The following is a 57,506-nucleotide window of genomic DNA, read 5'->3' on the forward strand; positions in this document are numbered from 1 at the left end:
TTGGGGCCTCCGCTGCGGCTTCGCCTTGCGGCGCTACGGTTACTCCCTTTGGTCGTCGAACTGCGGACTAAAGTCCTTGTTGTCAGGGCTCGCAGGTCTGCTCGGCCCTTCGTCGCTTCGCTCCTTGGTCTGCGGCTTCGCCGCCCCCTTTCGCATCGCTAGGCCGTTTGTCTGCAGCCTAAAGGCCGCAGCCATTCTTGTTTGGCCTTGGTCTTTCTCGCCGCAGCGGCTTAAAAGCCCCTGCTTTGTTTGTGGGAAGGAGGTATTATGTTTTCAGGCCCTGCGGCTTTTAAGCTGCAGGCCAATTGTTGGTCAGGAGTGGGCTCTGCTGTACCTAAATTGGCTGTAGGTTTCAACCTGCAGCCCATGGCCGAAGGCCATTCGGCCTAGGGGCCTGAAAGGGTGGCCGCAGGCCAGACCCAGCCGCTGAAAGCGGCGCAGGGCCGAGCAGACCTGCGAGCCCTGAAAGGGCCCGGCCGCCGAAGGCGGCAGGCCCCAAAAAACAAAAATAAATCTTGCTCCGCCTTTAAAATTAGGGCTCAAAAACGACAAGAAAGACATTTTGAAATGAGTTCTATCCAAAGTTCCTTATCTTTCAGCGGCTCAATATCTGCTCAAAAAAAGAATTTATGGATTTACAATTGTTAGGCATTCGACATCATGGACCAGGTTCGGCTAGGGCGCTAGCGGCCTTTTTAGAAAGCTATCAGCCAGAGCTTATTTTGCTGGAGGGGGTAGAAGATGCCGATGCTTTACTGCCTTATTTGGACCGAGAGGATATGCAGCCTCCATTGGCCCAACTCATTTATAATCCAAAGAATTTACAACAAGCTGTTTATTATCCCTTTGCCGCTTTTTCTCCAGAGTGGCAGGCTATGCGTTATGCCCAAGCGCAAAATATTCCGCTTTGGCATTTTGATTTGCCGCAATCTATTCGCTTTGGTTTACAGACAACAGAGGCTTCGGCCTTGGAGCAGGCAGCCGAGGAGCTAGAAGCGCCCGCCCTAGAAAATCAGTCGATCAATCAGGATGAAATCAGAAAAGACCCCTTGGGCTATATGGCCAAATTGGCGGGTTATGAAGATAGTGAGCGTTGGTGGGAGGTCCATTTTGAACAATACGATGGGGAGCCTGCGGCCCTTTTTGCCCAAATTTTGAGCTTGATGCAGGAATTGCGTAAGGATATGCCGCATCAACCCACGGCAAACGGAATTATAGAAGCCTTGAGGGAGGCTTATATGCGCAAAACCTTACGTCAGGCCAAGCGCCGACAGTTTAAAAAAGTAGTGGTGGTTTGTGGGGCCTGGCATACGCCCGCACTAGATTTATCGGCTTTTTCTGAAAAGGCAGATAATGCTTTGCTTCGGGGCTTGCCCAAGGTGAAAACGGCGGCAAGTTGGATCCCTTGGTCCTATGAGCGTTTGTCTAGAGAGGCGGGTTATGGGGCCGGTATTGTTTCGCCAGCTTGGTACAGCCTATTATTTGAGAATAGAGAAGAAGCGGTTTTGCGTTGGATGAGTCGGGCGGCGCAATTATTTAGAGCGGAAGGCTTGTCGGCTAGTCCGGCTCAGGTCATTGATGCCATTCGTTTGGCCCAGGCCACGGCCCATTTGCGAGGGCAGATGCTGCCAGGCATTCAGGAATTATTTGAGGCGGCCCAAACCTTATTTACACAAGGAGAAACGGAAGCCTTGGCCCTTTTGCGCAAGCGATTGATTGTGGGGGAAGCCTTTGGGGAGGTCTCTGCGGATATTCCCAGTTTGCCATTGCAAGAAGATATAGATCGGCAGATTAAAAGTTTGAAGCTTAAAAAATACCGTCAATCATCGGAGGCACTTTGGCTAAAGGCCACAAAATCTAGGCCCAGAGGCGGCTTAGACTTGCGGAATGAATTTGACCGAGAACAGAGTCGGTTTTTGCATCGCCTTTGCCTAATTGGTCTGCCCTGGGGCCAAGAAGAGGCCCAAACGGGCCGTGAAAAGAGTAGCCGCAACGAATATTGGCAATTGAAGTGGCAGGCAGATTTTGCCCTACATATTATAGAGGCCAACACCTACGGAAATACCTTGCTATTGGCTGCGGAGCAAATGAGTTTGGCTAAGGCCAAAGAGATGCAGCGCTTAGAGGATTTGAGTAATTTATTGGAATTGGTGCTTAAGGCGCATTTGCCCGAATTGATGCAGCAACTTTTGGCTGAATTTCAGCATCGAGCGGCTCTGACCAAAGATGTATTGATGCTCATGGATGCTTTGCCGCCCTTAGTGCAGGTGTTGCGTTATGGAGATGTTCGACAAACGGACCTTTCTACTTTGGGGCAATTGGTGGAGCAATTATTGGCTAGGGTGGTGGTGGCCTTGCCGCGGGCGGCTACGGCCCTAGATGAAGAAGCTTCTGCGGCCTTTTTTAAGGCCATAATCAAATTGCATCAGGCAGTGGTTTTGCTCAATGAGGAGGAGCAATTGGCCCTTTGGCAGTCGGCCCTATTACAGTTGGGAGAGCAAAAAGGCTTGAGGGCTAATTTGCAGGGCTTGGCCTTGCGCCTACTTTTTGACCAAAAGGTATTGCCCTTAGAGCAGCTAGCCGCCAAGATGAGTTTGGCCCTTTCTTTGGGTCAGGAGCGAGCAGCTGCGGCCGCCTGGATAGAAGGATTTTTGTATGGGAGTGGGCTGCTGTTGATTCACAATCAGTCGCTTTGGTTGATTTTGGACCAGTGGCTAAGCGCTCTGCCAGCCAGACAGTTTCAGGAATTGCTGCCCTTATTAAGGCGTAGTTTTAGCCAGTTTAGTCGCTCGGAGCGGCAAAAAATGTTACAACTGGCCAAACATCCACCAAAAGCAGAGGGGAGCGCATCCAAAGAAAGTAGGCTAGAAGCCTGGCCCGAAGAACTGGAAAAGGCACTTTTACCTTTTTTACAAAATATTTTAGCGTAAATTTGCCCCGCCTCAGCAGCCTTGGGAAGAGGGCCGAAGGCCCGACGGCCTAGGGGCCTGCAAGGGTGCCGCGCAGCGGCAGACCGAGCTTTTTGAGCAAAGCGAAAAAAGCGAAGGGCCGAGCAGACCTGCGAGCCCTGCAAGGGCCCGGCCGCGGCAGGCCCCAAAAAAAGAACAAACTTAACCGACAACAGCACAAAAAATGTGCATCAAAAACAAATGAATTTTTATTATGAAAATGAAGCAATATCTGGCCATAGCGGCTTTTGTGGGAATGGGAGTAGCCGTACAGGCACAAAACAATTTGCGAACTTCCGCTTTTATGGACCTTATGGATTATAGTGGAGCGCCTGCCAAAAAGGGCGTTTTAGAGCGAGCTAAAACGAATATTGACAAAGTCGTTTTGCATGAAAAGACCAAGGATGACGTAAAAAGCTGGAAGTATAAGGGGCAGATTTATCACCGAATCGCTTCGGATGCAGAACTAGGACCCAAGTACCCCAATGCCGCTATCGAATGCTATGATGCTTATGAAAAAGCATTGAGTATGGCCGAGGCCGAAGTGGAAGCCAAAGGCAAGCCCAAAAGTAAAATTAAGGGAAAAGGCGACTTTAGAACCGGCTTTAAGAATGCGGGAATTGCTCTTTATAATACCGCTACAGCCGCCTTTAATGGTCAAGATTGGACGGCAGCCTACGAGAACTTTCGTAGAGTGGCCGCTATTCCAGAAAGAACGGCTGCCTTTGACCCCAAAGGTAAAATTGACCTGACTTTTGAAGCCGCAGGTAATACTGTAGATATGGTTAGTAATGCTCGCTTTTTGGGCGGTCTGGCTGCCGTGAGCAATAAAAAAAGCAAAGAGGCCGAAGCCCTGCTTTTGCCTGCCCTAGAAAAGGGAAGCCTTTCTGAAGCCAATGAGCAAACCGCTTACTCTAAACTGGCGCTAGGCTACTTTAATGAAGGAAATACAGCTGCAGCCAAAACTATCTTGAAAAAAGGCCGCGATAAATATGCCACCAATTTTGATCTACTCATTGCAGAGATTAACATCGCTTTGGCCGAGGGGCGTCTAGCAGAATTGGAGTCAGAACTTAAGCAAGCTGTAGAAGCCGATAAAGAGAATGTAGAACTGCATTTTGTTTTGGGCAATATGTACGATGAGCTTTTCCGTAAGGCCCTAGAAAAAGCCGAAACAGACAAAGCCGCTTATGCAGAGGCAAAAAGCTATTTTGAGAAAGCCGTAAAATGGTACGAAAAAACAAAAGCACTTAAAGCCGACCACTTTAACTCGCTATACAGTTTGGGCGCCATTTATGTCAACCACTCTAACTACTTTGTGCTTCAGATGAAGGGCCTAAGCCTTAAGGAAAAAGAAAAGGGCGAGGCTTTGCAAAAAGAATACATGAGCTATTTGGATGAAGGTTTGGCCCGCTTGCTAGAAGCCGAAAAAGTAAATCCAGATGATCTAGGCCTCATCCGTGCCCTCAAAGAAGTGTACACCCGCAAAAATGATGATGCGAACTGGAAAAAATACAATGATAAAGAGAAGTCATTGCGTTAATTCATCGCTTTCGAGATAAAAAACAGCTCTGTATAGAGCTGTTTTTTTTTGCGCAATTTTTGCAATCGGCAGCAAAAACAAAATATATGAAATCAGTAATTAGTCTTTTCATGCTTCTCGGCTTTTTTGGCCAGCCCCTATTGGCCCAAGAAGCTAGCCCCCTAAAACAGTTGGAAACCGAGTATATCGGCAAAGAAAGTTGGCGCTCTTGGTGGTTGCGAAATAGCGCCAACGAAAAAGTGAAAATTTATATGCCCTATTCAGGCAAAAATGCTTGGGAAGATTGGCGAATAGAGGGAGAAACCGTAGATGCCCAAGCTAATCCAACAGGCATTGGGAGCAAAAAATGGCAAGAATGGGAATGGCAGGGAAAAGAGCGTATTGTCATGCGCAGTTTATTTCAACATGGAGATAAGGCCTGGCAAGAATGGGAAATTTATAGCGAAGCCGCCCCCGATGAAGTCTATCTACTTCGGACGAAATACAGCAGCAGCGAAAAAGCCTGGGAAGAATGGGAGCTGGTTCCAGATTTTGGAGAAAGTACAGGCCGCCTAGCCTTTAACACCCGCTACATTGGCGGTGATAAAAACTGGGAAAGTTGGGATTTGCAAGATAATTTGCCAGAAGCCTCAAGCGAAATTAAAATGGCCAGCAGCTTTCTCATGTTGTTTTCGACCATTATGCCTTATTGCCACCCCAAGGCGCGTTGTGCCTTTAATGGCCTGCCCTTAAAAGGCAAAGTGAAGTTTGTAGAGCATGGAGAAGATATTAAGATCAAGTATGTCGACTATGATGCAGATATTAAGGTCCAATTTGTAGAATGGGGCGCAGATGATTGTGGACAATGGCAAAAGGTAGATTATGGCGAAGACCTGAAGGTTCGGATTGTAGATTGGAATGAAGACCTGAAGGTAGAAAAAGTAGATTATTCTCCAGGGATGCAAGATTAGGGGAATCGCAGAACTTTCTTATCTTTCCCCAAAGAAAAAAGCATGAAAAAACAATTACTTCTTTGGGGAAGCCTTCCCCTTTTTTTGCTGGCTTGTGAGTCGGCCCCAAAAACAGAAAAGACAGAACCAATCGCGCCTTTGCCTAAGGCCGAAACCCCTAGCGGCCCCAGTTTGGGCCAGCATTTGAGCGAACAGGCCGAACAGTTGCCGCAGATGCACAGAGGAAAAACACTAGCCGATGCCCAAGGCTTTAGCGATTTGGCCGACCACCTTTTTCATACCCTGCCCAAAACGATGTTTATGGGGCGGGCCAAGAAAGATGTAGATTATGGCCCCAAAGGAGGCTACCGCACAGCCCTTCTGCACCTCAGCTCTTTAATTGGGCAAAAAGATTGGCAAAAGATTAAGCCTGCCAACTTTTTTCTGGGCGGCTGCCAAACCGATGAACTACTCGACTTGGAGAATAAAACTAGCTTTGGCTACCATAATCCCGCCTTGCTAGAGCAGCTGTATAAGGGGCTCGACCAAGAGCTGAAAACAGCAGATTGGGCCAAAAACCGAACTATGCCCGCCCCTTTTGACCGTTTGCTCTTGCAAACTTGGGCCTACGGACAACTACTTCCTTGGAAAGATGAGGCCCAAATGACTAGCCTCAAAAGCCAATATCAGGCCCTGATGCAAAAGGGCATTTCCTACGAGAAAATTATGGCCAATAAGGCTTATGAGCAGTTTTTTAAGCAAACTTTGGAGCAGCGCAAGAAAATTAGCCAAGCATATCCCCAGGCCTTTGATTACCGAGATAATGATTATGAGGCCGAAATTCTAGCTTTTTGGCTGCGCCGAACCATAGACGGTAGCGCCCCCCAATGGCTAAAAATTATTAACCGCTTACAAGCACATTATAATTGATTTTTCCAATGAAAATTTTAGCTGTAATTCCAGCCCGCTACGCCTCTTCCCGTTTTCCTGGCAAGCCTTTGGCCGATATTGATGGCCAGCCCATGGTTTGGCGGGTCTATCAGCAGGCCCAAAAAGTAAATTGGACCAAATTAGTGGTCGCTACCGATGACGACCGCATTTTTAATGCGGTGACTTCCCGAGGTGGCCTGGCCATGATGACCCGCCCAGATCATCCTTCGGGCAGCGATAGAGTAGGAGAGGTGCTGGCCAAATTGCAAGCGCAGGGAGAAGATTTTGATTTTGTGGTGAATATTCAGGGCGATGAACCCTTTATTCAGCCCGAACAATTGGAGGAACTCAAAGGAGCGCTACAACCAGGCGGCATTAGCAGCCTGATGAAAAAAATTGAGCAAAAAACAATGCTCGAGGCGCCTCAGGTGGTTAAAGTGGTGGTCAATGCCCAACAGCAGGCCCTTTATTTTAGCCGTTTTCCCATTCCCTTTTTTAGAGGAGAGGAAAACCCCTTGGCCAAACACAATTACTACAAACATATTGGCCTCTATGGCTATGATGCCCAATTATTGCCCAAGTTGTTGGCGCTCTCTCCCTCGGCCTTAGAACAGGCGGAGTCCCTTGAGCAGCTGCGCTGGCTAGAGGCGGGCTACCCCATTTATATGGCCGAAACGCAGTACGAAAGCCATGGCATTGATTATCCCGAAGACCTCAAGCGATGAAAAAACCAATCTGGCTTTTAGATATTTTCTATGCGCTGGCTAGCTTGGGCTGTTTGCTGGGCCGCTTGTCCGATGCCCCCCTAGATCAGCAGCTAGATTATAGTTGTAAGCCTTTGCTCATGCCCATTTTGGCCCTCCGTTTTTATTGGAGTTTGCCCCAAAATGCCCGAAAAAACGACCTCCTTTTTGTACTGGCTTTGCTTTTTGCCTGGGGCGGAGATGTCGCCCTCATGCTAGGCGATGCCTATTTTATTTTGGGCCTCGGCAGCTTTTTATTGATGCAGTTGCTCTACAGTTATTTGTTTTTTCAGCGGCGCTCTTGGTCCTCCTTTTTGGGCCGCCGACCCATTTTTGCGCCCCTGATTTTGTCGCTGGCCTTTGGCTTTTATTTTTTGGCCCTGCCCAAATTATTAGAGGATCCCATCTTGCCTTTTGCGGTGGCGCTCTACGCCTTGGCCCTAGGCAGCATGAGCATTTTGGCCCTGACGGTCTATAAAAAACAGGCCGCAAAAACCTTGGGCGCCCTGGGCTTGGGGGCCTTTCTCTTCCTCATTTCCGACCTCATGATTGGACTCAACGCCTTTGTCTATCCCAATTTTTTCTTGGCGGGCTTTGGCATCATGTCTACCTACACCCTGGGCCAATGGCTGATCGTTTGGGCCTATCCAAAATTAAATAGTTAGTGCTGTTTTTGGGGCCTCCGCAGCAAAGCTGCGGCGCTACGCTTTGGGGCTCGCAGGTCTGCTCGGCCCTGCGGCGGCTTTGCCGCCTGGGTCTGGCCTGACGGCCACCCCGCCGCATCGCTAGGCCAAATAGGAGCTCTGCGCTTCGGCCAGTCTTTGATAAAAATTTTAAGCTAGTCAAGGCATTTTTTAAAGGCATAGCCCTAGCTATTTTTTTATTGCACGCTATTTGTTATCTGCTGGGCATTAGCTATCTTTTGACAAAAAATAATGACCATGAAACAAACACTTTCACTCTTTAGCCTCCTTTTCATTTGCTTTTTTAGCTTTTCTACTGGCCTTTTGGCCCAAGAAGAAGGCGAAATGGACGAGCAGCAATACCGTATGCTCAAAAAGGGCAAAAAATATTGGGATGCCTACCGCAAAAATTTTCCCGATAAGGCCATCAATCTATCTGGAGCCGACCTTTCGGGCATGGACCTCTCTAATATGGACCTTAGTGGGGCCAACCTGAGCGAAGCCGACCTAAGAGGGGTAAACTTCTATGAAACTGTCTTAGAAGAGGCTAACCTTTCTGGTGCCGACTTTGGCGAGTTTAATGGCAAAGTAGCCGAACTCCGCCGCACCAATCTCAAAAATGCCGACCTGAGCATGGCCGACCTCACTGGGGCCCGCCTACGCAAAGCCAATTGTGAAGGGACCAACTTTACGGGCGCAAGCTTGGTGGGCGTAAACCTAGAAAAAACAAATTTGGAAGGGGCGAGCCTGCGTGAAACAGATATGGAAAACACCACTTTCTATCGGACCATCCTCATTAAATGTGATATGACAGATGCCGAAAACCTAGAAACCGCCAAAATGGAAGAGGTGATCCGCAAAAAAGAAGATATGTATATTCTGGACCAACCCGATTATCGCTAGGAAGAGAAAAAAAAGCGAAAAGCCCCAAGACCTTTTAGGCCTTGGGGCTTTTTTCTTCTAGAGCTAAAACTTGCCTTTTTCTATAAAAAACTGTTGCTTTGTAGCTTCTTAAACCAAAGCGCAGCATGAACGGAAAATTACACCTTATTTTGGGCCCGATGTTCTCGGGCAAGAGCACCCTCTTACTCACTCGCTACCGCCGCTATCGGATTGCGGGAAAAGCTTGTTTATTAGTGAAATATGCCAAAGACTGCCGCTACGACGATTCTGCGGCCATGATTGTGACGCATGACAAACTGCGGTATGAAGCCACGGCTTGCACAAAATTAGCCGAACTAGACGATCTGGTCCAGGATTATGATGTCATTTGCATTGACGAAATTCAGTTTTATCCCGATGCGGCTGATTTTGCCGACCGTTGGGCCAATCAGGGTAAAATTGTAGAATGTTGTGGCCTCAGCGGAGACTACAAAAGAGAGCCCTTTGAGCAAATCAGCCGCTTGATTCCTCGCTGCGATGATATTACGCATGTAAAAGCGGTTTGTAAGAGCTCGGGCTTAGATGCGCCCTTTAGTCAGCGCTTTTCTCAGGAAGAAGAACAGGAGGTAATTGGAGGCTCTGATAAGTATCAGGCGGTATCTAGAGCGGTCTATTTACAGCAACAGAAGAAAGAAGACTAAAAAAATAGTTAACTTCCCGCCGAAGGGCTTGGTCCAAAAGGCGCGAAGCGCCTTGCCGCCCGTAGGGCGGCAAACGGCCTAGCGATGTGCAGCAGTGGCCGTCAGGCCAGACCGAGCAAAAAAACTTGTTTTTTTGCGCAGGGCCGAGCGAAGAGCGAGCTGCGGAACGTAGCGCCGCAGCTTTGCTGCGGAGGCCCCAAGAAAAAAATTGAACATTATTATACATAAAAGCGGGCTTTGTCTCGTTGAACTAAAGCAAAGGAAATGGAAGTAAAAGATGCCCATGGCAACATGCTCGAAGATGGAGATGCCGTAACTGTAACCCAAGATTTGAAGGTAAAAGGCAGCTCGATGGTCGTAAAAAGAGGGACCAAAGTGAAAAGTATCCGCCTCACCGATAATCCCGAAGAAGTGGATTGTAAGGTAGAGGGCAGCGCTATCGTTTTGAAAACCTGCTACTTGAAAAAAGCGGCCGACAAAAAGAAAAAGAAGAAGAAAAAATAGCCCATGTATAAAGGACAAAAAGTGGTGGTCGTTTTGCCGGCCTATAATGCAGCGCAAACCTTAGAAATAACCTATCAGGAAATCCCTTTTGATTTAGTGGATGAAGTCATTCTTTGTGATGATTGCAGCCGAGATAATACCGTAGATGTGGCCAGAGAGCTGGGCATACAGCATATTATTCGGCATGAAAACAACAAAGGATATGGCGGAAATCAGAAGTCGCTTTATAACAAAGCCCTAGAAATTGGGGGCGATATTGTGATTATGTTGCATCCTGATTATCAGTATACGCCCAAGCTAATTCCGGCTATGGTAAATATTTTGGGAGAGGGATTATATCCGGCTGTTTTGGGTTCTCGCATTTTGGGCATGGGGGCTTTGAAGGGCGGAATGCCGCTTTATAAGTATGTGGCCAACCGCTTTTTGACCTTTACACAAAACCTATTGATCAACTACAAATTATCGGAATATCATACGGGTTATCGGGCCTTTCATCGGGAATTATTGGAGGGCATTGACTTTAATGCCAATGATGATGATTTTGTATTTGACAATGAAATGCTTTCGCAGATTGTCTATGCGGGTTTTGACATAGCGGAAGTGACCTGCCCCACCAAATACTTTGAAGAAGCCTCGAGTATTAACTTTAGGCGGTCGATGAAGTATGGTTTTGGGGTTTTGCGTGTATCTTTGCAGCATCGACTCAACAAATGGGGCTTACTTAAGCTAGCCCGTTATAAAAAGCCTAGCTAGATGTATATTAAGGCCACTTATACGCTCAATATTTTTATTGCCTATCATCCGGATGACCGTTCTAAATTTGAGGAGCTTTATCAGCATCTCAAAGAATTGGATGAGCAAAACGAGACCTATCAGGTGAATAAAATTTGGTATAGCAAAACCAAATTGGAGAGCAGCGATTATGAGCAATTGGCCGAGATGATGGAGGCTGCGGATTTGTTGTTATTATTATTGAGTGAGGCCTCTATTTTGAGCCCTTTGTTTTCGGGCCGCAATCTAAAAACGGCCTTAGCTTTACATCGAAAAGAAAAAACTCTGGTCGTGCCCATCATTTTGAACACCTGTTGGTGGGAGGATACGGCTTATCGAGAACTGGCCGTTTTGCCTCGGGCGGGTTTGCCTATTTATGACAGCGAAAACGTAAAGAACGAGCTTTTTGACCAATTGGTGCAGGACCTCAACCAAAAGCTGTTGAAGGTCCGGCAGCAAAAATTTGATTTAGAAGACACCTTTAAAGATTTATTGCAAGAAGCCGATGCGCTTTTTGCCAATTGGGAGCAACAGCCGGAGCGTTTGCGCTCGGCCCTGCCATTATACAAAGATGCTTTGGAGCATTGGCGGGAGGGATTTGTGCCTCATCGGGAGCTATTGGAGGCCAAAATCGATCGTTGCCATCGAGAAATTGATTTTCGACATTATGCCCGAGCCGCCCGAGAAGCCTGGCAGCAAAAACGCTATCAAGACGCCTATTTTAACTGTAAAGATGCCTTGCAACTGCGCAAAGATGCAGAAATGGAAGGCCTATTTAAGCAAGTCAATCAGCTTTTGCAGGCCGAAGAACTGGCCATAAAAAAAGCGCCCTTTGATAAGCACATCAAGGCGGCTCAATCTCTTTTTCTGGAGCTGCAATGGGGGAAGGCCAAAGAAGAATTTCGCAAGGCCCTAGATTTTTATGAAGAGGACTTTAAGCCAAGCAAGGCCGTCATTTTACATAAAATAGAAATTTGCCGAAGAGAGGCTATTTGGCAAGAATCGGAACAACTGGCCGAGCAATCTTATGAGGCGCAGCGCTATGCCGAATCTGTGGAGCTTTTGCTCTCTGGCGTTAGAGAAATGCATGCCGATGCCTTTGAAAAAATTGACCGCATGCTGAACTTGGTCAAGCTGCTAGAAAATGTAAGCCGCTTTCAGGATGCCAAAAGCAAGCGCTGGGGCTTTTATAATAAGAAAGATGAAACGGTCATTATTGCCCCCAAATATTTGGCGGCCTATGATTTTAGCGAAAACCTAGCGGCCGTAAAAAAATGGGATAAATGGGGCTTTATTGATGTAGAAGGCAATGAAGTGATTCCTTTTGTCTATGACTTTGTGGGGCATTTCCGAAATGGCCGAACAGAGGTTTGGCAGGCCAAAGAGAACTTTTTTATTAACCATTTGGGCGAGCGAGTAGACGAATCTGGAAAACAACTACTGCGGACCAAAGATCCCATTTAAATGGCTTTACTTGCTTTTTACGCCCCTTTTTCTTCTGCTCGTCTGCAATATATTGCCCGCCTGATTTTTGAGCAGCATTTGGGCCTTTTGCTGCATGTTTTGAGCAGCAAGGCCGATTTTTTGGCTTATTCTGGCCCTAAGTTGGCCTATGGCAAATTGGCGGAGAGTCCGCTCTTTATTCCAAAGGTTACTGCGGTTTTAGAGCAGGAAGATATTCGGCCCTTGCCCGCTATAGTTTGGCAAATGGACCAAAATAACTGGCCCTTTGCCCTTGCTGCAAAAGGGGGAATTATTCATTTTGATCTCTTGAGCCTAGCCTTTTTAGCCCTCAGTCGCTATGAGGAACATCTACCTTTTGAGGAAGACCCACATGGGCGTTTCTCGGCAGAGCAATCTTTTTTTGCGGCTTATTTACGGCGGCCTTGGCTAGATTATCATTTTAATCGCTTGGGCGAGCTATTGGTCCAGCAGTTTCCAGCGCTCAAAATCAAAGCGCTGGCCTATGCGTTTTTGCCCAGTTATGATATCGATTTTGCCTACAAATATAAGGGCTTGCCGCTTTGGCGACAGGCTGGAAAACTGCTCAAAAATGCCTATCAAAGGCCCAAAGAACTAAAGCGGCAGTTAGCGGTTTTAGTAGGGCAGGAGCCCGACCCCTATGATGTCTTTTCGCATTTAGCCAAAGCGCATCAATCTTTGGGTATTGCTGCTCCGCATTATTTTTTTCTGCTAGGCGATTATGGACCTTATGATAAAAACACGCCTTGGAAGGCCGCCCTTTTGGGCCGCTTAATTCAAGGGCTGCAGCAAGCGGGAAATCAAATAGGAATTCACCCAGCCTATGCTGGAGATTGGGGCGAGCAAATCAAGCGTTTGGCTTTTTGGACCCAAAAGGCCCCAAAAAAGAGTCGACAGCACTTTTTGCGCCTGCGCTTTCCCCAAACTTATCGGCAACTGATGGCCTTGGGCATCAAAGAGGATTATAGCATGGGCTATGCCGCCAATATTGGCTTTCGAGCAGGCTATAGCCGCCCATTTTATTGGTTCGATTTGAGCGAAAACGAAGAAAAAGAACTAAAAATTTATCCCTTTGCCCTGATGGATGTCAGCCTGAAAAACTATTTATCTTGTTCTGTGGAAACCGCCAAAACGCTAAGCGATCAGTTGCTGGCCGAGCTGCGAGAAGTATCTGGCAGCTGCATCAGCCTTTGGCACAATAGCTCTTTTGATGCCGCTGAAGGCTGGGCGGGCTGGACCGAATTTTACCTCGATTTTTTGAAAAGGGCAAAAAAAAATGAACTGATATAAAATCAACAGTCCATTTTATGCGACCCCTAAGGGCCTGGTAAGTCTTTAGGGCAAGGCCTAATCCTCCATCGCTCTTTCTTTCTCGTCTTTGTAGATCGCTTTTAGGACCTCATGACGACGCTGTACCGACTTCTTCTCGAAGTGCTTGCGCTTACGGAATTCACGGAGTAGTTTGGTATTGCGCACCTTACGCTTGTAACGACGGAGCGCTCTATCGATAGGCTCGTTGTCTTTTACTTTGATGATTAACATGTATAGTATTTAAAATTGAAAAATAGTTCGGCTCAAACTAAGCAAATAAAGAGAGCTTTCAAAATTAGGCAGAGAGTTCCTGCCGCTTAGGCCCAGCTTCTAAGCTAGATAAACGCTCCTCAAGGGCCGCTTTTAGTTTGGCCCATCTTTTTTCTTGCGGCTGTTCTTTGGCCCAATACTCAATTTGCCCCAAAATAAGCTGGCTATTCTCTCTAAGACGCAGTAAAATTTTGGGCAAAGTTTTTTTCACGCCCTGCAAATCTGGGATGTTGGCCAAGCGCTGTTGCGCACTTTTACTGGCCGGAGGAAGCTGGCCCTCTGCTAGCATAATATCCAGAAGCAAATCCTTTTCTCGCTCTGCCTCAAGAGCAAATTGGGCCAATTTAGGGGCCCAAATCCAAGGACTAAGACTTTTGGCTTGCCAGCGCAATTGAATTAATTGATGTGTATAAAGTTGATAGTTGGAAAATAATACGGCTAAAGAGGCGCTCATAAATAAATTTTAGATGAAAAAATGTTAGCTGTTGGGGAAGAGCTGAAAATAAATATGCTAAGAGGCAAAAACTTGATTGTCCTCAAACTTTTTTCCGTTCCAACGGCCTAACCATTGGCAACGCTTACCTGCTTTCTGATAACGACGAAATGTCTTGATCGCTAGCTCCCGATCCTTCCGATGAATCGTGACGGGATAGTTGTTGGTGTAGATGTCAAAATAATAAACATCCTCACTGTAGTTAATTTTCTTCTTATTTACATTATACATAATAATGGTTTTGAAGGTTTAACAAAAAAGAACTTTTTATATATGTAAGCCGAGCCCAGTTTTTTGACCTACTGTTTTTACTAAGCAATAGGAAATTAGAGGAGCAAATTTGCTTGTTCCTCTTTAGCTGAAAATGCCAGAAAAATGATGGGATTTATTGCCTTACATTTACCCAAACTAAAGGAAGGGGCAAATCGTTCCGAAGAAGGGCAATTTTTTTTAAAAAGTTTTTTTTGGGGCCCGCGGCCAGCAAGCTGGCCGCCGCTATGCTTCGCCGCTCGCAGGTCTGCTCGGCCCTGCAGCCGCCTTTGGCGGCTTGGGTCTGGCCCTTCGGGCCACGGCTGCGCAGCGCTGGGCCACTCATCTGTTTTTTTCAGTTTTTGCGTTTTTCTTTGGTCCAAAACAAAAAAAGGTCGCCCAAACTTGGGCGACCAGAGACAAACTAAACTCCAAAAAAATGACTACTACTTGTCCATTTCTGATTCTAAGTTTTGGGCAAGTTCTAGAGCGGCTTTTGCGGCTCTTGGTCCAAAACCAGAGAGATAATGTCCTTCCATACTAATAATGCGTTTATGTTTGGCGGCGGGCGTTTGGACCAAAGCGGGGAGGCTGAGCAGGGCTTCATCTGCAGATTTTTCGGCTTGGGCCAAAGAGGCGAGTCCAGAATTAAAGAGCAGTAGGACATCGGGCTGGCTAGCCAAAACAGATTCTGGCGTCAGGGGCTTAAAGTCCTCAAAATCGTCTACGGCATTTTGTCCACCAGCCAATTTGATCATTTTGGCCATGGCCGTATTGGGGCCAGCAGCCATAATAACTTTGCTACCACGAGCATAAATGAAAAGGACCTTAGGGCTAGCTTTTTGTTGGGCCAAAAACTCCTTTAGGGCGTTTTGGTCTTTTTGAATTTCTTCTTCTAGGGCCTCAATTTTTTCTGGGGCAATGGGTAGTTTTTGGGCCAAGGCTTTGGCGCTAGTTACTGCGCCATCTAAGCGTTGGGGAACGGGAACGGCCAGTACTTCTATTTCTGCAGATTGGGCCAACTGCTGAATGGCGGGGCTGGCCAAAGCATTAGAATCGACCAAAATATAATTGGGGTTGAGGGCCAAAATCGCCTCTACATTTAGTTTATTGACATGGCCCAATTTGGGTAGGGCTTGGGCAGCTTCTGGATAACTGCTCGTGACATCTACTCCCACAATATTTTGGCCCAAATCCAGTTGGTAGAGCAATTCGGTAAGGCTGCCATTTAGAGAAACAATGCGTTTGGGCGTTTCTGCTGCTGGAGCTTCTTGCTCTGTAGTTGGTTTTGCCTGTTCATTTTGGCAGGCAGCAAAGAGAAAAAGGGCAAAAAATAGGAAAGAATAAGAAATCGTTTTCATAAGCAAATATTGAAATTAGGACAGATGATTTGGGCGCGAAGCGCCTGGCCGTAGGCCAAATGGCCACAACAAGCCCTTTAGGGCGTCTTCGACGACCAACGGGAGTAACCGATGTGCAAGGGTGGCGCAAAGCGCCTGGCCGTAGGCCAAATGGCCTAGCGATGTGCAGCAGTGGCCGTTAGGCCAGACCGAGGCCGAAGGCCGAAGGGCCGAGCAGACCTGCGAGCTGCGAAACGTAGCGCCGAGGAGCGAAGCGAGGCGGAGGCCCCAAAACAGCAGCGAGCTGGGAAACGACAACAAGGTCTTTAGACCGCAGTTCGACGACCGAAGGGAGTAACCGCCGCAACTTTGCTGCGGAGGCCCCCAAAAAAAAGCTTTAAAAAAAGGCCCTGGTCGAAACCAGGACCCACACTGACACTGACAATTGAAATGATAGCTGCTTGGGGACTAATCAAGCAACAGGAAAGGTAGGGCGCTAGTCTGTTCTCCCTGACGAATTTGGAGAATATACTGCCCGGCAGAAAATTGGGCGCTGGGCAATTCTAGCTGCTGCAAACCTTGCTGCAAGTTGTACTGCTTGGACCAAATATTTTGGCCAAGGGTATTATAAATCTGAATTTCGTAAGTTGCATTTTGAGTAGGCTCTAGCAAAAGCTGGATATTTTGCTGGCGGGCAGGTTGGGGAAACAACTTGATGCCCTTTACTGCGGCATTGGGCGCTTGGAAAATAGAAAGGGGGCCAAGATTTTCCTTTTGTAGGCGGCTAACGCCCGTAGAAGAACCCTCAAAGTCGATAAACTGGACCTTCCAGATATTCTGGTCGCTAGTTCTGAAGAAATAGACCAAATCGCTAGAGACGCCCCAGCCGGAAGAAAAATCATAGCTTTTCCAGTCGTGGCCAACAATCGTGAGGGGCTCCGTGGCAAAGCTATCTTGGTAGCTGCTCGCCTGAACTTGGCTAGGCGTAACGCCAGCGGCCTCGGCTACTTCTAGATCTTTATGGGCCAAAACGCCAGTGACGCCATAGGCCATTTGGCCACCTTGGCCATCATCGATGAGCGTGCCGTATCTCGTGAACAGCAGGTCCCAACCGCCATTGAGCTCGGCTGTTTGTAGAGTAGAGGCCGAATCGATAGAATAATAGGCGAGGGTTTGGCCGCTGTGGTCGGCTTTATTGACTTGAGTTTGGACCAGATTGCTACCGTCTAAATCGGCATAGCGGAAATAATAACTGCCAGAAGCCAAAGAATCGATCATCAGTTTTTTGTAGCTGCCATCGCTAAGTTCTAGCACAAATACCTTATCGCCAACAATTTGGTGGTTGCTCATTTGGTAGCTGCCCCAGCCATAATCAAAAGCAGAGCTATTGCTAGCCGTATTAAAAGCCCCTTCCGACCAATTTTGTTCGGGATTAGAGAGCTCTTGGACCAAATCCGTACTAGGGTCTATGGTCGTGGCAAAATCAGTAGTACTACTTAGGTGTAGCTTTACGGCTGTGCCGCCCAAACTAGCGCCTTCATTGACAAAAATGCCGGCATCTTGTTGGCCAAAAACCGAAAAGGCAAACTGCCAATTGGCATGAGGCAGCTCTTGCGTTTGGCCATCAGAAAGGCGGTAATAACTGGCCTCTTGATAGCTTGGGCCTACAGAAACAGTTTCTACGGTCTGTGCAAACAGACTAGTTGCGCCCAAAAGGGCTGAAAAAAGGAGGTTGAATTTTTTCATGGCGCTCTATTCTTATTTAGATTAATTACAGATAGCTGAACAGCTGCAAATGTAGGCGACCAGATTAAAAATCCAAAATTTATTTAGATTTAATTTAAATAAAACTAATTCCGCTATTTTAGTTTTTGTTTGAAGTTCTGAAAATAGCTGTATTTTGGGGAAAATATAAGTTGCATGGAAAATTTGAAATTGGGTTTGCGGGCCAATGCCTATCAGTTTGCTTTATTGGTATTTGTCAATGCGTTGGTGGGGGCATTATTGGGGTTGGAGCGTTCTGTTTTTGGGTCTTATGTAGAGGCTTGTTTTGGAATTTTGGCGGAGGAAGCTTTATTCTACTTTATTATGGCTTTTGGTTTGGCCAAGGCCACGGCCAATTATTTTGCGGGTTTATTGATGCAATTGTGGGGGCGCAAGCGGGTCTTGTTATTGGGTTGGGCTTTGGCCTTGCCGATTCCCTTTCTTTTTGCTTTTTCGCCAGCTTGGGAGCTGATTGTTTTTGCCAATTTATTGTTGGGGGCCAATCAGGGTTTTGCTTGGAGCAGCACGGTGGTCATGAAAATTGATTTGGCGGGGGCCAAGGATCGGGGATTGGCGATGGGCATCAATGAGTCGGCGGGTTATTTGTCCTTGGCCTTATCGGCTTATGCCACGGCGGCCTATTTGGGGCCATTAAATGATCTTTTATTTTGGGGCGCCTTAGTTTTTGTGCTTTTGGGCTTGGGCTTATCGGCGGTTTTTGTTCGAGAAACAGCGGCTTATGCGCTTTTAGAGCAAGCAACTTCTCCTCCCTTGAGTGGAGAAGAGGAGGCGGCCTCGGCTTGGGCGACCTTTAAGAAGGTGAGTTTTTTGGAGGCTAGTTTGAGTTCGGTCACTTTTGCGGGTTGGGTCAATAACCTCAATGACGGCATGATTTGGGGCTTGTTGCCGATCTTATTATTGGAGCATGATTTATTGCCTAATGAAATAGGCTGGGTCACGGCTCTTTATCCAGCTGTTTGGGGCTTGGGCCAATTGGCCACAGGCAAACAAGCGGATAAAATGCTGACCAAAGAACTCATTCGCAGAGGGATGTATATGCAGGCTTTTGCTATTTTGGGCTTTGCTTACAGTTCTGATTTTCTAAGTTTTATGCTTTCTAGTTTTTTCTTGGGTTTGGGAACGGCCTTGGTGTATCCTAGTTTTTTGGTGGCGATTAGTTGGTTGAGTCCTGTACAAAAGCGGGCAGAATACATTGGGATTTTTCGCTTGTGGAGAGATTTGGGCTATTTGTTTGGGGCGCTTTTTTCGGCTCTGCTCTGGTATTTCTTTGGCCTGACGGCTTGTTTTTATGGCATTTCGGCCCTGACCTTTTTTGCTGCCCTAATTGTACAAGTCAGAATGCGGATGATTTAGTTTTCTTTTGTTTATCAGTGCTTTAGCTTTGTTTTGTCTTAGGTTTTTAGGGGCTTTTTTGGACCAAATCGAAAATTAAATTTTCGGCCGCCTTTTTATTTCCTTATCTTTGTGAGCGAATTCTTAGTTTCATTTTCAAACAGTCAGAGAATCGCAGCCTTATGCCTAGCCAAAAAATTATTATTGCTCTAGATGGTTTTGCCGCTTGTGGAAAAAGCACCCTTGCTAAATCCTTGGCCAAAAAATTAAATTACATCTATGTAGATACTGGGGCAATGTATCGTGCCGTAACCCTCTATTTTCTCCAAGAAAAAATCTCCCTAGAAGATGAGCAAGCGATTGCTCAGGCTTTGGATAATATTCGGATAGATTTCCGACATAGAGCCGGAGCCAACCATTGCTTCCTCAATGGCGAAGATGTAGAAGAGGAAATCCGTAAAATGCATGTCTCTAAATGGGTGAGCCCCGTAGCCGCGATCTCCGCTGTTCGCCGCTTTTTGGTCAAACAACAACAAGCCATGGGCCGCTTCAAAGGATTAGTGATGGATGGCCGCGATATTGGCACCGTTGTTTTTCCCGAAGCCGAACTCAAGTTATTCATGACCGCTAGCTATGAGGTCCGTAGCCAACGCCGCCTAGCCGAATTGCAAGCCAAGGGACTTAGCGCTTCTCTAGCAGAGGTTCGTGAAAACCTCATGGAAAGAGATCAGATTGACTCTAGCCGAGAGGATAGCCCCCTACGCAAAGCCGATGATGCCATTACTATTGATAATAGCGAGTTGAGCATGAATGAACAATTAGATTTGGCCCTCGATTTGGCCCAAAAAGCCATCGAAAAAAAAAAGTGCTCAGTTAGTGCAACTGTTCTAGTCTAATAGATCCTTTGTGACTGCACCTACAAACAATATAAAAAAGCTATCCTAGATTTGTCGGGATAGCTTTTTTTTATATACCCCTCCAAGCAAAATCATTTTTTATTCACTATAAGCTAGCTTGTCCTCATTTTATTTTTATATGAGAACAATCTAGAGCAAAATTAAAATTTTATTTTGTAAAAGGGGGCTTGCACAACTCTATAACTATGAAAACTTTAGGAGCCTCTCGCTTACTTTTTATTTTGGCTTTTCTCGTTTTGGGGCAGTCTATTTGGGCGCAGAGTGACAGGACTTCGGTTCGCCCAGTGAACAATTGGTTTAATTTTCAAGTTGGTGGCCAAGCTGGTAAAGGCAAATGGACCGCCGAGCTGCAAATCCGCCGAGAAGACTGGGTCGAAAACTGGGATGCCCTCATGTTGGCTGGTTTTTATCATTATCCACTGAGCAAAAATATTCAACTTTCTGGGGTTTTTACCTTTCGCCAAACTTATCCCGGTGGGGGCATTCCTCGGCCGGTTAGAGAATATCGTCCCTGGGCTCAGCTAAAAATTAAGCAGCCTTTGGGCAAGGGCTTTAAGTTGGTGCATCGTTACCGCTATGAGCATCAAATTAAGGAAAAATGGGCCTTTGAAGGGACCGAATGGCATCAAAACGACTGGAATTACACCCCTCGTTTTCGCTATTTGCTCAAGCTAGCCTACCGCCTGCCCAACTCGCCCCTGGGTTTTGCCGCCTATGAAGAGGTCTATATCAAGGCCAATAATCATCATGCACAATGGCATTTTATGCGCAACCGTTTGTATGCTGGAGCCACTTACGACTTAGAAAAATTCTCTTTTCAATTGGGCTATCTTCATCAGCTAGATTATTTCCCTCAGGATGAACGCGCAAATATTATGTATCCCATCCTGTTTTTCCAAACAGTAGCTAAGATTTAATAAAAAGTAGTTAGATCTATTTATTTTGGGGCCCGCGGCCGCCTTGGCAAAGCCAAGGCGGCCGCCGCTATGCTGCGCCGCTCGCAGGTCTGCTCGGCCCTTCGTTTTTTTTCGCTTTGCTCAAAAAAACTTGGTCTGGCCTACGGCCACGGCTGCGCAGCGCTGGGCCGCTCAGCTGTTTTTTTTCTTTGGGCTGCTTTCTTCGGCGGTTAGTCAGTTTTGGGCCCATGGGCTGAAGCCCATGCTTGTGGGGCTATGCAAACTAGCGGGCTAAAGCCCTTGTTTGCTGTTTATTACAACTCATTATGGGCCGATGGTTGAAACCATCGGCCCATATTATTGCCTTTGGTATGGCCTCTTTTGTTGTTGTAGGTTTCAACCTACAGGTATATATATCCATCCTACAGGCCCGAAGGGCCGCAGGCTTATAAAAGGAATTAGAGCGTTTGCTAATCCGTACTATTATAAACGAATGATGAGAAAAATACGAAAAAAGAAAATAATGGATGATCGATCGTTTTTAATGCAAGGCGAAATAAAATTTGTGAAAAAATTTAACGACACTCTTAGACTAAAAGATAGAGCTAGAGTAGTAATTTACAATCCATATTATTTGGATGGTCATGTTTCAATATATTTGATATTCAAAACTGAAGTAAAAACCTTCAAATTAAATACTATTGAAATAGTTGAATTTATAGTGCCATTTATCGGAGTATTCAAAGAGCCAATTCAACCAAATAGTGTTTTTAGCGTTGGGACAGGTTTCGAAAACTTTGGGGAATTGAAATATTTAACTACAATTGGTTTATGGGAAGATAGTATTTGCTAAAGCGTTGCTGCTTGCTACTACTGCGCCGTCTATTTTGTCGCCATTCTCATCAAAAATAGGCTTAGAGGCGGTCTCGCAGTCGTGCAGCTACTTGTTCGCAATATCTGCTCCGCTGCCCTTGTAGTGAGGCCCTGCGCAAAAAACAAGTTTTTGCTTGCTCTGCGGCTTTGCCGCCTGCCATTCATCGCCTAGGGACAAGCCCCCAGGCTAACCCCATGGAGTCAGCCCTAAAGGGCCTCAACTGCTTATATAGCGGGCCTTGCTCATCTGTTTTTGGAGAGAAGGGCCATATCCAAAGGCCCTCTTTAGAGGGCTGTCTAAAAAAAGCTAGCCTAGGGGCTTGTCCCTAGGCGCAGGAAAGGGCAGACAGAAAATTTTAATATTAGTCCCTCAACTTTTTCTTGGAATTTTTAAAAAAGGAGAAAGAAAGCGTCTTTTAGTGCTTAGTCAGTTTTGGGGCCCATGGGCTAAAGCCCTTGTTTACTGATGAAGCCTAGTGGAACAGAAAATCCCCTCGAAGGAGGGGATGACGATTTTTTCAATAGCCTAGGGCCTTGGTCCTAGGGTTCCTATGAAATTTATGGGGGAGAAAAAAAACAAAATCAAACTACAGAAGAAAAAACAACCCTGTTCAAAGCGGTAGAGGATTTTAATCCTCTCCGCACTATAGATGTAGAATGGGATTGTTGTATGGCTGTGGGTTTCAACCTACAGCCACAGCTAGCAGGCCCGAAGGGCCGCAGGCCTAGGGGCCTGAAAGGGTGGCCGTTAGGCCAGACCGAAGCCCGAAGGGCTGAAGGGCCGAGCAGACCTGCGAGCCCTGCAAGGGCCCGGCCGCCGCAGGCGGCAGGCCCCAAAAAAGTATCCTTGTGTAGAGATATCGTAAGGATTAAATTCCTTAATTTAGGAGATTTGTTACTTAAAAGGCTGCGGACCATTTTATGCAAAAAATTAGTTTTATTTATTTGGGGGCTATTAGCTTGCTAGCACTCTATTGTATTCTTTCTTGTAAGAAGAAATACCCTAAAGATCGATTTTATTTGAAAAAAGTAACTATTCGAGTAGTTGACTATCTTGGTAAAGACAGTATGGGCTGCGCTATCATAGATAGTTATTTGAATGAGAGGAAAAATGACTCCTGCGGTATAGCCGTTAGGTTTTATAAAAGGTTTTATTCTGATTCAACCAATGGCACTTATATAGTTATTGGGTATCAGTCAAAAGGTTTTTATGGAACAGAAGAAAAAATTCATAAGATATCATTACAAACGTTGTTTGATCAAAACTCTATAGATAGCTTCCTTGTAGGAAATGAAAACTTCAGTTTTGTCAATATAGAAAAAGCTGTAAACACTTCTCATACTATAGAGAGTTATCCTTGCGGCACCAATAGTTGTTCTTGTTTAGGGACAGAAGTGTTTTCAAGTTTAACTGATTTCAAAAGGAACTATAATTCTAATTCTAAGAAAACTTGGAAAGGCCTCTTGGGCAGTGAAGTTTACTTTTGGATGCCTAAGGCTGAGTTTAAAAAGCTACTAGCTGATACCCATAGTACGAAAATTGAATTACGTATTGAAATGGAGGATGGCCGGGCTTTGGGCGCGAATACTGAAGTGAAAAACTAGTGGGCGTTAGTTTTACGAATAAGGGAAACACAGAGCCTAGAAGGCAGGCCCCAAAAAATAGAATTGTTCAGGACAAGACAAAAAAATATGAAGTATACCTTACTTATTGTATTTGTATTTTTGTTAAGCTGTAAAAGCAGTAGGCGATTAGAAGTTTACAATAGTGATGTTATGTCTGATGAAGTGCTTTGCATAGAGAAGTTGCTAGTGGTTTCTGCATCCTTAAAGTCTACGGCAATCCTTTATGTTTATCCTGAATCGACAACTGTTACTGTTAGTAATGGAAAACGAGAGATAAAAGGGGCAAAAATCGCTTTAGATGGGCTTAAATTTGGCCTGATGGCTTATGAATTAGACAGAAAAAGGGACAAGCAAATATGGGTATCAGATAGCATTCATACTAGTAATTTTATTGTAGACTATAGATATGGCTTTGTTTCTTTAAGCCATGATACTTCAGCTATACGGAGGCAAGAGTGTTCATGGGTTTTAAATTACCGTAACTCTATGCCTTATTTTAGATGAGGGCTTCTAGCTGTAGGGGGATATATCCGTCCTACACCCAAAAAAAGAAAAATCTATAGGCAGCAACCTTTTTCTAAAGCTGGGCATCTAACTAAAAAATGACAGCTAGATGAACCTAATAATTAAATGCCTAAGCCTTATTCTCCTCTCTACTTCTTTAGGGTTTGCCCAAGCCATAGATAGTACAAATTGCTGGCAGCAAAGAGGGCTGCCGCCAAGGCTAAGCATAGAACAAACTCCAAAAAAGGATAGGGTGCTGACTATTGCCGAGGAAATGCCCTACCTATTGATTGATAGTTGTGCCGGAACATATAGCAAAGCCCAAAGAGCAGCCGGCAATCGTCTCCTACTGAAGTTGATGGCCAAGGAAATGAGCAAAAATCTTCCACCCAATAGGGTAGAGGAAAGCTTCTCGACAGTTTATCTTCAGTTTGTTGTTGATCAAGCAGGTGAATTAAGCCAAATACAAGCTATTTATCCCCCAGGAAGAAGAAAGACGCCCTTGCTGGAAAAAGCAGCTATTCAAGCCCTAAAAGAACTAGACAAAGAATATCTCTGGCAGCCCGCTAAACATAAAGGAAAAGTAGTCGCCTGTCGGTTGATTTTGCCTGTGCGAATATAGCTTTCTAGAAAACAAAAAAAAGAGTTACCGATTAAATCAGTAACTCTTTTTTGTAGTGGGCGAAGAGGGATTCGAACCCCCGACCCTCTGGGTGTAAACCAGATGCTCTGAACCAACTGAGCTATTCGCCCTTATTTTGTGTTGCTTTCCGTTGAATGCATTGCAAATATACGGCAAGATTTTAAATCTCCAAATCTTTTTTTCTAGAAAAGTTCCCTGATAATGCTTAGTCTGAGCTAACTCTAAGATTATCAGGGAGAAACTTTTTTAATTTTTTTTCAAGAAAATTATTCTTCAATCTTAATGTAGCGGACCGAGAAGTAGCTGCTCTTATAAATGGCGGCCAACTGACATTGCTCGCTATTATAGGCTAAGCGAAGCCGATAAGCCAATTGATCCCCTTTATAGATCTCTCCAGCCCGATCGGTACTCGACCAAAAATGGCAATAATGGCCTTCTTGCCAGAGCAGTTTGCGCTCCAATTTATACTCTCCGCAGGCTAGGGCCGCAAACTGACGGCTGTCTAGCCCTTTTTTATTGACCCAGCTCGTTTTGGCCTTTAGGGCCGAGCTTTTATGATCTACCATGACCAATAGGGCCTCCCAATCACTTTTATTGGGCAAGCGCCAACCGGCAGGACAGTTCTTGACGGCCTGCTCCCAACTGTATAGCTGTCCACCATCGGCCAAACTAGAGGGCATGCTGTCCGCTAAAGCCAAGGCATAGTTGCGCCCCATCCAATTTTGTTTCCCAATCTTAATCAGAGGATACTTTTGCCCATCTTTAGGGTCGGTCCAATAAGAGGCTGTTTTTTCTGTAGCAAGCTCTGGCTGGGGGAGAGGCTCCTCTGCTTTTGGCGGTTCCTCCACTTTGGGCTCCTCTGTTTTTGGCTCTTCCACTTTGGGCTCCTCCACTTTGGGCTCCTCTGTTTTTGGCTTTTCCTCTTTTTCTACCTCTGCTGAGCGGCTGGGACCAACAGGCGTTCCACTACTAGCGGCCGCTTTCTGAGAAAGGGTCAATTGGCCATGCTCATAAAACATGGCTTGGGCCGAAGGCGGTAAATTTTGAAAATCGACCTGGGCCGAAGCTAAGGCAAAGGCTTCGGCAGGGGTGGTGCCGTTAAAGATGGCCATATAAAAAGCCTCAGAAAATAAAATGGCCTGCTGATCAGAAAGGGCGTTATTGGTCCCAATAACATAGGGAATATATTGCGCAATTACTTTGGCCTGCGCCTCAGAGTAACAAGCATTGAGGAAAACGCAATCAATGTATTTTTGAAAGAGGCGAAAGAGTTGGGCCAAACTTGGTCCGTCTGCTAATTCTGATTCTCCAGACGCGCCATAAAAGAGTAGGCCGTCTTCTCCACTTCCATGGCCAGAAAAATGGACAAAGCGAGGTTTTTCTTGCAAAAGGGTCTCTAAAAGGGCCTTTTTCTGAATGTCTAAAGACAATTCCACTTCAAAATTATCGCGATAATCAGAGCGGCGAAGTGCATTTTTAATGGCATTGATCTCAATATTGAGGTCCAAGGCCTGCGTATTTTTAGGGTTGGCCGTCAGCAAAAGCAATTTTTGTTGCTGCCCAGCGGCTGTAGGTGCATTGCTGCGTTGCTGCTCAATATAGGTCACGCCCAATTCTACCCCTTCCACGGCTCTTTTCCAGGCCTCTGCAGTAGAGGACCAGCTAGGATCTAAGACGGGCAGGGCTGTTTTTTGCCCATTGGGCATCGGAAAAACGGGATAATCCGCATAGGGTTTATGGCTATAATCGCAGGCCTCCAACAAAATGGGTTGCACCCAATACTCTCGGCGTTTCTGTGCTTTTCGGGCCAGCAATTGGGCCAAAGGAGCGGCCTCCAATTGGGCATCTTCCAAATAGGCGGGAGAAAGCAATAAGATCAAAATATTAACAGCCAAGTCTTTCTCTTCATAGGCCTCAAAGGGGTTTTCTTCCTGCTCCCCCACAATCTGAATTTGTCCGCTAGCCTTTAAAGGAGCCAAAAACTGCTCTAAAGTTGCCTGATGCTCCCGCTGCCTATCCACGGCCAAAATCTGTACGTTTACCATAGTTTTTTCTGCGCTTAAAGTGTGCAGCGAAACTAAGGAATTTTTGTCATAATTTAAGCGGCTCCAGAAATCTAGTCTAAGCCTCTTGTTATTTCTTGTTTTTGGGGCCTCCGCAGCAAAGCTGCGGCGCTACGCTTCAGGGCTCGCAGGTCTGCTCGGCCCTGCGGCCTGACGGCCTTGGTCTGCGGCTTTGCCGCCCCCTTTCGCATCGCTAGGCCAGTCGCTTCGCTCCTTCTAGACGCAGGAAATTAGTTTTGGGCCGATGGTTTCAACCTTCGGCCCATATTTATTGCGCTTAGCTTGGCCGCTTTTGTTGCTGTAGGTTTCAACCTACAGGTGTATATACTATATATTTATGGGCTAATGTCTAGCAAAACTCCTTGCTAGCCGTTCTGAACTCTACGATATAGCTTGTCAAAGTCATTGAATACAGTCACTAAACTGTTCTGTATAGGTCCCTCTACTGCATAAGAGTCGTCCTGAACTCCATGGCATAGCCTATAAAACTCTAGAATATAGGTTATGGAACTCCTTGTTTGTGCTTTTTTACTGCAAGCTAGTCCTTAGTCAACTGCAAATTAAGGGGACCAAAGGCTAGACTTGCAGTTGGTGGACTAGACTAGCGGAGTTATATAACCTCAGCTTTTCTATAATGAACCTCAAGCGTAGGTAAAGCGACCTCACCTAAGCAGTATCATAAGGTCTATTATAGGTAAAAGAACCGCAGCTAAGGACTTGCTCTAGCCCTAATTGGGGCTACTCGACCTCAAGCAATCAGTTGTGGACCTGCTCCTTGCAGTTTTGTACCTATAGAATGCAGTTCCAGACGTCTATAAAGCAGTAGGAGAGCCCTAATTTGGGTTACTCAACCTATATCTTGAGCTAAACAAGCGGCCTCTTCTGCTTCTTAAGCTAAAAAATGTGGTAGATAAGGACTATTTTGGGGTTCTTGGACCTAATTTATACCTTAGAGGACCCCTATTTTGGGCTTGTGCAACCTCTAGGCTTTGTCGCCTGCTATTCATCGCCTAGGGACAAGCCCCTAGGCTAATCCAATGGAGTCAGCCCTAAAGGGCTTGTTGTGGCCGTTTGGCCTTCGGCCATGGCGGCTTTGCCGCTATCTGCAGCCTAAAGGCCGCAGCCATTCTTGTTGGGCCTTGGTCTTTCTTGCCGCAGCGGCTTAAAAGCCCCTGCTTTGTTTGGGGGAAGGATATATTTGGTTTTCAGGTCCTGCGGCTTTTAAGCTGCAGGCCAATTGTTGCTGAGGAGCGGGCTCTGCTGTACCTAAATTGGCTGCTGGTTTCAACCTGCAGCCACAGCTAGCAGGCGGCGAAGCCGCCGCAAAGGAGCGAAGCGACTTGGCCTAGGGGCCTGAAAGGGGGCCGCGCAGCGGCAGACCAAGGGCGAAGCCCGCAGGGCCGAGCAGACCTGCGAGCCCTGAAAGGGCCCGGCCGCCGCAGGCGGCAGGCCCTAAAAAATCTAAATCCTCAATAGGAAGAACAAATAAAAAAGAATAATATTAAGATATTTATATATGTATAAGTACGACGTATTTAAGGAAGTTTTAGGATCAGTAAAACGTTTGTCCATAACGGACTATAAGATTCTGTCTGAAGAAGAACTAGCCCCTATCTTAAGCCAGTTGCTAGATATATTTACACCTCTAAAGGAGTACGAATTCCCTTTATGGGAAAATGTGGTTAAGGGCGATTATTTTGGCATTAGAGATGCAGACAGTTGGATGTGGATGACTGATTTTCCGACAGAAGAGCCCTGTATTCTTATATTTGAGTATAGAGATGACAAGAGAGGCATTGAGTTTCAACGAATGGAAGATCTAGTAAATGTGCTAGGAGAGTCCTTTAATTTTGTATTTTATATCACCTCTAGAAAAATTGATTATATTCTTACTCAGAATGATCATGATCATTTGATTGCTGCTGGTCGGGCAAAGCCTTGGTTAATAGATTACCTAGAGCAGCCCAGAAGAGCGACAGATGATTTTGTGGAGTAGGGGACTGCAGAGACAAAAAAAGAGCGGGCAAATCTGCCCGCTCTTTTCTATTTATTCCCGCCAAAAGTTAGTTCAACTTATCTTCAATATACTGCAGTACCTTGCGCATCAAATGCACCCGATCCTTGCCACGCACATTATGCGGATGGCCTGGGTAAACAAAGTAATCTACCTGCTTTTCGGCTTCTACAAAGGCTTGAATAAGGCTGTGGTTATGTTGCAAAACGACCACATCATCTACACTGCCATGAATCAATAAGAGATCGCCCTGCAATTGATCTACATAATTATGGAGACGATTTTTGGCATAGCCTTCAGGGTTTTGCTCTGGACGATCCATATAGCGCTCGCCATACATCACCTCATAAAATTTCCAGTCGGTCACTGGGCCACCCGCTACACCAACACGGAAAACGCCTGGCTGACGAAGCATTAAAGAAGTGGTCATAAAGCCACCAAAGCTCCAACCATGCACTGCCATCCGATCGGCATCTACAAAGGCTTGTTGCTTGAGGTAATTCACCCCAACCAATTGGTCCTGCATTTCCACTTCGCCCAATTGGCGGTGGATGATGCTCTCAAAGTCAAAGCCTCGATTTGCCGAACCGCGATTGTCTAGGGTAAAGACCAAATAGCCTTTTTCGGCCTGCTGTTGCATCCAGAGCGAAGCGCCGCCCAACCAACTATTGGTCACCATTTGGGCATGTGGACCGCCATAGACATAAACAATAACGGGATATTTTTTCTTCGGATCAAAGTCAGAGGGCTTAATCAAACGCGCCTGCAAATCAGTACCATCGGCAGCTTTGAGTGTGAGTAGCTCGGTGGTGCCTACCTTATAATCTTTCAAGGGATTTTCGGCCTTGATGAACTCCCGCTTTAGTTTTCCGTTTTTGGTCGAGATCAATTGAGCGACATTAGGCGTGCTGATGTTGCTATATTCATCCAACAGCCATTTGCCATTGGGACTCAATTGGCAGTGGTGCTGCCCCTCTTCCTTAGTCAGTTGCATTTGCTTTTTGCCATTCAAAGAAAGCTTGTAGGCATACAAATTAAGACCAGAAGGGTCGGTACCCATACAAATGACCGATTTTCCGCTGCTGTCTAGGCCCAAAATTTCTTCTACTTCCCAATTTCCCTTGCTTACCGCATTGAGCAATTTGCCCGTTTCGGCCTCATAGCGATACAGATGCGTAAATCCATCTCGCTCACTAGCCCAAAGAAATTCCTTGGGGTTGTTGGGCAAAAACCAAACGGCTTTTTCGGGCTCTACATAACGCTCATGCTTTTCCTCGAAAAGGGTTTTGATGAATTTGCCCGTTTTGGCCTCATAAACGTTCAAACGCATGGCATTTTGGTCGCGATTGATCTGCGCCAAATAGATTTTCTCACTTTTGGGCCCCCAACCCAAATTGGTCAAGTACTGATCGGCTTCATCACCCTCAATTTTGAGGTAAACGGTTTGTCCAGACGCTGGATCAAAAACGCCTACTCGAGCTTTTTCACTGGCTTGGCCCGCCATCGGGTACTTAATATTGCGCAATTTGGCGGGGGTGCTGCTAATATCGACCAAAGGATAATCAGATACCTCCGACTCATCTTTTTGGTAGAAGGCCAAATATTGCCCATTAGGCGACCAAAACAAGCCCTTGCTAATGCCAAATTCACTGCGGGCAATGGCTTGGCCCGATACAATTGCTGGATTATTGAAACGAGTAACCGCCGTTTTTTCCTCCTGCTCCGTCGCCAAATAAATATTGTTGTCTATCGTATAAGCCAAACGGCCCGTCTCTTCATGAAAGGCCAGATTGGCGGCCTCCTGCGGATAAGCCACCCACTTTTTGCCTGTCTTGCTTTTGTAGTCGTAGCGGTAGTAGGCCTGCCCAAAAGAGAGGAAAATCTCTGTCTTAGACAAATAGCCAAAGTTGGCAATATAAGGGACCTGCTCACCAAAAGCCGCCTGCAAATCCTTGGTCGAAAACAAAGATTTTGGCGCCTTTTTGCCCTCATAATAAAATACTTCCTGATAACGAGGCCCCGATTGCGTAAAGCCCTTGCCGTCTTCCCGCCATTGCGCTACTCTCAAATGCTCTGGCCGAAATTTTCGCCATTGTTGCATCACGGCATCTTCCAAACTTAAACTTTTTTGCGCCTGCAAGCCCAAAGGAGCCAACAATAAAAAGGCACAAACTAGAATACTGAATTTTTGCATTGCTATTTATTATGATGATTAAATTTTTTTTGGGGCCTCCCGCCTTCGGCGGGCGCTACGTTTCGCAGCTCGCAGGTCTGCTCGGCCCTTCAGCGCCAAAGGCGCTTCGGTCTGCGGCTTCGCCGCACTGCTCCACATCGCTAGGCCAGGCCGAGCCCTAAAGATAAGGATTTCGCTTAGGCCTTTCGGGGCCAGCCAAAAGAGTACTCTAATTTAACAAAAAAGGCTTTTGCCCTTTATTTTATAAAATATTAAATTTTCTACCAACTATTTGCCCCCGACGATCGTTTTGTAAAAAAGAAAATGAACGAAGGGAATCGAAATAAAATTTCCCATTCCCTATAAAATTATATGCCCTATGAAAAAGCTATACTTTATACTCAGCATCTTGGCCCTTCAGTTTATGTTTGTGGGGCAAATGGCCGCCCAGGCCCAAAAAACTTTGGTCCGCTCTATTGCCCTAGAAGGACGCACTGAACTCTTGGCTAGCCTGCCTGGCCAGGTAGAACTTCAGGTTTGGGACAAAGACTTTGCTCGACTACAAACTGTTGTAGCGGTAGAAAACTGCCAACAAGTAATTTTGGACCGTCTAGTGGCCGTAGGCCGCTACGAAATTGCCCTAGAAGATATGGGCACTGCCTACAAAATTATTATGCCCAAGGGCCAAAAGGTGGTTAAGCTCAAAGGCCAAGCCCTAGAGGAAGAAATGAGGTTTATTCTTTATATTCCTCAAAAGGTGGCTACTGAAATTGAAAACTTGGCCATGAATAACAGCGATCTCTAAATTGCTAAAGGCTGGACGAAAAAAAAGAGAAAGGAGCTCCTCCTTTCTCTTTTTTTTGCCTACATCTAGCCCTAAAACAACTTCCAAATCTCCTGAATATTTTCTGCCGTCTTTGCGCTGCAAATCAAAACGGGTTCTTGGGGCAAAGCCGCCAGCCGTTTGGCCAAAATATCTTCGGCCAGCAGGTCTTGTTTATTGGCCAAAAAATAAAGTGGAATATCGGGATACTTCCGGCTCAAAAAAGTCAGATCTTTTTTTGCCTGCTCAAAAAGTTGGGGGCGGCTGAGGTCTACTACATAAACAATATGCTTAGCATTGATGAAGCGAATGGGGGGGATTTTTTCTTGACCCACTTCTCCACCTAGGTCCACAAAAAAGTAATGAGCTTTTCCTCTTTTGTGCTCCAAAAATCGAGGACCAATTGTCGTATGATAACTGCTCTGAAAAGTATCTCCTACTAGCTGGGCCAAAATGCTACTTTTGCCTGCGGCAAAGCTACCTGTAAATATAATTTTACTGTTTTTCATCACAAAGGGTCTTTGGTTCTGTTTAGTCTAAGTCTGTATTCAAAAGTACGCAATAATCACTGCCTTTTGCCTAAATTTGCAACCTAATTGCAAGAAAGCTCGGTTTTTCTCCTTAGATTTAGCCGAATCTTATTTTTAGATAACACTAAAATAAATACTTCCTTATAAATCATTATACATAATGCACGAACATTTTTGGGCTGCTTTTGGCCTGACTGTATTGGCGGGTTTGTCTACAGGTATTGGTAGCGCTATTGCTTTTGTAGTAAAGGGGCGCAATTTTAATTTTTTGACGGTTTCTATGGGTTTTGCGGCAGGAGTGATGCTCTATGTTTCCTTTATGGAGATTTTTCCGCATGCTTTGGCCCATTTGGACCACAGTCATAGTCGACATTGGGGCGTACTGGCTTTTTTTGGGGGGATGATCTTAGTGGCCCTAATTGATAAAATGATTCCGCATGAGGAGAACCCTCATGAGTTGATGACCGAAGCGGAGTTGGATGAGCAGGAGCCGGGACAATTGGAGCGGCAAAACAGCAAAAACGGTAAACTAATGCGCGTGGGCTTGCTCACGGCTTTGGCCTTGGCCCTACACAATTTTCCGGAGGGCATGGCTACTTTTGTAGCGGCATTAGAAGACCCCAGTTTGGGCTTAACCATTGGGTTGGCTATTGCCTTGCACAATATTCCCGAGGGGATTGCGGTTTCTATGCCCGTTTATTATGCTACGGGCAGCAAGTCTAAGGCCTTTTGGTATTCCTTTTTGTCGGGGGTGGTAGAGCCCGTAGGCGCAATTCTTATTTTTGCCCTTTTTGGCAATGCTTTAGATGAAACGGTCATGTCTATTTTATTGGCTGGGGTAGCTGGAATTATGGTCTTTATTTCTCTGGACCAATTGCTGCCTTCTGCTCGAGATTATGGGGCGCACCATTTGTCTATTTATGGAATGTTGGCCGGAATGGCCGTCATGGCGATTAGTCTGCTAATGTTGGGCCATGCGCACTAATATCGTTTAGGCGCAAATAAGGGAAGGCTGCTGTGCATAAGCACAGCAGCCTTTTTTTCGAGCCCGAAAGGCCCAGCGCTGCGGAGTGGGTGGCCGAAGGCCAGACCGAGCAAAAAACTTGTTTTTTGCGAAGGGCCGAGCGAATAGCGAGCCCCGCAGCATAGCGGCGGCCGCCCATGGGCGGCCGCGGGCCCCAAATCCTTCTTAAAAGAATTATTGCGGCATTTCAATTTGGAGTTGGTGGCGGTGGATGATGCCAAAATAGCCCAAAATACTAGGGTCGTCCCAATTGCCTTTGGGGTTGTAGGGCACGCTGGCCGAGGCGCCAGATTGGCTGACCTCCGAGACCTGTTCAAAGTAATCGTAATAGGCCTTATTGACCGAAATCAGTTGCAATTGGATGCTATCTTCAGGCTCGAAGGGTGGGCCAAAAAATGGCAAATCGAGATAATCGCCATCGCGGAGTTCGTCTTCAATGAGGATGTAATTATCTTCTATTTCGCCATTGGTCCAGACCTTCGTGCGGTAGTAATTGGCCGTATCGGCGGGGTCCTGAAAATGGTAATAGAGACGGTAGCCAATTTGGCCGCCAAAGGGAAAACTAAATTCCTCATAGCTCAGGCTATCGAGCAATACCGAGTTGGGGCAGGTGGCCGCGGCCGAAATTTGGCGGCCATCGGGCAGGCTAATGCTCATAAAGGCAGAATCACCGGCCTGAATTTGCAGACTATCGGCCCAATAGTAGCCATTATTATCGCTTTGGAAGCTATAATTTTGGCCATTGAGCGAAAGCGTAATGCTGGCCCCATTGACCATCTCAAAATCGTTACTTTGGTAAAAACCACCAGATTTAGAAAGGCGAACCTCCGCTCTTTGGGCATCGCTCAGGATATCTGCCTCCACAATGGTCTGCTGTGCGGACTCCTCCAAATCGAGGATAATAACATCTTGGCAGGCGGTAAAAGAAAGGGTCAAAAGGCATAAAAAGCAATATGATAAACTGCGCATAAGATTAAAATTTGAAGTTCCAGCTAATAGAAGGGACAATGCCAAAGAGGGCTAGGCGAACGGCTTCGGTGCCTGTACCGGCCTCATTTTCTTGGAAAGAAATGCTGTAGGCATTTTTTCGGTTGTAGGCATTATAGACCGAAAAGTTGATATCAGAATACCATTTTTTGCTATCTCGGAAGACATAAGTGGCGCCAATATCTAGGCGATGATAATCGGGCATGCGGTCGCCATTTCGGCTAGAAAAGAGATTGACAATTTGGCCATCCACCTCATATTTTCCAGAAGGGAAGGTAATGGCATCGCCAGTATAATAGACCCAAGCGGCCGAAATGGACCATTTTTTAGTAATATCATAGACCCCAACGACAGAAATATCGTGGCGGCGGTCTTGTCGAGCCGAGAACCAGTTCCCATTATTGATATCGGCAAATTGGCGTTCTGATTTGGAGAGGGTATAAGACACCCAACCCGTAAATTTGCCTTGTCGTTTGCGCAAAAAGACTTCCATACCGTAAGCTCGGCCCTGGCCAAAGACCAATTCGGCTTCTAGGTCTTCATTCAGAAAGGTTTCGGCCCCATCTTCATAATCTACCTGATTGCCTAACTGTTTGTAGTAACCTTCTACACTAAATTCCAGCTTATTATCGAGGAAATTTCGGAAATAGCCCAGCGCAACTTGGTCGGCATACTGTGGCTTAATCAACTGGGTAGAAGGGGCCCAAATATCGGTGGGTGTGCCCGAGCTGGCATTAGACAAAATGTGCAGATATTGATAAATGCGGTTATAAGAGGCCTTAATCGAGCTCTTATCGTCTAGCAAATAAACCGCATTCACCCGAGGTTCTAGCCCAAAGTAAGTATTAAAAAACTCCCCAGAGCCATAGCTCACGCTATCAATGGCCTCATTGGCTTCATTGTAGGTTTTTACGGTAGTGGCGCCAATATTGGAAAAAGAAGTGAGGCGCAAACCGTAGTTCATGCTCAGTTTCTTATTGATTTTATGCTGATTGCTAATGTAGACTGCATTCTCTAGGGCATATTGTTGGGCCAATTTGGCCGAGCCCAAAACATCATCGGTCTCCGAATCAGTGGCCTCAAAGCTGCCCGGACGGAAGTGGTAGTAAAGCGACTGCCAGCCAAATTTGATGTTGTTATTGGGGTTGAGGTAGTAGCTATAATCTTGCTTGAGGTTGAGGTTGTTGATGCCCGCCGCCAAATCAATATCAAAGTTGTCGGTGCGCACGGCAAAGCCATAATCATACTCGCTATAGACAAAAGTGGTATTGGCAAAGAGCTTTTCATTAAAGAGGTGGTTCCAACGAAGCGTCAGGGTGGCATTTCCCCAATCTAAACCCGAACCATCAAAGCCAAAGACATCTCGGCCGAAATAGCCCGACAAATAGAGGCGGTCTTTTTGGCCCAATTTGTAGTTGGCCTTCAGGTTCAAATCGTAAAAATAAAGCGAGCCGCCATCAAAATCATCGGCCACCAACTGAAACATCAAATCGGCATAGGTGCGGCGGCCAGACACAATAAAAGAGCCTTTATCTTTTACGATTGGCCCCTCTAAGGTCAGCCGAGAAGAAATGAGGCCCAAACCTCCAGAGCCCGAAAACTTTTTACTGTTTCCGTTTTTCATATGTACATCCATAACCGAAGAGGCCCTTCCACCAAACTCAGCCGGCACGCCTCCTTTATACAATTTCACATCCTTGAGGGCATCCGAATTGAAGACCGAGAAAAAGCCCAAAAGGTGGGCCGCATTATAAACCGGAGCTTCATCGAGCAAAATTAGGTTCTGGTCTGCATTTCCCCCACGCACAAAAAAACCACTGCCGCCCTCGCTACTGGGGCTCACTCCAGGCATCAACTGAAGGGTTTTGACAATATCTTGCTCGCCAAAAATAACGGGTACTTTTTTGGCCTCTTTCATATCCAAGGAAAGCACGCTCATATCGGTACTTTTCACGTTCTCATCGGTCCGCTCATCGGTTACGACAACCGCATCTACGGTGGTCGATTCTGGCAAAAGCTCGATGTCTTTAACCAAATCCGCCTGCAAATCAATGGTGTCCAAAATAGTCTGATAACCCACATAAGAATAGGAAACCACATATTGCCCCTTGGGCAAACTCAGGGCATAATAGCCGTACTCATTGGTGCTCACGCCCATGGCCTCGGCAGGAATGGCCACATTGGCAAATAACAGTTCTTCTCCAGTTTCGGCATCTCGAAGATAGCCCGATAAACTGACTTTTTCCTGGCTCCAAAGCGGATTGCTAAAACAGAACAACAGGAGGACTAGGCCCAAATAAGGCAGGGATTGCATGCTGTAATAATTTTGATGGTGAAATCTTGGGGTGATTACTATCTGCTAAACGCAAGTTAAATCAAAAGGGCCAAAATAATTTCAGCCTTATCGAACTTCTTCATGGCTTTTTAGTCTAAGCGCTCTTTTTTATAGACGAATTTAATAAAGATTTGGGGCCCGCGGCCAGCAAGCTGGCCGCCGCTACGTTGCGCAGCTCGCTGTTCGCTCGGCCCTTCGCAAAAAAACAAGTTTTTTGCTCGGTCTGGCCTTCGGCCACTGCTGCACATCGCTGGGCCTGCGGGCCTTCGGCCCTGCAAAACCGCAGATATTATTCTCCCCACTTATAATCGCCCAAAAGAACTTGCTCTATATAGTAGTAGCCCGCTTGGCTTTTTCCCGAATGCGGATAAAGCAGCCAGTCTTGGCCCGCCGCAGTACGATAATAGAGCCGGGCCGATGGAGTCGGCTGTTTTAGGGCCAGCTCGGCCGGAACGCTAGCTCCTTTTATCCGTCCTCTGATTTGCCAGTAGGCTTCGCCCTCAGCTGCTGGATAATAGGCCAAATGCAATTGCTCGGCAGCTAAACAAGGCCGCTTAAAACGAAAGTCTTTTATTTGGAGCAAGCTCAGCTCTTTCTTTTGACTGTTCCAATCTTCAAAAAATTGCTCAAAACGAGCCTGCACCAAACTTTGATCAGGGTTGATCCAAGCATAAACCACTGGGGCCGCTAGCTTTTTCCAATGGAACTGTTGTTTCTTTTCGCTAAGCAGAATTTCACGATCTACATATTCGCCATTGGCCAAAAATAATCGAACTTTCAGCGGAAGCTTTTCATAGAGGCTATCTCTTCCTATAAGCTGCTGCTCAATACTCAGCTGGATGCTATTGGCCCCAATTTCTTCCTCCACAATATGCAAACTGGGCCAACCTGCTTGCCACAACCAATTTTTGAAAAAAGGCTGCATATCTTGCCCAAGTTCTTTGCTCAAAAACTGGCAAAACTCTTCGGTCGATAAGTTTTTGTAGGCAAAGCTATCCATAACAGCCTGCATCCCTTGCCGAAACAGACTGTCGCCCAAATAATGTCTTAAGTTATGGGCCACCAAACTCCCTTTTTTATAGACATGGCTGCCATAAGTATGCGCCCAAGGCACCGCCGCCACTGGCCGATGCCCCCCCTCTCGCTTAGGCGCCTGATACAAACTGATGGCTAGGTTTTTTTGCAAAATGGGCAAGGCTTCTTTTCGTCCATAACAGGCTTCCTTAAACAGAAACTCGCAATAGCTGGCAAAGCCTTCGTTAATCCACATATCTTCGGCCTTGGCGCAGGTGACCAAATTGCCCCACCAATGATGAGAAAGCTCATGGGCCATCAAACGCTCTTGTTTCAAACTGCCGTCTACCGCATAGAGGGGGTAGGCAATCAAACTAGCGTGCTCCATGGCCCCAGCCTCAAAGGGAACCATGCAAAAACCCACTTTGGACCAGCGGTAGGGACCAAACCAATACTCAAAAGCCGAAAGCGCCTGCGGCAAATGAATAAGAGAGGCCACCGCTTTTTGACTGTCTTTTTTTGGAACGACTAACGCAATGGGTATAGTTGAATTTATACCCGCAAAAGCTTGGGTTATATCGCTATAGTTAGCCACGGCAATGGCCGCCAAATAGCTAGGGATAGCTTCTTTTTGTTCCCAACTTCTTTTCCTTAATCCATTGGTTAATAGACGGTCCTCCACCAAAAGGCCATTGGCGTATCCCGCAAGACTGTCTTTGGTTATTAACGAAATATAATAAGTTGATTTATCTTGAAAGTTATCGACGCAGGGAAACCAAATTCGCCCATAATTATGGGGGTTATCGGCAAAGCCCACGCCCATATTGTAGGCAAATCCTTGCTCAAAGTAAAAGCCGCCCCAGCTTTTGTCTTCTTGGGGCGCTCCTTCATACCGTACTTCTACCTCAATGGGTTGTTTTAGGCTGTATTTTTTGGGCAAGCGAATGAGCAAGAGGGGGTCATTATGGGTAAAAGAGCGTTTTTTACCATTCACCTTTACCTTTTGGACCTTGAGTCCCTGTAGGTCCAGTTCTATTTCTTTTAGGCCTTTTCGTAAAAGTTGAATGCGCAAAAGGGCCTTGCCTTTCAAAAATCGTTTGTTAGGGTCCAAAAGCTCCAACTCCAAGGCATAGGAGAGTACATCCATATCTTTTAGTCGATGCAAACTCGATTTTTGGAAAGCCTGGCCATCCCAGCCTTTTTTCCAGGCGGCTTCTTTCAGCGCTTGGCAATCTGGACAATGTTGGGCGGTTAGCGAAAGGGCCAAGAGCCCAAAGAAGAGAGGCAAAATTTTTTTAATCATTTTTCAATTTTTTTTGGTCTATTAAGCAGCAGTTTTTTAGAAGGGCTCGTTTTAAAGGAAAGAAATTACAGCAAACTGTTCGCACAATTTCTGAAATAAAGGCAAAATAATAAAAGTGGCTCTGGGCAAGAGGGCCACTTTTTTTTATGACAAAAAGACCCAATTGCTGCGGCAATTGGGTCTTTTTCATTTAGGCAAAAAGCTATACAGCTTAGCCATTGTATCCGGTCATCTCATCGGGTAGGCCCATTTCGGCTAGGGCGGCTTCCTTAACGGCTTTGGCCACCTTATAGGCAACCACCTCATTGAGGGCTGGAGGAATAATCATATCGCGGGTGGGCGGATGCACACAGTCGGCAATGGCATAGGCAGCGGCCAACTTCATTTTGGGAGAAATGACCTTGGCGCGAGCATCTAGGGCTCCACGGAAAATACCGGGAAAACCAAGTACATTATTGACTTGGTTGGGGAGGTCCGAGCGACCTGTACCTACTACGGCAGCCCCACCTTTATAGGCTTCCTCGGGCATAATTTCGGGAGTTGGGTTGGCCAAGGCAAAGATAATAGGATCTTTAGCCATGGTTCTGATATCATCGGCAGTGAGGATATTGCCCACACTTACGCCAATAAATACATCGGCTCCCACAATGGCATCTTTAATAGAGCCCGATTTGTTGTTGGGGTTGGTATAGCCCAAAGTAGCTTGCTTAGAGCTATTGAGGTTATCTCTATCGCGGCTAATAATCCCCTTACTATCGCAAAGAATAATTTCTTTGACGGGGATACAGGCCGTATTATTTTCATTATCGATACAGCGCAAAAGGCGAGCGATAGCTACTCCAGCGGCGCCAGCACCGTTAATGACTACAGACAATTCCTCTAGGGGTTTGCCCACCAATTTGGCGGCATTGATTAGGGCGCCCAAAACGACAATGGCTGTACCATGCTGATCGTCATGAAAAACGGGAATGCCCAAATCTTGTAGGCGTTCTTCGACCTCAAAGCTGCGCGGAGCGGCAATATCTTCTAGGTTGATGCCACCAAAAACGGGAGCGATTCGGCGGACAGTTTCCACGATTTCATCTACATCTTGGGTATTGAGGCAAATGGGGAAAGCGTTGATATGGCCAAATTGGCGAAAGAGCATCGCCTTACCTTCCATAACGGGGATAGAAGCCTCTGCGCCAATGTTTCCAAGGCCCAAAACAGCAGATCCATCAGAAACGATGGCTACGGTATTACTCTTTAGGGTATATTCCCAAACTTTCTCGGGATCTTTGGCAATTTCGATACATGGGGCGGCTACTCCGGGAGAGTAGACCAAAGAAAGGTGCTCACTGGTGCGCACATCCATTTGATTGCGGATGCCAATTTTTCCTTTCAGTAAGCTGTGAAGTTTCAGCGATTCTTCTGAATAATTCATGAATAAACTAGCTTTTATTGTCCCAAAATAGGGTGTTGATGGTGTTGTTTAGTTGATGGCTTCGCTATCAACTGCTTAGCTACGAACGCTTGTTCGCAGAGAGCTAAGTTAAACTTATATTTTGGCAATAGTAGTTTTTTTGATTTTTTTCTGACTTTTTGGGCCCTAGCTTCTCCTTGGACCAAACTATTTTTGGAGGGGACAGGGCCGAAGGCCCGCAGGCCTAGCGATGGGGAGCAGTGCGGCGAAGCCGCAGACCGAGCCGCTGAAAGCGGCGAAGGGCCGAGCAGCCCTGCGAGCTGCGGACCGTAGCGCCGCAGCTTTGCTGCGGAGGCCCCAAAACATCAGCGAGCTGCGGACCGACAACAAGAACTTTAGTTCGTCTTCGACGACCAAAGGGAGTAACCGCCAACGACCGAAGGGAGGCGGAGGCCCCAAAACATCATCTTCGGTCGGTAATCAGTTCTACTTGTCCGATAAAATCTTCTAGTTGAATTTTGCCGGTATAGCTCATGGCGGATTGCAGGTAGCTGCCCAAATTGAAGAGAAAATCGGGCAGTTGGTATTGCACTTTTTGGAGGCTTCGGCGGCCTTCTACGGCTCTTCTTCCGATTAGGCCTTGTTGGGCGGAGGCGGGGCGGCTGTGCAGGGCCTTATATTCTTTGTAGAGGGGCAGGCCTAGGCGGAAGGCCAGTTTGGCCAAATTTTGAGAGAGGGGAATTTGTTTGAAGAGATAGCTTTGGCCGGCGGATTCTAGGGCTTGATTGATGAGGCTGCCCATCATGACATAATCGGCTCCGCAGGCGAGGGCCATAATGGCATTGGCATAGGATCCGATGCCACCATCGGCAATAATTTTGGGCGCTTTGGGCAGTTGTTGGGCCAATTTTCGGCTTTCGATAATGAGGGAGGCCAGCGGATAATGCACGCCAGTAAAGCTGCTGGTGCTACAGTTTCGGCCGCCGCCAATGCCTAGGCGCAGATAATCGACACCGGTTTCGGCTAGGCGCTCGAAGGTGCGGGGGTGGCCAATATTTCCGGCCATCAGCAGCATTTGTTCGCCATATTCTTTTTTGGCGGCTAGGCAGAGTTCATAGACTCGTTGGAGGTGGCCATTGGCGGTATCAATAAGGATGGCATGTTGTCGGTTGAGTTTTTTGCCGAGCACCAAAAACTCCTTATTAAACTCTTCGAGGTCCATGGCCAGAAAAAGTTGGCCCTTATACTGCTTTTGGAGGTCAAAAAAGTTGGGCGGCAAATTTTGGTAGCGGGGAAAGCAGACATTGAGGCCCTGTTCTAGAAAAAACTGATAATTTTGCTCGGCGACCACCGTGGACATAGGGGCGGCAAAAAACGGCAACTGGCCAGAAGCATAATGGGGAATGCAGTCTGTTCGGCTGTTTAGATGGGCCTCTAAAGCGGGTAAGATCATGAGATCGTCGTAGTGGTAAGCAGTTTTAATCATATCGTTTTCTGGGGCTATTTTGGGCAAAGAAAAAGGCGCTAAGCCTTTTGCCTACCGCCTCTTAAAGAGAAGAGATAGCGCAACTTAGAAATAAATCTTGGTTTGGGGCAGGGCGGTTTTTATGGTCTCTATATCTTCAAGGGGCAGTTCATTATCGCTAAGGTCGAGCACCTTGAGCTGCTTGAGGGCCAGCAGGCCTTCGGGAATGCTATGCAGTTGGTTTTCGTTGAGGTAGAGCTCTTCGAGCTGCTGAAAATTGGCCAAATTACTCGGGAGGCTTTGCAAATTGCACCAGGCCAAATTGAGCGTTTTGAGCTGTTTGCATTGGTCTAAGGCCGACAGACTTTCTACGGACAGGCGATGATTACCCTCCAAACTGAGCCACTCTAGCTGCTGAAGCTGTCCAAAATCTTGGGGCAGTTGCTCAATTTGAATGCGATGAATAAACAGGCGGCGCAAATTTTTAAGCTCCCGAAGCTCGGGCCAGATTTCCTGTATAGAAAGGGCTGGATTTTGCCCCAAATCGAGCTCTTCTAGCTTTTGTAGTTTTCTAAAGGTGGGCGGCAAATGCTCTAGGTTGTTATGGCCCAAATACAAAATGCGCAGCTCCTGCAATTCAGCAATGGCCTGAGGCAGCTGGCTATAGTCTAGTTTATAATAAAGATCTAGTTTCTTCACCTGATCGGCCTGCTTGAGGGCCGTCATCAAAGACTCAAAGGTCTGAAAATCATGGGCAGTTTGCTCTTTGCCTCCAACAAAGCCAAATTCTTGGGCCTTTAGGGCCGAGAAGAAAGCAGAACAAAGAAGAAAACCGAAAAGTAGTCGCATCTGGAAAAAATGAAAAAAAATGTTAAAAAAGCGTTTCATTGGGCCAGCTTTCTGCCTGACCTTAGCTAAATTTACAAAAAACTACTAGGGCGAAAAGCCCCAGCTAGCTCTGGGCTTAGCTTTTGGCTGGGCTTAAAATTTAGCTAAACCGCAAATGCCCTATCTACCGCCCTTTTCTATTGGATCTAGCCCACTAGATTTAATCTAAACTTAACAAGCCTTTCGCTATGCTTTTTAGATTCTTCCTCCTTTTTCCGCTCTTTAGCTTAGGGCTGTCTTGCTACTTTTGCTGGGATTATTTGGCCCAATGGACCGGCGAGCTCATTAGCCTACAAATCTGGGGTATCCTGCTTTTTCTCCTCTTCCAACTTCCCCTGATGTTTTGGGCCTTCCGCCAACGCAAAAGAGAAAAGCTCAGCGCAGCTCAGGCCAATTGGAGCTATTGTTTGGGCATTTTGCATCTGCTGCCCCTGCTGCTTTATGGGAGCTGGGCCTTGCAAAGAACGGATTATATTTATTTGGTCCTACTAAATAATGGAACCGAAAAACTCGAGAATCTACAATTGGAGGGCTGTAGCCAAAACCAATTGCCTAGCTTGGCCGCTGGCGATAAACAGGCGGTCTGGATCCAAATCGAAACGGATTGCCATCTTCAGCTGTATTTCAATTGGGCCGGCCAAAGCAAGGATAGCCTATTGCTTGTACCTTACACTACTAGAGGACTGGGCGAGCGCCTAGATATTTCCATCAGCCCAAGTTTCTAAGCCCTTTCTTTTTTCTTTTTTTTGGGGCCCGCGGCCGGCTCGGCTTCGCCTCGGTCGGCCGCCGCTATGCTGCGCCGCTCGCAGGTCTGCTCGGCCCTGCGTCGCTTCGCTCCTGGGTCTGGCCTGCGGCCACGGCTGCGCAGCGCTGGGCCAATTCCCGCCTAGCCCCTAATTATCTTTTTTATTTAAACTTAGTCTAAAGAGTAACTTATTTGGACCAACTTACGTATTATATATAGACGGTTAAGCTGTCACAAACCCCATTTTTTAATTTCAAATTTCCCCAATCATGAAAAACTTTTTAATTTACTTTATGGCCCTGCTCTTTCCCATATATTTATTTGGGCAAAATGAGCGCACCATCGTACAAACCTTTATCGATCCTTATGATCAGTTAGAGGTACAAACAGATTACACCCTAGAGGCCGAAGCTTGGCGAGAGGATTATATCCGCCTTTATACCTATGTAAAAGTAGGAGAGGAGCATGGCAATGTGCTCAAAAAGCTATTGGTTTTGGGCCGCTACGATTGGCAGATTAAGGGCCAAACGCTTTATATGCCAAAAATTGATAAACAGGTATTGCTCAATAACAGCCTTGTAGAAGAGGAGATCCGAATTAAGATCAACTATCCACAAAATATGCAATTGCTGTTGCCCGATAAGGGGCAGGGCGCCTTCTAAAGCAAAAGGGCTATCGGAAAAATCCGATAGCCCTTCTTTTATATTTTGCAAATTGCAGCTTACTGCTCTTTGTCTTCTTCTGTTTTTGCTTTGGCTGCCTTGCGCTGAGCCTCTAGCTCTTTGGCCAACAAACCTAGTTTTACTTCTAATGATTTGACTCGACGTTCTAGCTTTTCATAAGCATCGCCTTGGGGCAAATTCAATTTGGCCAAAACGCCATCAATCATATTTCTAAATCGTCCCTCGTAGTTTTCTCGGCTATATTCCGTATTCTTCACTACATCTTCTACTACCTTTTTTCCTTCTTCCTCAGATAGTTTTCCCTTAGATACTAGCTCATCAACTACATTTTGCAAACGCTCGGTGGTGCTCGCTACAATCCCTACGGCAGTGTAGAGGGTTTTGCGGACAATTTTCTCCATCATAACAAATTAAACTCTAATAGTAAATAAAAAGGGCCAACCGAAGCTGGCCCCACTGATTTTTGGTGATGCAGCTGTTGTTATACACGCTCGCTGCTCTCGCATTCCTCCGCCAATTCGGTATTGGCTTTTACTAGTTCGCTTAGGCGCTCTTCTAGGCGCTCAATGCGCTTTTCGATGCGCTCATGCTCATCGCCTTTGATGAAGTTGAACCGCTCAATAGCATTTTCTACTAGTTTGCGCAAACGGCCCTCTAGTTCTTCTAGGCGGTTATGAGCTTGGCCAGGCTGAGCCTCATCGGCAACAGCTTCCCCCTCTACAACTTCGCTTTCCCCTTCTTGGGGAGCTGCAGGAGCTTCCTGGTCCATAACTTCTTGCTCTTCTTGGTATTGTTTGCCTTTTTCTACAAGGTCATCAACAATGTCTTTGACCTTTTCGGTGGTGACAACGGCCAGACCAAGACCCGCTTGCATGGCCTTTTTAAATAGATCGTTCATAGGATTAGAATTTGACTTGATTTTTGGTGATTGTCCAGCTTTTTTACTGCTGACAGTACAAAGGTATTATAAAAATTCTACAATTCTAAACCCGATTTCTCAACTTTCGGCTAAAAATAGAAATTAGGCATTTTGTTGAAAGTTTTTTAGTTAAATCTATTTTTAAGATTTTTATTTTGTTTTTAGGGCCTTGTTTTGGGTTTAATTAAAAATCAACTGTCTAGATAAATTAGGGCCATATTTTAAGTCTTTTTAACAGTTTATGGAGCGCTAAAAGAGAGGGCGAAGCGCAAATTTGCGCTTCGCCCTCTCTCTTTGCCCTAAATCATGATTTAGCGTAAGAGTTGCCCTGAAAGCAAGAGCAGGTCAAATTCTGTTTGTTTGGCGCTCAAGAAGGCATTTTGCACATTATTATAGGCATTGATATAGTTGATCTGAATGGTCCGGTAGTCAAAGAAATTGAGGGTATTGGCTTTAAAGCGCTCGCTGGCAATCTCTAGGTTTCGGCTAGAGTTGGCCAATAATTGCTGGCTAAGTGCATAAGTCTGTCGTTGATTTTCATAGAGGGCTAGGACCGTTTTTAGGTTTTGGCCCAGCTGCTGTTCCAACTGAAGAATGCTCAAGCGGCTAATTTCTTGTCGAAGTTTGGCCAGTTCAATCGCTCTTCTTTGCTTACCGCCATTATATATGTTATAGCTGAGGTTGATATTGAGAGCGCCAGATAGGGTAGTTCCTCCCTGCCAATCGTCAGAAATTTGGGGTTGCTTACCATTGATTTGCGTTAGGTTGAGTTGTTCGCTAATATTGGCGCCCAAACTTACCGTAGGCAAAAGGGCCGCCTCCTGAATAGAAATATCAATGGCTGAAGTTTGCTGGCGAATGCGTTCGCTGGCAATTTCTCGGTTACTTTGGAGGGCTACTTCTAGTAGGGAGTCAAAGGTATAAGTAGGGAGTTCATAGCTCAATTCTGTGGGCAGGACAATCTCCTTGGCCGAGGCCCAATCTTGGCCCATAGCCAGGGCTAGATTTTGCTGGGCATTTTCAAAAGTAGTGCGTTGGAGCATCCATTGAATAGAGTCGTTGAGGTAGGCATCTCGAATTTGGAGGAGGTCAAATTCTGTGGCTTGGCCATATTCTCTACGGGCTTCAATATAGCTAATCTTATCTTGAGAAAGGGCCAAGAGCTCTTGCTGCGACTTCAGGCGCTCTTGTTGAATTTGCGCATTGAAATAGGCCTTGGCCACCTGCTGGCTAATATTCTCCAAGCTCCGGTTGGCCTCTGATTTGGCCAGCTCTTCTTGTAGGCCCAAACGGTCTTTTGTTAGCCGAATGCGGCCGCCCTGATAAAGGGCCCACTGCAAATCTACCGCTGCAGTTCCGCCCGTTCCCAGCAACTGCGCCCCATTGAGGAAAGAGGTGGGGTTTTGTACATTGCTGTAGCTGTTGGCATTGCTCAGGCTAGCAGTAATTTGCGGATAGCGGCCTGCCTCACCCCAGTGATTCTGAACTTCAGCAATTTTTTGGTTAGTGGCGGCAATTTTGGCCGTATAACTTTGCTCTAGCGCTTTTTGAATGGCATCTTCTAGACTTAAGACTTGCTGAGCCTCTAGGCCCAAAGCACTTATAAATACAAGCGCTGCAGTTAAATATACTTTCACGTTTAATGAGTTCGTAATGACGAAATAGGCCTTTGGCCTTTTAATGAGTTCACAAAAAAACTAAGTTAGTAGTTAGAAAACAAATGTACTGACATCTAGTTGGACTTAAGAAAGCATTAAAAATAGGAATGGGCCAATTCGCTCGCAGAACTGCCGCTTTTTATCGACTCTTGAGCGAGCGAAGCGAGCCGCCCGCTGGCCGAAGGCCAGTTTTTATGGCCTAGCGATGTGCAGCAGTGACCCAAAGGGCCAGACCAAGCAAAATGAGCAAAGCGAATTTTTGCGCAGGGCCGAGCGAACAGCGAGCTGCGGAACGTAGCGCCGACGAGCGAAGCGAGGCGGAGGCCCCAAAAAAACCGTAAAAAAAGCCTTAATCTTAGGGCAATCTTTGGGAAGCTTGTATTTTTGGCCAAAATGACAAAATGAAAGTATATATAGTTGGCGGCGGGGCTGCTGGTTTTTTTTCGGCCATACAGATTGCAGAAAACTGCCCAGAGGCGGAGGTGCATATTTTGGAGGCGGGGCAGCGTTTTTTACAAAAAGTAAAGATTTCTGGGGGCGGGCGTTGTAATTTGACGCATGCTTGCTGGACGCCCAAGGAGCTGGTGAAGCATTATCCTAGAGGCGAAAAAGCTTTGCTGGGGCCTTTTCATCGCTTTGCTTGTGGCGATACGATGGATTGGTTTGAGAAGCGGGGCGTGCCGCTAAAAATTGAAAAGGATGGTCGGGTTTTTCCCCAATCGAATAGCTCGCAATCTATTGTAGATTGCTTGATGCAGGCGGCCGAGGCGGCTGGGGTGCAATTGCATTTGCAGCAGCGAGTAAGCCAAATTAAGCCTTTGGAAGAAGGCGGATATTTTTTAGCGACCAAAGGCGGGGCCGAGTACAAGGCCGATAAATTAGTTTTGGCTGCGGGCAGTAGTGCTCCAATTTGGGCAGTTTTGGCCGAAATGGGGCTGAATATCGTTCCGGCGGTGCCCTCTCTGTTTACCTTTAACTCCAAAGATTTTCGCCTCAAGGGCTTGCCGGGGCTATCGGTCCCTCAAGCCGAGGTAGAAGTATTGGGTCAAAAGAATTTGAAGGCTCGTGGTCCGCTTTTGATTACCCATTGGGGCTTGAGTGGTCCTGGTATTCTTCGCCTATCGGCTTGGGGCGCAAGAAAGTTGTTTGATCTAGATTACCGCTTTAATTTGCGGGTAAATTGGCTGGGCTGGGAGCGCCAAACCCTAGCCGAAGAATTGCAATTGCTCAAAAAGGATTGGGCCAAAAAACAACTGAGCAAAACGAGTCCCTTTAGCGAAATTCCGAACCGTCTTTGGCGGCGCTTGCTCTATGCGGCAGGGATTAAGGAAGATAAAAGCTGGGCCAATTTGTCGAAAAAAGAACTCTTGGGCCTAGAAGAAGAGCTAACGGCCTGCGAAATAAAAGTAGTGGGCAAATCGACCTTCAAAGATGAGTTTGTTACTGCTGGAGGTGTTGATTTGGACCAAATGAATTTTAAAACCTTTGAGACCAAAGCCTTTAAGGGCCTTTATATCGCTGGCGAATTGCTCAATATTGATGCAATTACGGGTGGCTTTAATTTTCAGGCGGCTTGGACGGGCGGTTGGAGCATTGGCCAAGATTTTCTTCCTAAATAAATAAGATTTCTTATGCGCATATTTTTTTCGCTTCTTTTTTTCTGCCTGTTTTCGAGCTTGAGTTTTGCGGCTCGCCCTCTTTCGGAATCAGCCAAATTTAGCCTAATCACTTGCTCGCCTGGAACAGAGCTCTACAACTGTTTTGGGCATTCGGCCTTGCATTTGAGCGATCCCGCTAATGGCATCGAGCTGGTCTATAATTATGGGACCTTTGATTTTGATACGCCTAATTTTGGTCTAAAATTCATTCAGGGGAAATTGGAGTACGCCCTGAGTCGGGCCCCTTTTGGTCCCTTCATACAAACCTATGTCTACGAGGAAAGGGGCGTTTATGAGCAAGAAATTTTGCTTTCGGCAGAAAAAAAGCAGGCCTTATTTGATGCCCTAGAAGCGCGCTTCAATTCTCCGGACCGCTATTATATGTACGACTTTTTTTATGATAATTGCGCTACGCAAATCCGTGATCTGGGCCAGCTCCTTTATGCCGAAGAATTTATCTTGCCTCAGGCCGATAGCAGCCGCTCTTTCCGAAGCTATTTGGCGGAGTATACGGCTCCCTCTCCTTGGCTAGATTTGGGCATTAAGGTCATTTTGGGCCGAGGAGCCGACAAATGTCCTTCGGTGAGCGAACAAATGTTTTTACCCGATTATCTGGCCCAACATCTTACGAATAGTCAAACGCCAGCGGGCCCATTTTTGGGCGAGAAAAAAGAGTTGCTGCCTTGGCCCGCAGCGCATCAAGAAAGCATCAAGGACCATTATCCTTTTTTGCTTTTTACGCTTTTGGCGGCTTTGTTTTTTGCCATTGCCTTTGTTTTTCCCAATTATGCCTATGTTGCCGACCGTTTGCTGCTGGCGGTAGTGGGCTTGGCGGGCGCTTTTCTCTGCTTTATGTGGTGGGGCACCGATCATGCGGCCACCCAATGGAATCTCAATATTTTGTGGCTCTCGCCGCTCTATTTGCCCTTGCTTTTTGGCCTGAAAAAAGTGAAGACGAATAAATTTTTTGCCCTCCTTCACGGCCTCTTGCTCCTGAGCTATCTTTTGGCTTTGCTCAATTGGTTAATCGCTTGGCAGGCTTATCCTTTATCTTTGTTGCCAATTTTTGCTTACCTTAGTTACCGCTTATATGTTTATAAATGGGCTTAATTTGCCCCTCAAAATATCGCCATGAGTAAAGAACTAAAAATCGGCAGTTTTAATCTGCTCAATCTACAGTTGCCCGAGCGGCCCTATTATAACCGTAGCTACACCTACGAAGAGTTTGAGAAAAAGCAGGCTTGGATTAGCCACCAACTCAATAGCATGAAGGCCGATATTATTGGCTTTCAGGAGGTGTTCTCGGAAGAGGCCCTAAAAACGGTCATCCGCTCGAATCCCTATTATCGAGACTATCATATTGTGATGAGTGATCGCAAGGGCGGTTCTCCCGCCGTGGCTATTGCTAGCCGCTATCCAATTAAGGATTATGAAGTGATCCGGGAGTTTCCCGAGCAGTTGGAGGTAGACGGTTTGTTGATTCCTTTCAAGGAGTTTTCTCGCCCTTTGCTCAAATGCCAAATTGAATATGCTGATGGCCAAGATTTTCATGTGGTAGTGGCCCACCTTAAGTCGAAACGCCCCATGCTAGAAGATGGTGAGGACCGAGACGATCCCTTGGCGCAGGCCAAAGGCCAAGCCCGCGCCTTGCTCTTGCGGGCGGCAGAGTCGGCAGCTGTACGCACGGTTTTGATGGAGGTTTTGGAAAACCGAGATTCGCCGGTGGTGGTGATTGGCGACCTCAACGATACGCATACTTCTGTGACCACCCGAATTATTTCTGGCGAGGCGCCTTTCCGCTATTTGCCCATGCACAAGAAGCGCAAAATTTGGGATGTTTTGCTTTATCATGCCAAAGATATTCAGGCCCGAAATTCTTATACCGATACCTATTATACGCATTTGCACAATGGGCATCATGAGGCTTTGGACCATATTATGGTCAGCCAGGAGCTGGTCCGAGAGAACCCCAATCACATCGGCCGAGTGACGATGGTCCGCACCTTTAATGACCATTTATTGGATGAAACGATCTCGGAGGAACGCATTCCCAATTGGCAGTCTGACCATGCTCAGGTGGTGGTGCATATTGAAATGCGCTAGTTAACGGAATAGCGCTATAAGAAAGGGACGAACTAGAAACTGCTCTAGTTGGTCCCTTTTTTATTGTTTTTTTGGGGCCTCCGCAGCAAAGCTGCGGCGCTACGCTTTGGGGCTCGCAGGTCTGCTCGGCCCTGCGCCAGCAAGCTGGCTTGGTCTGGCCCTTCGGGCCACCCCGCCGCATCGCTAGGCCAAATGGAAGTCCTGCGCTTCGGCCATAGCGGCTTTACCGCTTTTAATCCGCGGCAATTTCTAGCAACTCCCAAACGATAATGCTACGATCATCGGAGGCCGAGAGCAGGAGTTGATCATTGGCCCAAAGCAGGGCATTAACCGAGTTGATATGGCCACCACGGGGGGCATCGATCACCTTGAGCAGTCTAAAATCGGGTAGAGACCATATTTTGAGGGTTTTGTCTCGGCTGGCGCTGGCCAGATAGCGGCCATTGGGCGAAATAGCCAGGTCATTTACCGTAAATAGGTGAGCGGCATGGCTGGGAATTTCTTCTTTTTCCTTTTTGGTCCAGACTCTAAAAAAGGCATCTCGGCCAGCAGAGAGCAGATAATTGGGCGTTTGGGCCAGACAAAAAATAGAGGACTGATGGGCTTGGGGAATTTCCTTTTGGAGGCTAAAATCTTGGGCATCGAGAAAAAAGAGGTGGCCTTGGCTACCTGCGGCCACCAAAGTAGATTGATCTGTTGTGAGTAAGAGTGCCCTTAGGCTTTTATGGCTGAGTTTCCAGCTAGCTTCTGGCCGAAACTTAGGGATAGACCAGCGAGAGAGTTGTCCATCTGCCCCAGCGCTAAGAAAAGAAGAGTTGGACCAAGGGAGCAAGGCAAAGACGCCCTTATCATGTCCTCTTCTTTGTTGGAGCAACTGTTTATTGGGATAGTCGATAAGATGGATATCTCCATGTTGGTCGCCTAAAAGGATACGATCTTCTTGGAGCAGGGCCATAGAAAAGATGGGTGCATCTAGTTGGGCCAAAACTTGGCCATCGCCTAGGGGAGAGAGGGGCCATTGGACCAGATAGCCATCGCCAGCGGCGGAGAAAACGCTTTGTTTATCGGGGGCCAATAAAAGAGAATAAATGGCTCCTTTATGGCCGAGCAATTGCTTTTTGCGAATGAGTTCTATGGGCATAACTGAGTAGATGAATCATCAATAGATTAGCTGGAAAGAGTGGGCTAGGGGCGGGCTTGGCCCAGCGCTGCGCAGCCGTGGCCCGCAGGGCCAGACCCAAGCCGCCGCAGGCGGCTGCAGGGCCGAGCAGACCTGCGAGCGGCGCAGCATAGCGGCGGCCAGCAAAGCTGGCCGCGGGCCCCAAAAAATAAAAAGTCTAGTTACAATTTTCTACACATTGTCCAGACTTATCAATGTAAATCCATTTGTTTTCGCCTTGGCGCATCACCTTAGCCTTGCCGCCTCTGAAGGGGCCAGCAAACATAAATTGGTAAGGGATGACGACCTCTCCTTTGGGGTTGATATAGCCCCATTTTGCGTCCTCGATCGCCACATTGGCCAGGCCTTCATTGAAGGGGAGTTCGAGGGGGTTGGGTTGGAAAAAGTTGACATTGAAGAACTTAGGTGCGATAACGATCTCTCCCTTTGTATTGAGAAAGCCCCATTTGCCTTCATAGACAAAGCCGAGCAGGCCTTGGCCCACGGGCGTGATCACATCATAAATGGGTTCGATGAGGATATTGCCATTGACATCGAGAATGCCGTGACGTCCTTTTTGTTCATCATAGTACATAATAGTGCCTTCAGAAACGGCGCCCAGGGCCATATAGGCGCAGGGAATAGTGAGTTGCCCCTCCTTATTGATTAGGCCATATTTGCCATCTTTGGCCACCACGGCATAGCCCTCATTGTAGCCTAGAAACTCATCGTATAATTCAGGATCTTTGGCGCTATTGGCCCCACAATTTACCTTTTGCAGGCTGAGATCGCCGATAAAATCCTTGGTATTTCGGTTAATAATTTTGAGGCTATTGCCTTGGAAGGACCAAGTTTCATATTGGGTTTCTTTTTCATTGGTTCGGCGTTTAGATTGGCAAATAACCTCCACATCATAATTTCCATCCTTCATCTTTTTGCCTTGGATATCGAGTTGGAAACGATCATTGAATTGTTGGTTGATGCGGTAGCCCGAACCCGAAATTCGGTCTGCAGAAACGGCAATATTCAATCTTTCTTCCCAATTTTTTTCAATGCTGTGGTAGCAGCCCTCTTTTGCGCTCTGAGGCTGATTGCTGCTAGCTTCTGTGCTATTTTCTCCCGCTGTATTTTGAGGGTTAGAACAGGCTGTTATACAAAAAAAAGCAATTAAGTAGACGAAAAGGTGGCATCTAAGATTCATTTTCTATATGTTTGTAACAGTTACATAAGTGGGGGATACGTAAGCCCCGTTATTTTTTATCTAAAGAGGTATGCTAGCTATCTCTTTACACCTCAATATTATTTATAATGAAACAGCAATTATCGTTAATTTTTTTGGCATTTACCCTTGGAATCTTTGTTATTTCTTGTGGTGGTGGAAAACTTCAGCAGGATAGCTTGGCGCGTATTTCGGCCTCGGAGAAAGTCGTTTTTTCTCTAAACTGGCAGGGCTTGATGAGCAAGCTAGATGAGGACTTTCTGATGAAAGCGGGCAAAGGGAAGAGCAAAACAGAGGAGTTTATAAAAACGCTAAGAACGAAGCCAGAGCGCATTGGTTTTGCTAAGGGGCAGCCTGCTTATGGTTATATTTCTTTGCCTGAGGGGCTGCAGCTTTGGACCCTGATAATTCCCTTGGCCAAGGTGGAGAAATTGAAAGCCTATATTGAAGATAGCGATCGTTTTTCGCTAAAGAAAAAGGAGGGCTACCATTTATTGGAGAGCAGTGAGCCGCTAAATTATGCAGTAGGCTTTGACGAGGACCATCTTGTGCTTTCTTGGGGGGCTTTGTCTAAGTTGAATGCACATCTAAAGCAGTTTTTTGAGCAAAAGCCAGCCAACAGCATGGCCGATAATGAGAGTTTGAAAAAACTCTTCTCTAAAGGCGATGATGTTAAGCTTTGGTTGAGCAGTAAGGGCGTTTATGAGAGCTGGGAAGATAGTCCAAGCATGCAAGATGACCTCATGATTTTAGGGCTTTTGGGGGTGACTTCTGAGGAGTTTGCAGACAACAGTTTGGGCATCAGTCTAAACTTTGATCAAGGCCAACTAGCGGCTCAGCTAGGAGGCGACTACAGTGAAAAGCTAGAGCAGCTTTTTGGGCCAGTATTTAATGAGGGCATTGGCGAAGGTTTTCGGAAGTTTATTCCCGCCAAGGACTATGCTGGGGGCATTGCCCTTTCTACGGACAGTGAGCAACTGAGTAAGTATTTAGCCGCAAGAGATCTTCGTCCTCTTATTGATGAATTTTTAGCGGGAACCAGTATTAGCGGGGCCAACTTATTGGAGGCCATGACGGGGAATGTCGCCTGGCTTTCTTATGAGATTGAGGAAGCCTTTGTAGACAAGCTTCCGAGCTCTCTACTCATTATAGAGTTTAAGGATAAGGCGCATTTAGATAAGTTGGTGGACCAACTTGCTACGAACAACTTTTTGGTTGAGCGAGATCAGCACTTTATCAAGGCTCAGTATTCTTGGTTTCTGGATGTTATGCTAATTCAGCATGATAACTACCTGATCATTACCAACTATTTCTTTTTGGGTACCGCTATTAACGAGGGGCTGTCAAATAGCGAGCTCTTACCTAAAAAGCAGTATAAAAAATTGACTCAGGGAGCCTTGGCGCTAGACATTGTAAACGTCAAGCCCTATTTGGATATATTTAAAGCCAATAATAGTTCGGCCGTATCTAAGGCTATTGAGCGCATTAGCTTCTCGGCCCAAGGCCGCCAAATGGAGCTTTTGCTTTTGGCAAAAGATAAAAAAACAAATGCTTTAGAACAGTTGATGAATCAAGTCAACTAATTCCGAAGGTGGGCTGCATTTAGCAGCCCGCCTTTTTTGTTTGCTATAAAATGAGGGAAGATATCCGTCAACTTCCCTATCTTTGAGGGGCAAAAGGGGGATCCCCCATATCTTATCTTCAGAAGTTCGAGCAGAACTTTTAAACCTCAATACTAATCATTATGAAACAACCACTATCTTTATTTGTTTTGGCCTTTACCCTTGGCTTTTTTGTTATTTCTTGCGGAGGCGGTAAAGTGGACCAAGACAGCCTAAGCCGAATTCCGGCCTCAGAAAATGCTGTGTTTTCTGTAAACTGGAAACAGCTTTTAGACAAGGCTGGGCCAGATCAGCTTTTGGCTTCGATTGAAAAGTCTAAGGCTGAATCTGAGGAGGAAGATGCTCAAATTCTCAAAGAGTTGATTCAGGACCCCGCTTCTAAGGGCTTGGATATTAAGAAAAGTGCTTATGGCTACCTTTCTCTAGATGGAGAAGACCCTATGGGGACCCTGATGCTGCCTATTGCTAATGCAAAGAAATTTGAAGAATTTGTGGCGGCCAGCAAAACACTATCTACAGAAAAAAAAGAGGGCTATACCATCCTCAATTCAACAAAATCTAAAGGCGACAAAGATGTTGCTGTCGGTTTTGATGGGGCTTTTCTAGTGGTTTGTTGGGGGGAAGGCGATTTGTCTACTCGCCTAGCTAACTTTTTTGGAAGCAAGCCCGAAAAATCTATGGCCAATAATGCCGACCTCAAAAGTTTGTTGAGCAAAGGCAATGATATCAATCTTTGGGTGAATAGTACTGGCCTTTATGATATGGCCAAAAAAGACCCTAGTAATCAACAGGCTGTAATGGGCCTGGCTTTTGTCGGCCTAGATAGCAAAAAACTAGATGATAACAACATTGGCATGAGCATGAACTTTGAAAATGGTAAAATGGTCATGAACGCCAAGGGGAACTTCAATGAAAAGCTAGAAAAAGAGTTTGGGAAACTTTTTGCCAAAGGAGTGAGCAAGGATTTCCGTCAGTTTATTCCCAAAACAGATTACATTGGTGCAGTGGCTCTTTCTTTGGATACAGAGGAGCTATACAACTATTTAGAGGGCCGTGGATTGAGCGCTATGGCGGATATGCAAATGGCCAAAATGGGCCTAAATACTAAGGAGATTCTGGGCGGCTTGACTGGAAACATTGTAGTGGCTTCTTATGAAAATAAAGGCAGTAACTTCCGTGAGCTTCCTTCTCTAACCATTGTAGAGCTTAAGGATCAGGCTATTATTGATAAACTAATGCAACTGGCCAAAAAGAATGGTTTGCCTTTGACCAAAAAAGACAACCGCATCTACTCAGAGAATATGCCTGAGGCAGGCACGCTTTTGCTCAAAGATAATTTTGCCATTTTCTCTAACAGTACTGCCCTATTAGAGCAAGTAGAAAAAGGTTTGGCTAGTGGCGACCAAATCGAGTCTGCTAAATTTAAAAAGCTTAGTGAAGGCTGGATGGCTGTCGACTTCAGCGATTTTCAACAGTATGCAAACTTTATGAATGCTCAACGCAACCCATTTGGAAGTAGCCAAAATGATACAGAACTGCTAAAGAGTGCTAGTATTAGCGCTAAAGGTAGCGATATCGAGTACGTGATGCAGGCCAAAGATCAAAAAACCAATATTCTTAAACAGCTAATGGAAAAAGGGGCCAACCAATAAAGGCTTTCTTTTTCTGCTAGAGGCGGGCCTGCAATTGCAGGCCCGCCTTTTTGTTTGCCCAAAAAGAACTACAGATCTCCAACAACTTCTTTATCTTTGGCCCTCAAATCATAGCAAATTGAGTGTACTAAAAAAATTAGCGGGCCAAACAGTAATCTATGGCCTGAGTAGCATCCTGAGCCGCCTTTTGTCCTTTGTCATCCTTACCCCTTATCTAACCTACAAGTTTGAGCGGGTCGATTTTGCCATCCAAACAGACCTTTATGTTTGGGCGGCCTTTCTTTTGGTCCTGCTCACGCACCGCATGGAAACCGCCCTTTTTCGCTTTGGGGCCAAGGCTGAAAATAGAAATCAGGTGTTTCGAACAGCCGCCTTTTCGGTCCTTTTTCATACAAGCATTATCTTGGGCAGTTTAGCGCTTCTGGGACCAAGCTTGGCCCATTGGCTGGCTTATCCAGAATTTACGCATTATGTCTACCTCATGCTGGGTATTATTGGTTTTGATGCCCTGATGGCCCTGCCTTTTGCCCGTTTGCGCCTGGCGGGAAAAGCCATTCCCTTTGCGGCCCTGAAGATTTTAAATCTCTTGATTTATCTGGGCGCCTTGCTTTTCTTTCTGGAACTTGGCCCCAGCTTGGCCCAGTCGGGCAGCCTAGGCTCTGCCTATTGGTTTGACCCCAATTTGGGGATTGGCTATTTGTTTGTCGCCAATTTATTGGCCAATCTGATCTGTTTTCTCTTCCTTTTGCCCCAGTACCGCTTTTTGCTGCAAAAGCCCAAGGGACAGCCTTATTTTGATCCCCAACTTTGGCAAAAAATGATGCGCTACGCGCTGCCCTTAATCTTTGCGGGTTTTGCCAGCATGATTAACGAACTGGCTGACCGAAGTTTGCTTAAGGTCCTATTGCCAGGGACCATAGAGGAGCGCTTGGCCCAAATGGGGGTCTATTCTGCCGCCTATAAGCTGGCCGTTTTTATGAATCTCTTTACTCAAGCCTTTAATTATGCCGCCGAGCCTTTCTTTTTTAGACAGGCGGCAGCCAAACAAGATAAAGCCATCTATGCTCAGGTGGCCCGCTTGTTTACTTTGGTGGGCGCGCTGGCCTTTGTGGGCTTGGTCTGTTTTATGGACCTCATTCAGTACTTTTTGGGCCAAGATTTTAGAGAGGGGATTGGGGTGGTGCCCATCCTGCTTATGGCCAATCTCTTTTTGGGCCTCTATTACAATTTTGCCATCTGGTTCAAACTCTCTGATCGTACGCAATATGGGGCTTATATTGCCGTTTTGGGTGCGGGAATTACGCTTACACTCAACTTTTTACTCATTCCCATTTTGGGCTATTGGGCCTCGGCTTGGGCCACTTTGGCCTGCTATTTTGCCATGAGCATGACCGCCTATTTTTTGGGCCAAAAGCACTACCCAATTCCCTATCCCCTGCAAAGCATCTTTTTTTATATCTTTGCAGCCCTCGGCAGCGTTTGTCTATTTTGGGGACTTCAGGCCTATGTTTTGCCCATTGGCCCCATCCAATACATTTTTTCGGCCCTTTGCTGCCTTTTGTTCTTGGGCCTCGTCTTCTTAAAGGATCGGCGCTGGCTGTTGTCTATCTTCCGACCCAAATCTGCCTAACTTATGCAAGTAAAAATTATCAATCGCTCAAATTTTCCTTTGCCTAGCTACAAAACCTTGGGTAGCGCAGGCATGGACCTCC

General features: G+C 46.3%; 50 protein-coding genes and 1 tRNA gene (1 of these 51 running past the window's edge). 31 read left to right on the plus strand and 20 right to left on the minus strand.

All coding sequences use genetic code 11. From position 1 onward, the window contains the following. Positions 1-629 precede the first annotated feature (629 nt). The 12 genes from SGRA_RS17195 (at position 630) to SGRA_RS17250 (ending at position 13,406) form a co-directional block, all read left to right on the plus strand. On the plus strand, positions 630-2,930 hold the full coding sequence (locus SGRA_RS17195; RefSeq protein ID WP_015694083.1) for a DUF5682 family protein: 2,301 nt from the start codon (positions 630-632) through the stop codon (positions 2,928-2,930). Between the two features lie 232 nt (positions 2,931-3,162). Next, the gene (locus SGRA_RS17200; RefSeq protein WP_015694084.1) at positions 3,163-4,491 is read left to right on the plus strand and encodes a tetratricopeptide repeat protein; all 1,329 of its coding nucleotides are present in this window, start codon (positions 3,163-3,165) and stop codon (positions 4,489-4,491) included. An 86-nt stretch (positions 4,492-4,577) separates the two neighbouring features. Further along, positions 4,578-5,441, plus strand: coding sequence for a 7(1) septoil knot domain-containing protein (locus SGRA_RS17205; RefSeq protein ID WP_015694085.1), 864 nt, complete (start codon positions 4,578-4,580; stop codon positions 5,439-5,441). A 42-nt stretch (positions 5,442-5,483) separates the two neighbouring features. Further along, the gene (locus SGRA_RS17210) at positions 5,484-6,350 is read left to right on the plus strand and encodes a hypothetical protein (protein ID WP_015694086.1); all 867 of its coding nucleotides are present in this window, start codon (positions 5,484-5,486) and stop codon (positions 6,348-6,350) included. Between the two features lie 8 nt (positions 6,351-6,358). Next, complete coding sequence (gene kdsB / locus SGRA_RS17215; RefSeq protein ID WP_015694087.1) at positions 6,359-7,075, plus strand: 3-deoxy-manno-octulosonate cytidylyltransferase; 717 nt, start codon at positions 6,359-6,361, stop codon at positions 7,073-7,075. Next, positions 7,072-7,758 carry a lysoplasmalogenase gene (locus SGRA_RS17220; protein ID WP_015694088.1) on the plus strand — a complete coding sequence of 229 codons (687 nt, stop codon included), beginning with the start codon at positions 7,072-7,074 and terminating at the stop codon, positions 7,756-7,758. The genes kdsB and SGRA_RS17220 overlap by 4 nt, the downstream gene beginning before the upstream one ends. A 276-nt stretch (positions 7,759-8,034) precedes the next feature. Further along, a complete protein-coding gene (locus SGRA_RS17225; protein WP_015694089.1) occupies positions 8,035-8,679 on the plus strand; it encodes a pentapeptide repeat-containing protein in 645 nt (214 codons plus the stop codon). A 125-nt stretch (positions 8,680-8,804) separates the two neighbouring features. Then, complete coding sequence (locus SGRA_RS17230) at positions 8,805-9,359, plus strand: thymidine kinase (RefSeq protein ID WP_015694091.1); 555 nt, start codon at positions 8,805-8,807, stop codon at positions 9,357-9,359. A gap of 264 nt (positions 9,360-9,623) precedes the next feature. Next, a complete protein-coding gene (locus tag SGRA_RS17235) occupies positions 9,624-9,863 on the plus strand; it encodes a zinc ribbon domain-containing protein YjdM (RefSeq protein WP_002661184.1) in 240 nt (79 codons plus the stop codon). Between the two features lie 3 nt (positions 9,864-9,866). Then, positions 9,867-10,616 carry a glycosyltransferase family 2 protein gene (locus SGRA_RS17240; RefSeq protein ID WP_015694092.1) on the plus strand — a complete coding sequence of 250 codons (750 nt, stop codon included), beginning with the start codon at positions 9,867-9,869 and terminating at the stop codon, positions 10,614-10,616. Further along, complete coding sequence (locus SGRA_RS17245; protein ID WP_015694093.1) at positions 10,617-12,098, plus strand: WG repeat-containing protein; 1,482 nt, start codon at positions 10,617-10,619, stop codon at positions 12,096-12,098. After that, positions 12,099-13,406 carry a polysaccharide deacetylase family protein gene (locus tag SGRA_RS17250; RefSeq protein ID WP_015694094.1) on the plus strand — a complete coding sequence of 436 codons (1,308 nt, stop codon included), beginning with the start codon at positions 12,099-12,101 and terminating at the stop codon, positions 13,404-13,406. 57 nt (positions 13,407-13,463) lie between these two features. Here the strand turns inward: SGRA_RS17250 and rpsU are convergent, their stop codons facing one another. The 5 genes from rpsU to SGRA_RS17280 all read right to left on the minus strand — a co-directional run bounded on the left by rpsU (position 13,464) and on the right by SGRA_RS17280 (position 17,525). Continuing rightward, positions 13,464-13,658 (minus strand): 30S ribosomal protein S21, encoded by a 195-nt coding sequence (gene rpsU / locus SGRA_RS17255; protein WP_002661178.1) that lies wholly within the window; start codon positions 13,656-13,658, stop codon positions 13,464-13,466. Between the two features lie 64 nt (positions 13,659-13,722). Beyond that, complete coding sequence (locus tag SGRA_RS17260; RefSeq protein ID WP_015694095.1) at positions 13,723-14,151, minus strand: hypothetical protein; 429 nt, start codon at positions 14,149-14,151, stop codon at positions 13,723-13,725. 57 nt (positions 14,152-14,208) lie between these two features. Further along, the gene (locus SGRA_RS17265) at positions 14,209-14,421 is read right to left on the minus strand and encodes a hypothetical protein (protein ID WP_015694096.1); all 213 of its coding nucleotides are present in this window, start codon (positions 14,419-14,421) and stop codon (positions 14,209-14,211) included. Positions 14,422-14,885: 464 nt separating this feature from the next. Then, positions 14,886-15,800, minus strand: a complete 915-nt coding sequence (locus tag SGRA_RS17275) for a heme/hemin ABC transporter substrate-binding protein (protein WP_015694098.1) — start codon at positions 15,798-15,800, stop codon at positions 14,886-14,888. A 447-nt stretch (positions 15,801-16,247) separates the two neighbouring features. Then, positions 16,248-17,525 (minus strand): T9SS type A sorting domain-containing protein, encoded by a 1,278-nt coding sequence (locus SGRA_RS17280; RefSeq protein ID WP_015694099.1) that lies wholly within the window; start codon positions 17,523-17,525, stop codon positions 16,248-16,250. 174 nt (positions 17,526-17,699) lie between these two features. Between SGRA_RS17280 and SGRA_RS17285 the strand changes: the two genes are divergently transcribed. From SGRA_RS17285 to SGRA_RS17325, 7 genes are all read left to right on the plus strand, one after another. Then, on the plus strand, positions 17,700-18,917 hold the full coding sequence (locus SGRA_RS17285; protein WP_015694100.1) for an MFS transporter: 1,218 nt from the start codon (positions 17,700-17,702) through the stop codon (positions 18,915-18,917). A 161-nt stretch (positions 18,918-19,078) separates the two neighbouring features. Next, positions 19,079-19,792 (plus strand): (d)CMP kinase, encoded by a 714-nt coding sequence (cmk, locus tag SGRA_RS17290; RefSeq protein WP_015694101.1) that lies wholly within the window; start codon positions 19,079-19,081, stop codon positions 19,790-19,792. Between the two features lie 206 nt (positions 19,793-19,998). Further along, a complete protein-coding gene (locus tag SGRA_RS17295; RefSeq protein ID WP_015694102.1) occupies positions 19,999-20,730 on the plus strand; it encodes a DUF2490 domain-containing protein in 732 nt (243 codons plus the stop codon). 502 nt (positions 20,731-21,232) lie between these two features. After that, positions 21,233-21,562: a hypothetical protein gene (locus SGRA_RS17305; RefSeq protein ID WP_015694104.1), complete on the plus strand. Its 330-nt coding sequence runs from the start codon at positions 21,233-21,235 to the stop codon at positions 21,560-21,562. A gap of 1,040 nt (positions 21,563-22,602) precedes the next feature. Then, on the plus strand, positions 22,603-23,187 hold the full coding sequence (locus tag SGRA_RS17315) for a hypothetical protein (protein ID WP_245538578.1): 585 nt from the start codon (positions 22,603-22,605) through the stop codon (positions 23,185-23,187). Between the two features lie 87 nt (positions 23,188-23,274). Further along, positions 23,275-23,712 (plus strand): hypothetical protein, encoded by a 438-nt coding sequence (locus tag SGRA_RS17320; protein WP_015694108.1) that lies wholly within the window; start codon positions 23,275-23,277, stop codon positions 23,710-23,712. A gap of 109 nt (positions 23,713-23,821) precedes the next feature. Next, positions 23,822-24,334, plus strand: coding sequence for an energy transducer TonB (locus SGRA_RS17325; RefSeq protein WP_015694109.1), 513 nt, complete (start codon positions 23,822-23,824; stop codon positions 24,332-24,334). A 56-nt stretch (positions 24,335-24,390) separates the two neighbouring features. Here SGRA_RS17325 and SGRA_RS17330 read toward each other — a convergent pair. Both SGRA_RS17330 and SGRA_RS17335 read right to left on the minus strand, forming a co-directional pair. Further along, positions 24,391-24,465 (minus strand) — tRNA-Val (locus SGRA_RS17330). A gap of 156 nt (positions 24,466-24,621) precedes the next feature. Continuing rightward, positions 24,622-26,400, minus strand: coding sequence for an FISUMP domain-containing protein (locus SGRA_RS17335; protein WP_015694110.1), 1,779 nt, complete (start codon positions 26,398-26,400; stop codon positions 24,622-24,624). 1,534 nt (positions 26,401-27,934) lie between these two features. On the opposite strand from SGRA_RS17335, the gene SGRA_RS17345 reads away from it, so the two are divergent. Next, entirely contained in the window at positions 27,935-28,414 is a 480-nt protein-coding gene (locus tag SGRA_RS17345; RefSeq protein WP_015694111.1) for a hypothetical protein, read from the plus strand. 67 nt (positions 28,415-28,481) lie between these two features. Here the strand turns inward: SGRA_RS17345 and SGRA_RS17350 are convergent, their stop codons facing one another. Further along, the gene (locus SGRA_RS17350) at positions 28,482-30,626 is read right to left on the minus strand and encodes a S9 family peptidase (RefSeq protein WP_015694112.1); all 2,145 of its coding nucleotides are present in this window, start codon (positions 30,624-30,626) and stop codon (positions 28,482-28,484) included. 358 nt (positions 30,627-30,984) lie between these two features. Here SGRA_RS17350 and SGRA_RS17355 point away from each other — a divergent pair, with 358 nt between their 5' ends. Next, positions 30,985-31,410, plus strand: coding sequence for a hypothetical protein (locus SGRA_RS17355; protein WP_015694113.1), 426 nt, complete (start codon positions 30,985-30,987; stop codon positions 31,408-31,410). Between the two features lie 71 nt (positions 31,411-31,481). Here SGRA_RS17355 and SGRA_RS17360 read toward each other — a convergent pair whose 3' ends face one another. After that, a complete protein-coding gene (locus SGRA_RS17360) occupies positions 31,482-31,937 on the minus strand; it encodes a Rab family GTPase (RefSeq protein WP_015694114.1) in 456 nt (151 codons plus the stop codon). A gap of 181 nt (positions 31,938-32,118) precedes the next feature. Between SGRA_RS17360 and zupT the strand changes: the two genes are divergently transcribed. Further along, complete coding sequence (gene zupT / locus SGRA_RS17365) at positions 32,119-32,943, plus strand: zinc transporter ZupT (protein ID WP_015694115.1); 825 nt, start codon at positions 32,119-32,121, stop codon at positions 32,941-32,943. 213 nt (positions 32,944-33,156) lie between these two features. On the opposite strand, the gene SGRA_RS17375 is transcribed toward zupT, so the two are convergent. The 6 genes from SGRA_RS17375 to SGRA_RS17405 all read right to left on the minus strand — a co-directional run bounded on the left by SGRA_RS17375 (position 33,157) and on the right by SGRA_RS17405 (position 42,337). Next, positions 33,157-33,951: a DUF4249 domain-containing protein gene (locus SGRA_RS17375; protein ID WP_015694117.1), complete on the minus strand. Its 795-nt coding sequence runs from the start codon at positions 33,949-33,951 to the stop codon at positions 33,157-33,159. 4 nt (positions 33,952-33,955) lie between these two features. Further along, positions 33,956-36,283, minus strand: coding sequence for a TonB-dependent receptor (locus SGRA_RS17380; protein ID WP_015694118.1), 2,328 nt, complete (start codon positions 36,281-36,283; stop codon positions 33,956-33,958). A gap of 310 nt (positions 36,284-36,593) precedes the next feature. Further along, positions 36,594-38,621: a M1 family metallopeptidase gene (locus SGRA_RS17385; protein ID WP_015694120.1), complete on the minus strand. Its 2,028-nt coding sequence runs from the start codon at positions 38,619-38,621 to the stop codon at positions 36,594-36,596. Positions 38,622-38,832: 211 nt separating this feature from the next. Beyond that, positions 38,833-40,044, minus strand: coding sequence for an NAD(P)-dependent malic enzyme (locus SGRA_RS17395; protein WP_015694122.1), 1,212 nt, complete (start codon positions 40,042-40,044; stop codon positions 38,833-38,835). A gap of 442 nt (positions 40,045-40,486) precedes the next feature. Beyond that, positions 40,487-41,509, minus strand: a complete 1,023-nt coding sequence (locus tag SGRA_RS17400) for an IMP dehydrogenase (RefSeq protein ID WP_015694124.1) — start codon at positions 41,507-41,509, stop codon at positions 40,487-40,489. A gap of 84 nt (positions 41,510-41,593) precedes the next feature. Then, positions 41,594-42,337, minus strand: a complete 744-nt coding sequence (locus tag SGRA_RS17405) for a leucine-rich repeat domain-containing protein (protein WP_041329980.1) — start codon at positions 42,335-42,337, stop codon at positions 41,594-41,596. Positions 42,338-42,564: 227 nt separating this feature from the next. Between SGRA_RS17405 and SGRA_RS17410 the strand changes: the two genes are divergently transcribed. Beyond that, on the plus strand, positions 42,565-43,101 hold the full coding sequence (locus tag SGRA_RS17410) for a hypothetical protein (RefSeq protein ID WP_015694126.1): 537 nt from the start codon (positions 42,565-42,567) through the stop codon (positions 43,099-43,101). Positions 43,102-43,390: 289 nt separating this feature from the next. Then, a complete protein-coding gene (locus SGRA_RS17415; protein WP_015694127.1) occupies positions 43,391-43,783 on the plus strand; it encodes a hypothetical protein in 393 nt (130 codons plus the stop codon). Positions 43,784-43,842: 59 nt separating this feature from the next. On the opposite strand, the gene SGRA_RS17420 is transcribed toward SGRA_RS17415, so the two are convergent. From SGRA_RS17420 to SGRA_RS17430, 3 genes are all read right to left on the minus strand, one after another. Further along, entirely contained in the window at positions 43,843-44,208 is a 366-nt protein-coding gene (locus SGRA_RS17420; RefSeq protein ID WP_050981184.1) for a phasin family protein, read from the minus strand. A 77-nt stretch (positions 44,209-44,285) separates the two neighbouring features. Continuing rightward, complete coding sequence (locus SGRA_RS17425; protein ID WP_015694129.1) at positions 44,286-44,702, minus strand: phasin family protein; 417 nt, start codon at positions 44,700-44,702, stop codon at positions 44,286-44,288. Between the two features lie 332 nt (positions 44,703-45,034). Continuing rightward, positions 45,035-46,360 carry a TolC family protein gene (locus SGRA_RS17430; RefSeq protein WP_071823219.1) on the minus strand — a complete coding sequence of 442 codons (1,326 nt, stop codon included), beginning with the start codon at positions 46,358-46,360 and terminating at the stop codon, positions 45,035-45,037. A 422-nt stretch (positions 46,361-46,782) separates the two neighbouring features. On the opposite strand from SGRA_RS17430, the gene SGRA_RS17435 reads away from it, so the two are divergent. The 3 genes from SGRA_RS17435 to SGRA_RS17445 are packed head-to-tail and all read left to right on the plus strand — an operon-like array spanning position 46,783 to position 50,142. Then, the gene (locus tag SGRA_RS17435; RefSeq protein WP_015694132.1) at positions 46,783-48,000 is read left to right on the plus strand and encodes a BaiN/RdsA family NAD(P)/FAD-dependent oxidoreductase; all 1,218 of its coding nucleotides are present in this window, start codon (positions 46,783-46,785) and stop codon (positions 47,998-48,000) included. Between the two features lie 12 nt (positions 48,001-48,012). Next, on the plus strand, positions 48,013-49,149 hold the full coding sequence (locus tag SGRA_RS17440; protein ID WP_015694133.1) for a lipoprotein N-acyltransferase Lnb domain-containing protein: 1,137 nt from the start codon (positions 48,013-48,015) through the stop codon (positions 49,147-49,149). A gap of 21 nt (positions 49,150-49,170) precedes the next feature. Then, positions 49,171-50,142 (plus strand): endonuclease/exonuclease/phosphatase family protein, encoded by a 972-nt coding sequence (locus SGRA_RS17445; protein ID WP_015694134.1) that lies wholly within the window; start codon positions 49,171-49,173, stop codon positions 50,140-50,142. Positions 50,143-50,374: 232 nt separating this feature from the next. Here SGRA_RS17445 and SGRA_RS17455 read toward each other — a convergent pair whose 3' ends face one another. After that, the gene (locus SGRA_RS17455) at positions 50,375-51,283 is read right to left on the minus strand and encodes a WD40 repeat domain-containing protein (protein WP_041329760.1); all 909 of its coding nucleotides are present in this window, start codon (positions 51,281-51,283) and stop codon (positions 50,375-50,377) included. Positions 51,284-51,479: 196 nt separating this feature from the next. Then, entirely contained in the window at positions 51,480-52,502 is a 1,023-nt protein-coding gene (locus SGRA_RS17465) for a WG repeat-containing protein (protein ID WP_015694137.1), read from the minus strand. A 107-nt stretch (positions 52,503-52,609) separates the two neighbouring features. Between SGRA_RS17465 and SGRA_RS17470 the strand changes: the two genes are divergently transcribed. The 4 genes from SGRA_RS17470 to dut all read left to right on the plus strand — a co-directional run. Next, positions 52,610-54,103, plus strand: coding sequence for a DUF4836 family protein (locus tag SGRA_RS17470; RefSeq protein ID WP_015694138.1), 1,494 nt, complete (start codon positions 52,610-52,612; stop codon positions 54,101-54,103). Between the two features lie 161 nt (positions 54,104-54,264). After that, complete coding sequence (locus SGRA_RS17475) at positions 54,265-55,794, plus strand: DUF4836 family protein (RefSeq protein WP_015694139.1); 1,530 nt, start codon at positions 54,265-54,267, stop codon at positions 55,792-55,794. Positions 55,795-55,912: 118 nt separating this feature from the next. After that, entirely contained in the window at positions 55,913-57,424 is a 1,512-nt protein-coding gene (locus SGRA_RS17480; RefSeq protein WP_015694140.1) for a lipopolysaccharide biosynthesis protein, read from the plus strand. A 3-nt stretch (positions 57,425-57,427) separates the two neighbouring features. Next, positions 57,428-57,506 carry the 5' end (the start) of a dUTP diphosphatase gene (dut, locus tag SGRA_RS17485; protein WP_015694141.1) on the plus strand. It continues 356 nt past the right edge of the window, so the window shows 79 of its 435 coding nt (coding positions 1-79); it begins with the start codon at positions 57,428-57,430; its stop codon lies off the right edge, out of view.

It is taken from the genome of Saprospira grandis str. Lewin, assembly GCF_000250635.1.
GTDB classification, from domain to species: Bacteria; Bacteroidota; Bacteroidia; order Chitinophagales; family Saprospiraceae; genus Saprospira; species Saprospira grandis.

Excerpts from the sequence above, each read along its gene's own strand:
- SGRA_RS17195 (WP_015694083.1), top strand. The coding sequence starts at position 630 with ATGGATTTACAATTGTTAGGCATTCGACATCATGGACCAGGTTCGGCT.
- SGRA_RS17200 (WP_015694084.1), top strand. The coding sequence starts at position 3,163 with ATGAAAATGAAGCAATATCTGGCCATAGCGGCTTTTGTGGGAATGGGA.
- SGRA_RS17205 (WP_015694085.1), top strand. The coding sequence starts at position 4,578 with ATGAAATCAGTAATTAGTCTTTTCATGCTTCTCGGCTTTTTTGGCCAG.
- SGRA_RS17210 (WP_015694086.1), top strand. The coding sequence starts at position 5,484 with ATGAAAAAACAATTACTTCTTTGGGGAAGCCTTCCCCTTTTTTTGCTG.
- kdsB (WP_015694087.1), top strand. The coding sequence starts at position 6,359 with ATGAAAATTTTAGCTGTAATTCCAGCCCGCTACGCCTCTTCCCGTTTT.
- SGRA_RS17220 (WP_015694088.1), top strand. The coding sequence starts at position 7,072 with ATGAAAAAACCAATCTGGCTTTTAGATATTTTCTATGCGCTGGCTAGC.
- SGRA_RS17225 (WP_015694089.1), top strand. The coding sequence starts at position 8,035 with ATGAAACAAACACTTTCACTCTTTAGCCTCCTTTTCATTTGCTTTTTT.
- SGRA_RS17230 (WP_015694091.1), top strand. The coding sequence starts at position 8,805 with ATGAACGGAAAATTACACCTTATTTTGGGCCCGATGTTCTCGGGCAAG.
- SGRA_RS17235 (WP_002661184.1), top strand. The coding sequence starts at position 9,624 with ATGGAAGTAAAAGATGCCCATGGCAACATGCTCGAAGATGGAGATGCC.
- SGRA_RS17240 (WP_015694092.1), top strand. The coding sequence starts at position 9,867 with ATGTATAAAGGACAAAAAGTGGTGGTCGTTTTGCCGGCCTATAATGCA.
- SGRA_RS17245 (WP_015694093.1), top strand. The coding sequence starts at position 10,617 with ATGTATATTAAGGCCACTTATACGCTCAATATTTTTATTGCCTATCAT.
- SGRA_RS17250 (WP_015694094.1), top strand. The coding sequence starts at position 12,099 with ATGGCTTTACTTGCTTTTTACGCCCCTTTTTCTTCTGCTCGTCTGCAA.
- rpsU (WP_002661178.1), bottom strand. The coding sequence starts at position 13,658 with ATGTTAATCATCAAAGTAAAAGACAACGAGCCTATCGATAGAGCGCTC.
- SGRA_RS17260 (WP_015694095.1), bottom strand. The coding sequence starts at position 14,151 with ATGAGCGCCTCTTTAGCCGTATTATTTTCCAACTATCAACTTTATACA.
- SGRA_RS17265 (WP_015694096.1), bottom strand. The coding sequence starts at position 14,421 with ATGTATAATGTAAATAAGAAGAAAATTAACTACAGTGAGGATGTTTAT.
- SGRA_RS17275 (WP_015694098.1), bottom strand. The coding sequence starts at position 15,800 with ATGAAAACGATTTCTTATTCTTTCCTATTTTTTGCCCTTTTTCTCTTT.
- SGRA_RS17280 (WP_015694099.1), bottom strand. The coding sequence starts at position 17,525 with ATGAAAAAATTCAACCTCCTTTTTTCAGCCCTTTTGGGCGCAACTAGT.
- SGRA_RS17285 (WP_015694100.1), top strand. The coding sequence starts at position 17,700 with ATGGAAAATTTGAAATTGGGTTTGCGGGCCAATGCCTATCAGTTTGCT.
- cmk (WP_015694101.1), top strand. The coding sequence starts at position 19,079 with ATGCCTAGCCAAAAAATTATTATTGCTCTAGATGGTTTTGCCGCTTGT.
- SGRA_RS17295 (WP_015694102.1), top strand. The coding sequence starts at position 19,999 with ATGAAAACTTTAGGAGCCTCTCGCTTACTTTTTATTTTGGCTTTTCTC.
- SGRA_RS17305 (WP_015694104.1), top strand. The coding sequence starts at position 21,233 with ATGGATGATCGATCGTTTTTAATGCAAGGCGAAATAAAATTTGTGAAA.
- SGRA_RS17320 (WP_015694108.1), top strand. The coding sequence starts at position 23,275 with ATGAAGTATACCTTACTTATTGTATTTGTATTTTTGTTAAGCTGTAAA.
- SGRA_RS17325 (WP_015694109.1), top strand. The coding sequence starts at position 23,822 with ATGAACCTAATAATTAAATGCCTAAGCCTTATTCTCCTCTCTACTTCT.
- SGRA_RS17335 (WP_015694110.1), bottom strand. The coding sequence starts at position 26,400 with ATGGTAAACGTACAGATTTTGGCCGTGGATAGGCAGCGGGAGCATCAG.
- SGRA_RS17345 (WP_015694111.1), top strand. The coding sequence starts at position 27,935 with ATGTATAAGTACGACGTATTTAAGGAAGTTTTAGGATCAGTAAAACGT.
- SGRA_RS17350 (WP_015694112.1), bottom strand. The coding sequence starts at position 30,626 with ATGCAAAAATTCAGTATTCTAGTTTGTGCCTTTTTATTGTTGGCTCCT.
- SGRA_RS17355 (WP_015694113.1), top strand. The coding sequence starts at position 30,985 with ATGAAAAAGCTATACTTTATACTCAGCATCTTGGCCCTTCAGTTTATG.
- SGRA_RS17360 (WP_015694114.1), bottom strand. The coding sequence starts at position 31,937 with ATGAAAAACAGTAAAATTATATTTACAGGTAGCTTTGCCGCAGGCAAA.
- zupT (WP_015694115.1), top strand. The coding sequence starts at position 32,119 with ATGCACGAACATTTTTGGGCTGCTTTTGGCCTGACTGTATTGGCGGGT.
- SGRA_RS17375 (WP_015694117.1), bottom strand. The coding sequence starts at position 33,951 with ATGCGCAGTTTATCATATTGCTTTTTATGCCTTTTGACCCTTTCTTTT.
- SGRA_RS17380 (WP_015694118.1), bottom strand. The coding sequence starts at position 36,283 with ATGCAATCCCTGCCTTATTTGGGCCTAGTCCTCCTGTTGTTCTGTTTT.
- SGRA_RS17385 (WP_015694120.1), bottom strand. The coding sequence starts at position 38,621 with ATGATTAAAAAAATTTTGCCTCTCTTCTTTGGGCTCTTGGCCCTTTCG.
- SGRA_RS17395 (WP_015694122.1), bottom strand. The coding sequence starts at position 40,044 with ATGAATTATTCAGAAGAATCGCTGAAACTTCACAGCTTACTGAAAGGA.
- SGRA_RS17400 (WP_015694124.1), bottom strand. The coding sequence starts at position 41,509 with ATGATTAAAACTGCTTACCACTACGACGATCTCATGATCTTACCCGCT.
- SGRA_RS17405 (WP_041329980.1), bottom strand. The coding sequence starts at position 42,337 with ATGCGACTACTTTTCGGTTTTCTTCTTTGTTCTGCTTTCTTCTCGGCC.
- SGRA_RS17410 (WP_015694126.1), top strand. The coding sequence starts at position 42,565 with ATGCTTTTTAGATTCTTCCTCCTTTTTCCGCTCTTTAGCTTAGGGCTG.
- SGRA_RS17415 (WP_015694127.1), top strand. The coding sequence starts at position 43,391 with ATGAAAAACTTTTTAATTTACTTTATGGCCCTGCTCTTTCCCATATAT.
- SGRA_RS17420 (WP_050981184.1), bottom strand. The coding sequence starts at position 44,208 with ATGATGGAGAAAATTGTCCGCAAAACCCTCTACACTGCCGTAGGGATT.
- SGRA_RS17425 (WP_015694129.1), bottom strand. The coding sequence starts at position 44,702 with ATGAACGATCTATTTAAAAAGGCCATGCAAGCGGGTCTTGGTCTGGCC.
- SGRA_RS17435 (WP_015694132.1), top strand. The coding sequence starts at position 46,783 with ATGAAAGTATATATAGTTGGCGGCGGGGCTGCTGGTTTTTTTTCGGCC.
- SGRA_RS17440 (WP_015694133.1), top strand. The coding sequence starts at position 48,013 with ATGCGCATATTTTTTTCGCTTCTTTTTTTCTGCCTGTTTTCGAGCTTG.
- SGRA_RS17445 (WP_015694134.1), top strand. The coding sequence starts at position 49,171 with ATGAGTAAAGAACTAAAAATCGGCAGTTTTAATCTGCTCAATCTACAG.
- SGRA_RS17455 (WP_041329760.1), bottom strand. The coding sequence starts at position 51,283 with ATGCCCATAGAACTCATTCGCAAAAAGCAATTGCTCGGCCATAAAGGA.
- SGRA_RS17465 (WP_015694137.1), bottom strand. The coding sequence starts at position 52,502 with ATGAATCTTAGATGCCACCTTTTCGTCTACTTAATTGCTTTTTTTTGT.
- SGRA_RS17470 (WP_015694138.1), top strand. The coding sequence starts at position 52,610 with ATGAAACAGCAATTATCGTTAATTTTTTTGGCATTTACCCTTGGAATC.
- SGRA_RS17475 (WP_015694139.1), top strand. The coding sequence starts at position 54,265 with ATGAAACAACCACTATCTTTATTTGTTTTGGCCTTTACCCTTGGCTTT.